The organism is Thermatribacter velox (assembly GCF_038396615.1).
In the GTDB taxonomy this organism is placed as follows: Bacteria; Atribacterota; Atribacteria; order Atribacterales; family Thermatribacteraceae; genus Thermatribacter; species Thermatribacter velox.
The window spans coordinates 173,015-230,685 of sequence record NZ_CP121689.1 but is presented as its reverse complement, the minus strand read 5'-3'; the positions used below and the strand labels follow the sequence as shown (position 1 = coordinate 230,685).

At 47.7% G+C, this 57,671-nt stretch carries 57 protein-coding genes and 1 CRISPR repeat array (2 of these 58 running past the window's edge); of the genes, 22 read left to right on the top strand and 35 right to left on the bottom strand.

Annotated features, from left to right (window positions below):
• Positions 1-267: direct repeats of the CRISPR family, unit length 30 nt; unit sequence GTTTCAATCCCTTATAGGGAAGCTACAAAC; it reaches 1,772 nt to the left of the window's first position.
• 830 nt (positions 268-1,097) lie between these two features.
• From QBE54_RS01180 to QBE54_RS01145, 8 genes are all read right to left on the bottom strand, one after another.
• Positions 1,098-1,439 (bottom strand): transposase, encoded by a 342-nt coding sequence (locus tag QBE54_RS01180; RefSeq protein WP_369018535.1) that lies wholly within the window; start codon positions 1,437-1,439, stop codon positions 1,098-1,100.
• Between the two features lie 208 nt (positions 1,440-1,647).
• Entirely contained in the window at positions 1,648-1,911 is a 264-nt protein-coding gene (cas2, locus tag QBE54_RS01175; protein ID WP_369018534.1) for a CRISPR-associated endonuclease Cas2, read from the bottom strand.
• 12 nt (positions 1,912-1,923) lie between these two features.
• Positions 1,924-2,919 (bottom strand): type I-B CRISPR-associated endonuclease Cas1b, encoded by a 996-nt coding sequence (cas1b, locus tag QBE54_RS01170; RefSeq protein ID WP_369018533.1) that lies wholly within the window; start codon positions 2,917-2,919, stop codon positions 1,924-1,926.
• A complete protein-coding gene (cas4, locus tag QBE54_RS01165) occupies positions 2,916-3,410 on the bottom strand; it encodes a CRISPR-associated protein Cas4 (RefSeq protein WP_369018532.1) in 495 nt (164 codons plus the stop codon). The genes cas1b and cas4 overlap by 4 nt, the downstream gene beginning before the upstream one ends.
• A gap of 9 nt (positions 3,411-3,419) precedes the next feature.
• Entirely contained in the window at positions 3,420-5,801 is a 2,382-nt protein-coding gene (gene cas3 / locus QBE54_RS01160; protein WP_369018531.1) for a CRISPR-associated helicase Cas3', read from the bottom strand.
• A gap of 3 nt (positions 5,802-5,804) precedes the next feature.
• Positions 5,805-6,560: a CRISPR-associated protein Cas5 gene (cas5, locus tag QBE54_RS01155; protein ID WP_369018530.1), complete on the bottom strand. Its 756-nt coding sequence runs from the start codon at positions 6,558-6,560 to the stop codon at positions 5,805-5,807.
• Positions 6,561-6,572: 12 nt separating this feature from the next.
• Complete coding sequence (gene cas7b, locus QBE54_RS01150; RefSeq protein ID WP_369018529.1) at positions 6,573-7,523, bottom strand: type I-B CRISPR-associated protein Cas7/Csh2; 951 nt, start codon at positions 7,521-7,523, stop codon at positions 6,573-6,575.
• A complete protein-coding gene (locus tag QBE54_RS01145; protein ID WP_369018528.1) occupies positions 7,520-9,445 on the bottom strand; it encodes a TIGR02556 family CRISPR-associated protein in 1,926 nt (641 codons plus the stop codon). Before QBE54_RS01145 ends, cas7b begins: the two co-directional genes overlap by 4 nt.
• A 191-nt stretch (positions 9,446-9,636) precedes the next feature.
• Here QBE54_RS01145 and QBE54_RS01140 point away from each other — a divergent pair, with 191 nt between their 5' ends.
• The 8 genes from QBE54_RS01140 (at position 9,637) to QBE54_RS01105 (ending at position 15,904) form a co-directional block, all read left to right on the top strand.
• Positions 9,637-9,876 (top strand): nucleotidyltransferase domain-containing protein, encoded by a 240-nt coding sequence (locus QBE54_RS01140; protein ID WP_369018527.1) that lies wholly within the window; start codon positions 9,637-9,639, stop codon positions 9,874-9,876.
• A gap of 78 nt (positions 9,877-9,954) precedes the next feature.
• Positions 9,955-10,113 (top strand): hypothetical protein, encoded by a 159-nt coding sequence (locus QBE54_RS01135; RefSeq protein ID WP_369018526.1) that lies wholly within the window; start codon positions 9,955-9,957, stop codon positions 10,111-10,113.
• Between the two features lie 320 nt (positions 10,114-10,433).
• A complete protein-coding gene (locus tag QBE54_RS01130; protein WP_369018525.1) occupies positions 10,434-11,276 on the top strand; it encodes a DUF4097 domain-containing protein in 843 nt (280 codons plus the stop codon).
• A gap of 28 nt (positions 11,277-11,304) precedes the next feature.
• The gene (locus tag QBE54_RS01125; RefSeq protein WP_369018524.1) at positions 11,305-11,961 is read left to right on the top strand and encodes a hypothetical protein; all 657 of its coding nucleotides are present in this window, start codon (positions 11,305-11,307) and stop codon (positions 11,959-11,961) included.
• Positions 11,958-12,512 (top strand): DUF488 family protein, encoded by a 555-nt coding sequence (locus tag QBE54_RS01120; RefSeq protein ID WP_369018523.1) that lies wholly within the window; start codon positions 11,958-11,960, stop codon positions 12,510-12,512. Before QBE54_RS01125 ends, QBE54_RS01120 begins: the two co-directional genes overlap by 4 nt.
• Before the next feature lie 1,026 nt (positions 12,513-13,538).
• The gene (locus QBE54_RS01115; RefSeq protein WP_369018522.1) at positions 13,539-13,814 is read left to right on the top strand and encodes a LysO family transporter; all 276 of its coding nucleotides are present in this window, start codon (positions 13,539-13,541) and stop codon (positions 13,812-13,814) included.
• Positions 13,811-14,416: a lysine exporter LysO family protein gene (locus QBE54_RS01110; protein WP_369018521.1), complete on the top strand. Its 606-nt coding sequence runs from the start codon at positions 13,811-13,813 to the stop codon at positions 14,414-14,416. The genes QBE54_RS01115 and QBE54_RS01110 overlap by 4 nt, the downstream gene beginning before the upstream one ends.
• A gap of 135 nt (positions 14,417-14,551) precedes the next feature.
• Positions 14,552-15,904, top strand: coding sequence for a methyl-accepting chemotaxis protein (locus QBE54_RS01105; RefSeq protein ID WP_369018520.1), 1,353 nt, complete (start codon positions 14,552-14,554; stop codon positions 15,902-15,904).
• Positions 15,905-16,002: 98 nt separating this feature from the next.
• Here the strand turns inward: QBE54_RS01105 and QBE54_RS01100 are convergent, their stop codons facing one another.
• From QBE54_RS01100 to QBE54_RS01055, 10 genes are all read right to left on the bottom strand, one after another.
• Positions 16,003-16,959: an ABC transporter ATP-binding protein gene (locus QBE54_RS01100; protein ID WP_369018519.1), complete on the bottom strand. Its 957-nt coding sequence runs from the start codon at positions 16,957-16,959 to the stop codon at positions 16,003-16,005.
• Positions 16,952-17,935, bottom strand: a complete 984-nt coding sequence (locus QBE54_RS01095; protein WP_369018518.1) for an ABC transporter ATP-binding protein — start codon at positions 17,933-17,935, stop codon at positions 16,952-16,954. The genes QBE54_RS01100 and QBE54_RS01095 overlap by 8 nt, the downstream gene beginning before the upstream one ends.
• 2 nt (positions 17,936-17,937) lie before the next feature.
• On the bottom strand, positions 17,938-18,813 hold the full coding sequence (locus QBE54_RS01090; protein ID WP_369019370.1) for an ABC transporter permease: 876 nt from the start codon (positions 18,811-18,813) through the stop codon (positions 17,938-17,940).
• Between the two features lie 10 nt (positions 18,814-18,823).
• Positions 18,824-19,849: an ABC transporter permease gene (locus QBE54_RS01085; RefSeq protein WP_369018517.1), complete on the bottom strand. Its 1,026-nt coding sequence runs from the start codon at positions 19,847-19,849 to the stop codon at positions 18,824-18,826.
• A gap of 89 nt (positions 19,850-19,938) precedes the next feature.
• Positions 19,939-21,582, bottom strand: a complete 1,644-nt coding sequence (locus tag QBE54_RS01080) for an ABC transporter substrate-binding protein (protein ID WP_369018516.1) — start codon at positions 21,580-21,582, stop codon at positions 19,939-19,941.
• A gap of 33 nt (positions 21,583-21,615) precedes the next feature.
• Entirely contained in the window at positions 21,616-22,593 is a 978-nt protein-coding gene (locus tag QBE54_RS01075; RefSeq protein ID WP_369018515.1) for an aminopeptidase, read from the bottom strand.
• Between the two features lie 6 nt (positions 22,594-22,599).
• Positions 22,600-23,646, bottom strand: a complete 1,047-nt coding sequence (locus tag QBE54_RS01070) for an aminopeptidase (RefSeq protein WP_369018514.1) — start codon at positions 23,644-23,646, stop codon at positions 22,600-22,602.
• Between the two features lie 129 nt (positions 23,647-23,775).
• On the bottom strand, positions 23,776-24,351 hold the full coding sequence (locus tag QBE54_RS01065; protein ID WP_369018513.1) for a hypothetical protein: 576 nt from the start codon (positions 24,349-24,351) through the stop codon (positions 23,776-23,778).
• Between the two features lie 51 nt (positions 24,352-24,402).
• Complete coding sequence (locus QBE54_RS01060) at positions 24,403-24,795, bottom strand: sigma factor-like helix-turn-helix DNA-binding protein (RefSeq protein WP_369018512.1); 393 nt, start codon at positions 24,793-24,795, stop codon at positions 24,403-24,405.
• Between the two features lie 3 nt (positions 24,796-24,798).
• On the bottom strand, positions 24,799-25,662 hold the full coding sequence (locus tag QBE54_RS01055; RefSeq protein WP_369018511.1) for a KaiC domain-containing protein: 864 nt from the start codon (positions 25,660-25,662) through the stop codon (positions 24,799-24,801).
• Between the two features lie 582 nt (positions 25,663-26,244).
• Between QBE54_RS01055 and QBE54_RS01050 the strand changes: the two genes are divergently transcribed.
• A complete protein-coding gene (locus QBE54_RS01050) occupies positions 26,245-27,006 on the top strand; it encodes a helix-turn-helix domain-containing protein (protein WP_369018510.1) in 762 nt (253 codons plus the stop codon).
• A 220-nt stretch (positions 27,007-27,226) separates the two neighbouring features.
• Here QBE54_RS01050 and QBE54_RS01045 read toward each other — a convergent pair whose 3' ends face one another.
• A complete protein-coding gene (locus tag QBE54_RS01045; RefSeq protein ID WP_369018509.1) occupies positions 27,227-29,056 on the bottom strand; it encodes a bifunctional homocysteine S-methyltransferase/methylenetetrahydrofolate reductase in 1,830 nt (609 codons plus the stop codon).
• Between the two features lie 182 nt (positions 29,057-29,238).
• Here QBE54_RS01045 and QBE54_RS01040 point away from each other — a divergent pair, with 182 nt between their 5' ends.
• The 5 genes from QBE54_RS01040 (at position 29,239) to QBE54_RS01020 (ending at position 35,037) form a co-directional block, all read left to right on the top strand.
• Positions 29,239-30,270, top strand: a complete 1,032-nt coding sequence (locus QBE54_RS01040) for a metallophosphoesterase (RefSeq protein WP_369018508.1) — start codon at positions 29,239-29,241, stop codon at positions 30,268-30,270.
• Between the two features lie 14 nt (positions 30,271-30,284).
• The gene (locus QBE54_RS01035) at positions 30,285-31,799 is read left to right on the top strand and encodes an alkaline phosphatase (protein ID WP_369018507.1); all 1,515 of its coding nucleotides are present in this window, start codon (positions 30,285-30,287) and stop codon (positions 31,797-31,799) included.
• Positions 31,800-32,147: 348 nt separating this feature from the next.
• Positions 32,148-33,149, top strand: a complete 1,002-nt coding sequence (locus QBE54_RS01030) for a TRAP transporter substrate-binding protein (protein ID WP_369018506.1) — start codon at positions 32,148-32,150, stop codon at positions 33,147-33,149.
• 79 nt (positions 33,150-33,228) lie between these two features.
• Positions 33,229-33,747 (top strand): TRAP transporter small permease, encoded by a 519-nt coding sequence (locus QBE54_RS01025; RefSeq protein ID WP_369018505.1) that lies wholly within the window; start codon positions 33,229-33,231, stop codon positions 33,745-33,747.
• Positions 33,748-33,753: 6 nt separating this feature from the next.
• On the top strand, positions 33,754-35,037 hold the full coding sequence (locus QBE54_RS01020; RefSeq protein ID WP_369018504.1) for a TRAP transporter large permease: 1,284 nt from the start codon (positions 33,754-33,756) through the stop codon (positions 35,035-35,037).
• 162 nt (positions 35,038-35,199) lie between these two features.
• On the opposite strand, the gene QBE54_RS01015 is transcribed toward QBE54_RS01020, so the two are convergent.
• Complete coding sequence (locus QBE54_RS01015; protein ID WP_369018503.1) at positions 35,200-35,799, bottom strand: hypothetical protein; 600 nt, start codon at positions 35,797-35,799, stop codon at positions 35,200-35,202.
• Between the two features lie 143 nt (positions 35,800-35,942).
• Here QBE54_RS01015 and QBE54_RS01010 point away from each other — a divergent pair, with 143 nt between their 5' ends.
• Positions 35,943-36,314, top strand: coding sequence for a hypothetical protein (locus QBE54_RS01010; RefSeq protein ID WP_369018502.1), 372 nt, complete (start codon positions 35,943-35,945; stop codon positions 36,312-36,314).
• Between the two features lie 106 nt (positions 36,315-36,420).
• Here the strand turns inward: QBE54_RS01010 and QBE54_RS01005 are convergent, their stop codons facing one another.
• Entirely contained in the window at positions 36,421-36,912 is a 492-nt protein-coding gene (locus QBE54_RS01005; protein ID WP_369018501.1) for a hypothetical protein, read from the bottom strand.
• A 421-nt stretch (positions 36,913-37,333) separates the two neighbouring features.
• On the opposite strand from QBE54_RS01005, the gene QBE54_RS01000 reads away from it, so the two are divergent.
• Positions 37,334-38,929: a diguanylate cyclase gene (locus tag QBE54_RS01000; protein WP_369018500.1), complete on the top strand. Its 1,596-nt coding sequence runs from the start codon at positions 37,334-37,336 to the stop codon at positions 38,927-38,929.
• Here the strand turns inward: QBE54_RS01000 and QBE54_RS00995 are convergent.
• Positions 38,926-39,120 (bottom strand): hypothetical protein, encoded by a 195-nt coding sequence (locus tag QBE54_RS00995; protein ID WP_369018499.1) that lies wholly within the window; start codon positions 39,118-39,120, stop codon positions 38,926-38,928. The genes QBE54_RS01000 and QBE54_RS00995 overlap by 4 nt on opposite strands.
• A gap of 355 nt (positions 39,121-39,475) precedes the next feature.
• Here QBE54_RS00995 and QBE54_RS00990 point away from each other — a divergent pair, with 355 nt between their 5' ends.
• Positions 39,476-39,808, top strand: coding sequence for a hypothetical protein (locus QBE54_RS00990; RefSeq protein WP_369018498.1), 333 nt, complete (start codon positions 39,476-39,478; stop codon positions 39,806-39,808).
• Between the two features lie 83 nt (positions 39,809-39,891).
• Here QBE54_RS00990 and QBE54_RS00985 read toward each other — a convergent pair whose 3' ends face one another.
• From QBE54_RS00985 to QBE54_RS00965, 5 genes are all read right to left on the bottom strand, one after another.
• Positions 39,892-40,710 (bottom strand): carbohydrate ABC transporter permease, encoded by an 819-nt coding sequence (locus QBE54_RS00985; RefSeq protein WP_369018497.1) that lies wholly within the window; start codon positions 40,708-40,710, stop codon positions 39,892-39,894.
• 6 nt (positions 40,711-40,716) lie between these two features.
• On the bottom strand, positions 40,717-41,589 hold the full coding sequence (locus QBE54_RS00980; RefSeq protein ID WP_369018496.1) for a carbohydrate ABC transporter permease: 873 nt from the start codon (positions 41,587-41,589) through the stop codon (positions 40,717-40,719).
• Between the two features lie 143 nt (positions 41,590-41,732).
• Positions 41,733-43,067, bottom strand: coding sequence for a sugar ABC transporter substrate-binding protein (locus QBE54_RS00975; RefSeq protein ID WP_369018495.1), 1,335 nt, complete (start codon positions 43,065-43,067; stop codon positions 41,733-41,735).
• Positions 43,068-43,370: 303 nt separating this feature from the next.
• On the bottom strand, positions 43,371-45,227 hold the full coding sequence (locus QBE54_RS00970; protein ID WP_369018494.1) for a glycoside hydrolase family 127 protein: 1,857 nt from the start codon (positions 45,225-45,227) through the stop codon (positions 43,371-43,373).
• Positions 45,228-45,278: 51 nt separating this feature from the next.
• The gene (locus tag QBE54_RS00965; protein ID WP_369018493.1) at positions 45,279-45,959 is read right to left on the bottom strand and encodes a FadR/GntR family transcriptional regulator; all 681 of its coding nucleotides are present in this window, start codon (positions 45,957-45,959) and stop codon (positions 45,279-45,281) included.
• A 302-nt stretch (positions 45,960-46,261) separates the two neighbouring features.
• Here QBE54_RS00965 and QBE54_RS00960 point away from each other — a divergent pair, with 302 nt between their 5' ends.
• On the top strand, positions 46,262-47,050 hold the full coding sequence (locus QBE54_RS00960; protein WP_369018492.1) for a hypothetical protein: 789 nt from the start codon (positions 46,262-46,264) through the stop codon (positions 47,048-47,050).
• Positions 47,051-47,182: 132 nt separating this feature from the next.
• On the opposite strand, the gene QBE54_RS00955 is transcribed toward QBE54_RS00960, so the two are convergent.
• From QBE54_RS00955 to QBE54_RS00945, 3 genes are all read right to left on the bottom strand, one after another.
• The gene (locus QBE54_RS00955) at positions 47,183-47,854 is read right to left on the bottom strand and encodes a SagB/ThcOx family dehydrogenase (protein ID WP_369018491.1); all 672 of its coding nucleotides are present in this window, start codon (positions 47,852-47,854) and stop codon (positions 47,183-47,185) included.
• Positions 47,855-47,941: 87 nt separating this feature from the next.
• A complete protein-coding gene (locus tag QBE54_RS00950) occupies positions 47,942-48,100 on the bottom strand; it encodes a hypothetical protein (RefSeq protein ID WP_369018490.1) in 159 nt (52 codons plus the stop codon).
• Positions 48,101-48,127: 27 nt separating this feature from the next.
• Positions 48,128-50,803: a calcium-translocating P-type ATPase, PMCA-type gene (locus QBE54_RS00945; RefSeq protein WP_369018489.1), complete on the bottom strand. Its 2,676-nt coding sequence runs from the start codon at positions 50,801-50,803 to the stop codon at positions 48,128-48,130.
• 35 nt (positions 50,804-50,838) lie between these two features.
• Here QBE54_RS00945 and QBE54_RS00940 point away from each other — a divergent pair, with 35 nt between their 5' ends.
• From QBE54_RS00940 to QBE54_RS00925, 4 genes are all read left to right on the top strand, one after another.
• Positions 50,839-51,129: a hypothetical protein gene (locus tag QBE54_RS00940; RefSeq protein ID WP_369018488.1), complete on the top strand. Its 291-nt coding sequence runs from the start codon at positions 50,839-50,841 to the stop codon at positions 51,127-51,129.
• A 62-nt stretch (positions 51,130-51,191) separates the two neighbouring features.
• Complete coding sequence (locus tag QBE54_RS00935) at positions 51,192-51,632, top strand: hypothetical protein (protein WP_369018487.1); 441 nt, start codon at positions 51,192-51,194, stop codon at positions 51,630-51,632.
• A gap of 26 nt (positions 51,633-51,658) precedes the next feature.
• A complete protein-coding gene (locus tag QBE54_RS00930) occupies positions 51,659-52,099 on the top strand; it encodes a hypothetical protein (protein ID WP_369018486.1) in 441 nt (146 codons plus the stop codon).
• A 94-nt stretch (positions 52,100-52,193) separates the two neighbouring features.
• Entirely contained in the window at positions 52,194-52,754 is a 561-nt protein-coding gene (locus QBE54_RS00925) for a hypothetical protein (RefSeq protein ID WP_369018485.1), read from the top strand.
• Between the two features lie 67 nt (positions 52,755-52,821).
• On the opposite strand, the gene QBE54_RS00920 is transcribed toward QBE54_RS00925, so the two are convergent.
• The 5 genes from QBE54_RS00920 to QBE54_RS00900 form a co-directional block, all read right to left on the bottom strand.
• Complete coding sequence (locus QBE54_RS00920) at positions 52,822-54,237, bottom strand: MFS transporter (protein WP_369018484.1); 1,416 nt, start codon at positions 54,235-54,237, stop codon at positions 52,822-52,824.
• A 430-nt stretch (positions 54,238-54,667) separates the two neighbouring features.
• A complete protein-coding gene (locus QBE54_RS00915) occupies positions 54,668-55,450 on the bottom strand; it encodes a radical SAM protein (protein WP_369018483.1) in 783 nt (260 codons plus the stop codon).
• Positions 55,432-56,058 carry a class I SAM-dependent methyltransferase gene (locus tag QBE54_RS00910; RefSeq protein WP_369018482.1) on the bottom strand — a complete coding sequence of 209 codons (627 nt, stop codon included), beginning with the start codon at positions 56,056-56,058 and terminating at the stop codon, positions 55,432-55,434. The genes QBE54_RS00915 and QBE54_RS00910 overlap by 19 nt, the downstream gene beginning before the upstream one ends.
• A gap of 296 nt (positions 56,059-56,354) precedes the next feature.
• On the bottom strand, positions 56,355-57,428 hold the full coding sequence (locus QBE54_RS00905) for a Gfo/Idh/MocA family protein (protein ID WP_369018481.1): 1,074 nt from the start codon (positions 57,426-57,428) through the stop codon (positions 56,355-56,357).
• 173 nt (positions 57,429-57,601) lie between these two features.
• Positions 57,602-57,671: the 3' portion of an RNA-guided endonuclease InsQ/TnpB family protein gene (locus tag QBE54_RS00900; protein ID WP_369018480.1), read on the bottom strand. Its footprint extends 1,163 nt past the window's final position; only the last 70 of its 1,233 coding nucleotides appear in the window; its start codon lies off the right edge, out of view — the gene reads right to left on this strand; the stop codon is at positions 57,602-57,604.

The window sequence follows — 57,671 nt, the reverse complement described above, 5'->3', positions numbered from 1 at the left end:
CTGCTCAAAAAATACGAAAGCCCCACCGAGGCACTACAGTTTCAATCCCTTATAGGGAAGCTACAAACTTGCTTGCACCTTTTTTACCAACTTTTATTTTCATAGTTTCAATCCCTTATAGGGAAGCTACAAACGGAAACAAGGGAATTGGCAACGAAACTCTACACAGGAGTTTCAATCCCTTATAGGGAAGCTACAAACTGGCGTTTGGAGATATAGACCAAGCAGAAGAGGAGTGTTTCAATCCCTTATAGGGAAGCTACAAACCCGTAAAAGGGTTATAAATAAAGGCTTTTTAAAATCGGTATTCACTTGTCAAGGTGCGTATCTGAAACCATTAAAACATGAACTAATACCCATGTCAAGAGACTTACAACCCATTTTCATTTTTCTGTCGATCCCCGGGGGTTTTCCGGTTACCGGACATCGACAGAAAAATCACCCCTCCTTAACCCCCAAAATACCCTCAAACCCGCACCACAAGCCCCAAAGAAGCCAAAATACCCTGAAACCCGCATGAAAACTCAATCAGAGGCCACAAAACCCCTATTTCGAGAACCATTTTCTGTCGATGTATTGGAAGCAAGAAAAGAAAGGACTTCCAGAAAGAGAAAAAGTTCAAAAATCGTGAAAGAAGGGGGGATGAAATAAGGAGATGCTGAAACAACAAGGGGATGCTGAAAAAAACTGAGACCCTGAAGTAAATCCTGAAATGCTGAGATTCCGAAAAACTGAGATCCTGAAATAAATTCAGGATGACGGCGAAGTCCGTCATTCCGAACTTGTTTCGGAATCTCAGGTGTTTAGATTAAACCATGAGATGATGAAATAACAAGGAGATGCTGAAACAAGTTCAGCATGACAAAAGCTGGAGATTTGTCAATTAAGTATGACTAAAACGTGAGATGCTGAAAGAGACCCTGAAACTATGGGATCCTGAAACAAGGAGACCCTGAAATAAGAGACCCTGAAATAACAAGGAGACCCTGAAACAAGAGATGCTGAAATAAATTCAGCACGGCCTTAATTAATATTAAGGCCGGTTCAGGGCGGTGTCGAAAAAACCGACACCGGTTCAGGATGTTCCGTGTTTCATTTCAAGTCCTTTGAAGACCAACATTTCTTTTCTCTCCTAAGTAATGGAGATCATAGGGTACACCTCTTTTCAGAGAGGCATTGGCTTGTCTCAACAGTTTACTGGCTGAAGCAGCGAGAGCTACTTTCCTGGGTTTACCTCTTCCAAGGAGCCGCTCATAGAGAGCCCGGCACTGGGAGTTGTAGCGGGAAGCAGTTAAGGCACAGAGAAAGAGGAGTTTGCGCAGGTAAGGGTTGCCTCTTTTACTCAGCCAGGCTCGGTTTCTGCTTTTTCCAGACTGCTCAATCTGGGGAGAGAGACCGGCAAACTGAACGACTTCTTTGGCTTTGGAGAAGCGCTCCATGCGATTGAAGTTAGCAAAAAGGAAGTAGGCTTTGCGTCCTGAAAAAAACCAAGCTTATAACAGTGTGTGTCTTTACTTGAGCTCCGAAATCTGGAACAAGATAGGAAAAAGGGCAATCTCGAACTCGGGAAAAAAGCGGATATTTTACAAAAACCTTCTGGAGTTAAGCGGGTAGCCATGTAAAGCAAAACCCAGAAAGCACAAACATTCATAGAAAGTTGCCCTTTCCACCCTTTTCCACCCCTAAAATTTGCCTCTCAGAATACTTGGTGGTCCGCATAATGTAAAAAATTACCGAATCTTTCTCCTCGCTTATACACCTTTTAAGTTCCGACTTCAAGCGCTCCAACCGGGCTTCGGTGATTTCTCCCTCCAAAACCGAATTCTGCACCCAGGTGAGGTACTTCCTGCCTATTTTGAGAACCTTATTAACTCGCTTTTCCTCCACGTCATAAACCATGATTACATACATGCGCAAAATAGCTTACCATTCTGCAAGAAGGGGCTGATATTCTTCTTCGCCAAGCAGGTGTTTTTCAATCTTGTAAAGCTCAAGGCGGATTAACCTGCGGTAGGAAACTTTGCGACCAATCCTTTTGTAATTCACTGTACTTTTCATCTTTTCTTCAAACTTCTCAACAAAAACCTTGCGACCCCTCTCGTTGAGATAAAGCCCACCCAGGCGTTCATCAAACTCACGGGAACTAATGGCTTTTTTATTCACCAAAGCAAAAATAACCCGGCTTACGATAACCGGCTTAAAGATTTCCGCCACATCAAGGTTAAGAGAAAACCTCCGGAAATTAGTGGCATGCAAAAAACCGATGCGGGGGTCAAGGTGAGTTTTGTATATCTCGGAAAGAACAGCTGCATAAAGCAGAGAGTTGCCAAAGCTAATCAGTGAATTGAGTTGATTTTCGGGTGGTCTTTTAGTTCTTTTTTCCATCTGAAAATCCTGGTCGTTCAAAATAACATCAAAAGATTGATAGTAGATATCCCAGGCATTGCCCTCCACAGCCATAAGCGCATCTGGAGTGTCTTGCTCTTCCAACCCACAAAGAAAACTTTCCATTTGACCAATTGCTGAAGCGAGAGCAAAACCACGGCGGTGGTAATACTTCAAAACGGCCTGGATGTTTTGCAACGCTCCCCGAACAAACTGCCGGGCCAGGACAAGCCTTTTCTCCGGTTCCAAATAATGCTCCGCTTGCCTCAAGATCAAACAACCAGAGTTATAGTGTTCCCGAGGGTAAAAGCTCCCCACGTAATATCCGTAATGATTGTAAAAATGGAGTAACACCGACTTTTGAGACAAAAATTCGAGGACTTCCTTGTTAAGCGTTACCTCTCCAAAAAAGTGAATATCCCGGACTCCCTCTACGGGCAGGTAGCGCTGGGAGCCGTCCTGGCTTTCAAAAAAGAGAGTATTCTGTTTTCTCTTGAGTATCCCGTGAGAAAAAGCGTAAATACTTTCACTCATGCAAAACAAAAATCCCTAAAAGCACAAGGTGTGCAGAGAGGAATCTTTTCCCGGCGAGGAGGAACTTCCTGAGCAATGATAAGCTCGATTTCACGCATCGCCCGCTTGAGTTCCTCCTCAATAGCTCTGTTCAGAACCAGGGGTATTTTTCTCTTTTCCCGGGGGAAGAGCACTTCACCCCTGGCTTTCACACCTCTTTCCTTGAGGTACCAGAGGTAAAAGTAAAGCTGCATGATGCCGCTTCTTTTGGAGCGACTTGATTTTTTTATTTCCCCAACTATCAACTTGCCCTCTTCGCTCCTGACTATATCAATCAGGACATCCCCGATTAAAAACTTCTTTTTTTCTTCCTGGTAACTTTCTTCTTCCACCAGGCGCCCCAGGTCCAAAAAAGGGTTATCCTGGTCTGGAGTGATTTGGTGAGCCATATACCAGAGCTCCCGCTTGCAGGCGTAATAGCTGGCAATCATAGTTCCGTTAATCCTTTGCATAATCCCCTCCTATATCATTATCGCCTGTGGCCCAGAATCGCCTACCCGAAAGCCAGTTTCCGGGTTATAAAACTCCTCTACTCGTTCAAAGGGTACATAACCCAGGTTTTCAGAAAACATGATTTCAAACAAAACAGCTTCTCTTTTTTTGTTCACCCGAACGTTGACAATATAGGCTTCAAAGTCTCTGCGTATTCGGAGCAGTTCCTTTTTTCTCTCCCAGGGCTTTAGGCTTCCCTCACCGGTAATCTCCCGAAAGCGCTCCCAAACTCTCTGAGCTTTTTCATCTTTTTCAATAAACACCGGGAAAATGAACCCCTTTTCATCTATGAGCTGAAAATGAGCCACTGACTTTTCTCCTTCCTCGTAAAAGCGCAGATTGAGTAATGCTCGGTAAATGTCCTCGGCCTCTTCGAAAGACTTCCACTCTCCAACTTTTTTGAAATACCGGTCGGCAAGGCTCAGAAAATCTTCCTCTTTAACCTCCTGTAAGTCCTTCAAAATCTGAAAGGAAAGACCTGGAAGCAGCTTTTGATACACATATTGGGCGTAATCTTTTCCCCGTTCATCTCTGAGGTGAACCACCATAACTTCGCCTCCGCCTGCGCCTCTTTGGAAGTTGCGGTTGCAGCGGCCAGCTACCTGGATGATGGAATCCAGAGGACCAAGGTCTCTTACTGTACAGTCAAAATCAAGGTCCACTCCTGCTTCTACCACCTGGGTGGAAACAAGCACCGGTTTTCTACCTTCTTTAAGTGCTTCCTTTACTTCCCGGATGCGGTTGAGTTTGTCAGCTGAAACCAGGTTAGCCGAGAGATAGTAAAGTTCGGAAATGCCCATTTCCTTAAGCTTTTCATACACCGCAAGCGAGGAACGAATGGTGTTCAGAACCAAAAGGTAAGACTTCGAAGAGTTGTAGAACTCCTCGGCAAACCACCGGGTAAAATCTTCAACGCTTTGCGGCTCTACGACCCGAGGACGGAGTGTTACCCGGCGAAGAGACCGAAAATATTTTTCCTTTTCCTCAAGAAGCTCCAGAGCTTCTCTCTCTTGAAAAATAAGGGGTCTGGTAGCTGTAGAAAGTATGATAAAACACCCCAGATATTTGACCATCAACTTGAAAACCCTGCGCAGAAGAGGCCAATATTCAGCCGGCACATTCTGCACTTCGTCCAGGATGATAATACTGCGGGCGACGTTGTGGTACTTGCGCAGGAAGCGGTTCTTGAACCCGATAACCGAGTGCAAAAGCTGCACAAAAGTGGTAACGATTACTTCTGATTCCCAGGATTCAATGAGCGCCAGGGCTTCGTCAAACTCCTTCTCCTCGCCCTCTTCTACATAGCGCAGGTCGGAGAGGTGATGATGTCCCAGAATGTAAGCTGAGCTGTTCTCTGTGAAATCGTCAAGCTGGGAAAGAACCTCGCTCAAAACTCCAAAGTTCTGGTCGATGATGGATATGAAGGGGAGGGAATAAACTATGCGGGGTAGGTAATGGAGTTCCTTTTCGATTCGCTCCCGAAGCTTGAGGGCAAAAGCAAAACCGGTAAGAGTCTTACCCGACCCGGTAGGTGCAGTGAGAGTTAAAAGGCGGTCTCTGCGCAGGTCCAGAGTTGCCACCTTGCCAGTCACCTGATTAAAAATTTCCTCCCGCAGCGCATTAATGTTTCCTGAGCTTTGTCCAAATTTCCTCTCCTTGTAGGTCTCAACCAGGGAAGAAGGCAAAGCTCGCCGCTCAATGACTTCAACCTCTCCAGCGGATTTTTTGTCAGCGTCAATCAGAGCCGAAAAAAGACTCAAAGTAAGCACTGCCACCCGCTCCTTTTTGTCTTCGGCAGTCTTTTTTTCCAACCAGTACTTCGCCCTGCGCAGCTTATACATCACATCTTCCAGTTTTCCAGCAAACTCCTCGAGTAAGGGCAAACCCAGTTCCCCTAAGTCCTGGTTAATGTCCTCTGCATTTCCCTTCAAATTGTCCACTTGCTTGAAAACTATTTCCCGATGCTCGCTGCCTTCCCGAAGGCGCTCCTCAATGTGTGAGAGGGAGCGCAAATCCACATGGTGGTGAAAAACCACGAAGAAGGCTACAAGGGGTAGGTATTCGGCTATTTCTTCCACCCCCGGCAAGACCTCGGCAAGGCGCTCAACAACCAGTGCCGAATACAGCGCCGAAAGCAGAGCGTGGTCAGACAATTTCCTCCAGTCCTTGCGGCCAAATAAGCGGTCTTGAAAATAGGTGGTGTACTTGCCAAAATCATGAGTTATCCCAATAATGTATGCAAGTTCCCCAAGGTCTCCCGGGGTATCGAAAAAGAAAAACTCCCGGCACCTACTCCCCACTTCCTTGAGATGCTCTTTAAGAAGAATTCCCTGATGCGAGTAAAACTGCATTCTTTAGTCCTCCATAAAAATAATCCGCTCCTTGAAACCGGAAATTTTTACCCGATATACCGTTCCCCGACCTCGAAGCTGGATAGTTCCTGTTTTCACCTCACCCACAAACTCCCGCGGTGGCTGATTGAGCCGTCTTTCTGCGTCGAAAGAAAAGGGCATGAGTTCCTTGACATAAAAAGCTCCTTCCCGAAATCCAATAAAGCACTCATTTCTTCTCAAATACTCCGTTCCCACTACCGAACTTACCTCGACTTCACCGTCAAATTCCTCTTTCTCAGCCTCGCCCAAACCCACGAAAGAAAGGTGAGCTAAACACTCCGAAATGCCCAAGTAAAGCGGAAAACAAACCCGCTCCTTGCTGACCATCTCCTTCAACCGGGAAAAAAGCTGCTCATCACCATGCCAGAGAAAGAGACGGTACACAACAAGTTCCCGGTAATCATAGGGTAGAACGAATTCAAGAGGTATTTGGGTGTGCTGCCCGGCACTCAGGTTGAATTGAGCAGGCTTTTCCGCCCACACATAGTTGACGGTTTGTATTTTCTTTCTGAGCGGCGAGCGGATGGAAAGCGCCACACGGGCTTTGTCTTGGGAAAAAAGCTCATAGTAAGAATCCCGAGGCAAACCCAGTATCCCCGCTACCATTCCAAAAATCGTGGTGCGGGGAGGAAAAAAGTAGGAAAGGGATGAAGAGTTGGTATAGTACTGTCTGAAGTGAGCCATTTTCCCAAGGATGTCAAATACCAAGACTTCCATAGTAATCACCGCCTAAAGTGAGGAAACGACCTGAACAGCACCACCCAGAGCTTTTTGCAACTCTCCCTGTAGCGAACCTTGCTTAATGCGCAAATCAGGGTCTTCAAGAACCAGGATGCGGGCTATTTTGTCTTTATTCTGAGCCAGAAAATCAACCAGAAGAGAAATATCAACTTCAAAATCGTAAACATCCCGCAAGCCCTCTGCAGGCTCAATACTGATTTTCCCTCTTGGGTCCCCCAGAAAAGTGTATGAATCCCGATACTCTACTCGCATAAGAAGGCGCGGTTTTTGGCCAATTTTGCTTCTGGTCGAGGCCATAAGTGGAATGGCATTCCATAGCGCATCGTCAAGGAGCCGCACGTCCTCTTCGCTCAAGCGGGTGTACTGCGCCCGGTAACCGCTCACTATCCCGTAAAAGGCAATCAGAGAATAGTAAAGCCTCCAGTCCTTGCCAAAAGTACCGTACTCACCCTTTCCTTCACCGCTTCGTCCTGCAAACATGGAAGTGATGGAGTTTGAGCGCACCAACTCCACTTTATTGAGCGAATATCCCCAATTAAACTGCACCGGGCCAGTGAAAGTCGAGCTGGCTCCTCGCCCGCCTTCATCCTGAGCCTTGATGGGCATGGTGGCTCCAAAAAGACGTACATCAATGAGTCGGTCGAGTATTTGCTCCACATCCTCTGGAGAAAGAGACTTCAGCTTATCCCTACCAAGGAGTATTTGTAGGCGCTCTGTGGCGTCCACCGTTTCTCCGTCCACCTTGGTAACAAAAATCTCATAACCCTTGCTTCCCAGATAATCTCGAATGTAGCGTTTCAGGCGTACATCACTGACCAGGTTTACCTCTTTTTCATAATCCATGCGAGGCTTGTTCTCATCATCGGGGTCCCCGTTGGGGTTGGTCATTTTGGCATCATAGAGAAAAAGAATTTCCGAATTTCGTCCATAGGTGTTCATTGTTCCTCCTCCTCTTCCCCTCTTTTGTTCCGGGTCACCATCTGGTAAGTGCAGAAGGCATACCCGGAAAGGATATAGTAAACATTTTCGGCCTCTGAAAGCTTCCAGTTTTTAATGTGGGCATCCAACAAACTCTTCATGACTGCAAAAGTTTTCTCGTTGTACTTACGAATCTGATACTGGTCCAGCTTTTCAAAAACCTCGTTGGAAAGAGCAAGTATTCTTTTGGCACTCATCCCGTTAAAATTAATCTTATTCAGGATGGGCTTTTTGGCCGAATCACTACCCCTTAACTGCCTGGCACCAATTTCTCCGATGAGATACCCGAGAAGGAAAAGAGCAGTCTCCTCCTCCGAATACCCCATCCTCCTTACGTACTGTGCTATGTCTTCACCCAACACTTCAAGATTAGCTTCCACTGTTTTTCCACCCCCTTTTAGCAAAGATAATTTTTCAAAAAACTTAAGCAAAAGCTGCGTTTGCAGGATGGAGCGAACCAAGCCCCATTCAGAGTTGTTGCCAGGATTTACGTTGTAGTCTGGCCTACCAAAGTAGTAGACCTGAGCTAAAGTGAGGAAAAAGTGCATCAACAGGTTACGGTCCAGGGGATAACCTAAGAAAAGGTGCTCATATACATCCAGAATTTTGCGGTGCTCCACTTCCGCCCCGGAGCGCACCGGAAGAAGATAGTACATCCCGTTAAGAGATAACAACCAGTCTTTGCTCTCTCCCAGAAGCTCCGCACCAAGCTTCCGGGTCTCCTCAAGTGCCTCTCTGATTTCCTGCACTCTGCGCAGGGGTACTTCCCGGATCAAGCGCTTGATTTTGAAGGAACTCTGTTCGCTGCGATAAAAAAGGAGGTCCACGTAGCCATAGTCAATAAGCTTTGCAAACTCCTGGTAATCTTTAAGTTCTTGCTCTACTTCCTCTCTGAATTTCAGGAAACCCTCTGGAGTGAAAGTGGAAACCACCAATCGCCTGGATAAATCCATCCAGCTTGTGGTAAGAGTTTTTTCCACCGGATTGGAAAAAAGACCCGGAATGATGTACAGGGTATTCCGAGCCAAACTGGCGCTCAAATAATTTCGCAGGTAGCGCATGCCGGAGATGAGGTCCTTGTAACATTCCCGACACAGGGCAAAATTTTTAGCAAAACCAGCGTCTTTGCTCTTGCCAGCCAAATCTGAGGAAAAAATAATTAGCTTGGTGATATAAAATTTATCTGGAAGGCGCGTGGTGTCGAAGGTAAGCTGGTCCTCCCTGCCGCAAACATAACAAGTGCCTCTAAAAGAGCCCTTGAATTGCTCTTCTACCATTGAGCGCTCAAGATAGGTTACATACTCTTCAAGTTCTGAGGGTTTCTTCCCCTCAATAAGCAGTGAAAAAAGGCCGAAATCCTTATCCGAAAAATTGTAATGCTCTTTCAGAAGCTTGAAAAAAAGCTTTATGTACTCTCTCTGGAATTTTTTAACATCCTCTGCCTGGGGCAATTCAATTGTAGAAGGAAAATCCCGCACTTTCCGAATGTCCAGAAAGCGAACTTTACCACTCCCTACTCCTGCTTCAGTAAAAAACTTTCCCACCACCTCAGCAATAGTCTCTTTGAGCTCTCCATCCTCGAGCTTTGAGTTCAGGTTGGGTAAGGCATCAAAGAAAAGATAGCGGAGTTGGTCCGTGGTTAGCCTATCCTGGGGAATGCTCCCCTTGCAGTTTCCAACCCACAAATACTCTTCACACACTCTATCGCTGAGTTCGGGAAAGGAAAGCTCGATGCAGCCCTCAGCAATGCGGAAATCCATTGCAAGAAGGTGTTTCTTGCTTCCATCCCGGTCCTCCGGTGGCCGGTTAACCAGGCTGAAAATAAAACCCCTGGAAGTGCTTTCCCGGTAAGCTTTTCCTACTTGCCTTATTCCTTCCAGCACATTTCCACCCCCCTTGAGTAAGATTGTACAACAGCGGAGGGTCAATTCCTGACACTGAAAGAGAGAATAAAAAATTTTTCCAAAAAATTTGAAGAAAAATTGGCCAGGAAAATGATTTCTATTTTTTTGCTTTTCACGCAAGGTTCTCATGCTAAGATTTGAAGAGAAAGCCCTGTAGCGAGGCAAAACCTATGAACGAAAAAAACCTGTTAAAAAAGACAATTCATGAAGTAATGAAGGCAAGCGATTTTAAAATTTCGCGCATCATCCTATTTGGCTCTCGAGCCAGGGGCAATGCTAAACCAACCAGCGACTGGGGCGTAATGATAATCATCAAAGACGAAATACCCGCAAAAGCAAAAATGTATTATTCAAAAAAGATAAGGGAAAAAACTCGCTCGACTTGGAATAGATGGCGATATAATTTTTAAATCCGAAAGCGAAGTAGAGCGGGACAAAGAAATACCAGGCACCGTTACCAGGGAAGCAGTAAAAGAAGGTGTTCCCCTTTGATTGCCGAAAAAGTCAAAAGGTGGTTAATTAAAGCTACCGAAGATTTAAAGGTAATCGAACACGAAATAAAACTTTCCGAAGAAGAAATGGCCAAAGGAGCGGTATGCTTTCACTGTCAGCAGTTTGTGGAAAAACCCATAACCTTGAATTCTTAACCGAACTCCGCAGAAAACAAGACTCTGCTTTCGAAGAAATGGAAACCGGAAGTCTTACCTTTTACACAGCCGAAATAAGATATCCCGATGAGTTTTATCCTCCCTCGTTGGAAGAAGTCAAAATAGTAAAAAAGCGTTGAAAAAAACTGGGTTTTGAATTCGATAGTTTGCTTGAAAACAAACAATAAACTGGCAACCAGGGGAAACAAAAACCTCTACTCCCATCCCAATGGTAAAGTTGCATAAAACCTCCTCAAAAAATTCGGGCATCGACCCTCTTGAAAATGCTACAATGAGAAAAACCGGAAGGGAGGCTCGCGATGACCCGGAAGTGGCTTGCAAGAATTTTTTTGATAGCCCTTTTCTCTTTACTTTGCGCTGCAATGGCCTGGGCTTGCGAAGAGCCAATCATAAAGAGTTTTCTGGTAAAAGAAGGAGTTGCCGTGTCTGTATCCAGTATCCGGGGTAAAGTGGCTATAGAAGGACACCGGGAAAGCGTGGTCAACATGGTAGCCACCAAATATGTAAAGGGACTTCCCGAAGAAAAAGCCCGGGAATTGCTATCGCAGGTTGAGGTGAAAACCGAGGTGGAAGAAAACGCAATCCGGATTGCCACCGAGCCCCTGGATGCGCTCTCGAATTCTCTCCTTTCCCTCTACCCACCCCGTGTGAATTATCTTCTGGCCATCCCTCAAAGCTCCAGAGTGGACGTCCAAACCATAAGCGGAGCAATAAAAGTCAAAAACATTGGAAACGAAGTGGAAGCAAAAACGGTAAGCGGAGAAACCCTGGTGCAGGGCTTGGCTGGAAAGGTCAAACTGGAAAGCATAAGTGGAAAAATTACCGTGGAAAGGTTATTGGGAAATCTCGAGGTGCGCACAGTAAGCGGCAGGGTTGAAGTTGCTATCCCCCCGAGTGAAGACCCGCTCGAAATCAACATCTCTTCAGTAAGCGGGGATGTTCTCATCCTGGTTCATGAAAGAGAAGGTTTTGAACTTTCGGTTGAGACCGTATGCGGGCAGTTTCTTTCGGAAATACCATTGAGGATTCGGGAAGGAAATTCTCCGGGATGGCAAACCTTACAGGGTCGCACCATTGTTGAACCCCGAAAAAAGATAGTGGTGAAAACCACATCGGGAAACATATCGATTAAAAAGCTCTAATTTCGAGCACTTTCAGGAGGGGAAGAACATGGCAAAAAGAATATTGATGCTCGCTACTTTGGTTTTTCTTACTTTCTTTGCTTTGGGTGGATGTAGTTCCGGGAACAATTCCCAGGATTTTCCGGTCTTTGAAGAGCTAAACTTTACAAAGGGTCTTTTATTTTTCGAACAGTGGGTCCACATCGAAGGTGATCCTGGCTCCCCTTATGTTTACATTGACTTTCCAACCTATAGATTCTCTGAAGAGGAAGGGTTGCTTATAAGCTTCAACCAGGCTTTTGGTAGTGGAGAAGGAAAGATAAACCCCCAAGTGGTGAACCTTGTAGTTGGAGAGGGCACTTCACTTTCTGGCTCTGCCGGTTCAGGAGCAGCCAGCGGTTTGCAAGGAATAACGGACTTCCCTTTTCGCACCGGGTACCAGATACTTTCCGTCCAGGAAATGCGAGAAGACGGAAGCTTGCTGCTTCGAAAATCGAGCTCAACCATTACCTTCTTTGATTTCACTTTTAACAATCCACTCCCCAACGGGGTGTTTCTCATTCGTCCCGGGGAAAAGTTGGAATATTCCGTCAACAAGGATTTTTATTTTGCTGGAGCAATGCACAGGCTCACCCTTACCATACAACTTCGCTGTGCATTCATCGACCGAGCCAACTGCCAAAACGGAAACTGGAGCGATGCGTGAAGGAAGGATGGAGAAAGGTAAAGGAGGTGGTTGCATTCGACAAAGTACTTGTCGTTTACACCATAGGACATTCCAATCATTCACTTGAGCGCTTCCTGGAGCTTTTGAAGCGACACGACATTCAGTTAGTGGTCGATGTTCGTTCTCATCCTTACTCCCGGTATGTTCCGCATTTTAACCGGGAAACCCTCCAAAAAGCACTTAAAACACAGGGTATTCAATACCTTTTCCGGGGCAATCTCCTTGGTGGGCGTCCCAAAGAACAAGAGTTTTACAATCAAAAGGGGGAAGTGCTTTATGAACGCTTGGCAAAGGCACCTTTCTTCGAAAAGGGTTTGGCTGAAGTGCTTCAGCTTGCATCCTCAGCAAAACTTGCCCTCATGTGCAGTGAAGAAAATCCCCACTCCTGCCACCGCTTTCTTTTGATAGGAAAGGAGTTACTCAAAAGAGGAGCAAAGGTATTCAACATCCTTGGAGATGGAAGCCTTGAAGAAGGTAAAAGTGAGCAGTCAAATAAAGCCAATAACGCTCTGCCGGAAAGCACGTATTGAATTGCTGGACCTGCTGCCCCAGCTTAAGGAATTGCTAAAAAGGAAATAGGTGTTTGGAAATCAGCAGTGTAGATTTGAGATTCCACTTTCTATTTCCCGGTCTTACTACCATTTCTGCAATACCCAATGAGTTTTCTTTTTTGCTGAAGCAAATCCAGAAACAGTGAAACCCTGAAAGAACGAGATGCTGAAACAAGAGAGCCTGAAATAGACGCTGAAATAACGAGACCTTGAAACTATGAGATGCCGAAACGAAGGGATGCTGAAATAAATTCAGGGCGGCCTTAATATTAAGGCCGGTTCAGGATGACAAAAGCGGGAAACTTGTCAGTTAAGTATGACTAAAACGTGAGATGTGAAACAAGGAGATGCTAAAACAAGGAGACTCTGAAACGAGAGAGCCTGAAAAACGAGATCCCGAAACAATGAGACCCTGAAATAAGAGATGCTGAAGCAAGAGAGCCTGAAAAACCGAGATCCTGAAATAGACGCTGAGGTTCGTCATTTCAAATTGACAAATGTAAAGAATTCGTCATTCCGAACTGACCGAAATCAAAAATTTCGGTCATTCCGAACTTGTTTCGGAATCTCAGGGTTTGGGTTAAACCATGAGATGATGAAATAAGAGACCCTGAAACAAGTTCAGGGTGACGGCTACGCCGTCAGTTCAGGGCGGCAACGAAAAAACCGTTGCCGGTTCAGGGCGGTACTGACAGGGCCGACACCAATTCAGCACGGCCTTAATATTAATATTAAGGCCAGTCATGACGGCTTCCACCAAAGGTGGAAGCCAAGTCAGGGTGGCATTAACCGGTAGGCGCCGGTTCAGAATGGCTGTGCAACCATCGTTAAGCACGACACCAGCGCAGCCAGCGTCAGCTTAGGACGAAAGCAGCAAAAACCTCCGCCAATCTGGCACGATGCCAGTTGAGAAAGCCACTCTCCACAAAAAACTCCCAAAACACGCTTGAAATAAGCTTTCGGCCAGGCTATATTTAAGGAAAATCCGGTAAGGAGTGAGCAAAGTTGCTTCCAATTATTGCAGCCCTTATAGCTGGCATTGCTTTTTCTTTCTCTGGAAAACCTGCCCAGGCTTACCTTGCTTTCTCAAGCAAGGCCCAGGGTTGGGGAGTTCTGGTTCTGGTTTTTCTCATCGGCTTTTTAGTGGGAAGTAACCCCCAGGCTATGCAGAACTTTGCACAAATCGGCTGGAGAGCTCTGCTCATCAGCAGTTTCTCCGTGGCTGGAAGCATCCTTTTTGCTTACTTTGGCGAAAAATACTTAACCGTGGAAAAACCATGACCTGGAAAATAGCCCTCGCTTTTTCCTTAGGCGTTGCAGCGGGTTATTTTAGAGCTTTACCAGGAATATTTGTGGAAAAGGCTGAACTCCTGCTCACTCTGGCCCTGGTATTTCTGGTGTTTGGGATTGGAGTGGAAATAGCCGGTAATCGTTCGGCGTTATCACTTATCAAAAAGATGGGCTGGCGCAGCCTACTTCTTCCTGCCCTGAGTATGGGGGGAACCGTGGCCTTCAGTGCCTTAGCCGGGATTTTTTTAAACATGTCACCACTTGTAAGCGCAGCCGTGGGATGTGGTTTCGGCTGGTATTCGCTTTCTGGAATTTTGCTCACTCCCGTCTTTGGAGCTTCGGTAGGGGTAATCGCTTTCTTGAGTAACATTTTTCGGGAAATTCTCACCTTCCTGGGGGGAGAGGTGGTCTACCAGCGCTTAGGAGGCTGGCCAGCAGTGGCCATGGGTGGTGCCACCTCTATGGACACCACTTTGCCGCTTCTCTCCAGCATAAGCAAGGGCCGCTTAGATGCTCTGGCCATGATGAGCGGAGTCATTCACTCCTTAGCAGTCCCGGTTCTGGTGCCCTTTTTTGCCAATCTCGTTCGGTGAAAAATGCCCTCGGTTCTTGACTAAAAACACTTTCGTGCTAAACTGTTTGTAACAAGGGCAAGGAGGCAAAGTAAAGCAAAGGTGCTTGGGAGAGTACTCTCCCAAGCACCTTTTTTATTGGAAGGAGGATAGAAAATGGGTCAGGCCTTCTCGGGGGATGCGCTCCAGCTGGTAAAAAACGAGCTGAAAAGAATGCTTGAAGGAGACTTAACAACGCCGGTTTCGGTGGACGCATTTGGCAGTTCCTGCCAGGAAGTAGGCACACTCCTTGAAAAAACACGGAAAATTCTCCTGCGTTTTGAAGAGGAGCTTGAAGCCACTTCCGCCCAGGTGAGCTCGGTAGCCGAAGAAATCGATGCTGCTTCAGCACAAACCGAAAGACTCTGGGCAAGTTATACAGACCTTGAAAAAGCTACTTCCTTCCTTAACAATACTGTCAACGAACTCACCCAGATCATCCAGAAAAGTCATCAAGAATTGGAACGATTAAGCAGTTTCACCCAGTCCCTGGAAAGCATTGCTCGGGAAGTGGAAGCGATGGCCCAAACGACACGCACCCATCTTGAAGCCGTTGACCACACACTTGGGGAAGTGGACCGGGTTCTCCACCACATAAGTGACATTGCTGACCGAACCCGTCTCGTAGCCATCAATGCCTCAATCGAAGCAGCCAGAGCTGGAACCCAGGGTCAGGCCTTCGCCGCTGTAGCCAGAGCCGTTAAAGATCTTGCCGAACAGAGTTCTCAGGTTACAAAAGAAGCATCCCAAGTAATGGAAAGTTTCAAGAGCGAGGTTTTTCAAGCCCTTTCAGAGCTTGCCAGCCGGCAGAAAGATTCCTCAACCACCGTACAAAGTATTTTTGTAGAAGTCAAAAGAGGATTCCACTCTCAAAGCGAAAACATGAACCAGGTCAGAAACAGAACGAAAGCTATGCAGGAAGAATTTGAACGCTACTTCAATAGCCTGCAAACCCATCTCGAACAATGGGAGGAGACTGCCCCAAAACTCCGCAATGCTATGACGCTGCTTAGCAGAGTAAGTGAAGCAATAAAGGCTTCCCTGGAAACGATATCCATTCGCAAGGAGAAGCTCTTCTCTCCTGCAGAAAAAAAAGAATTTCAGGACCTTGTTGCAGAACTCCAAGAACTCACCCTGTCCAAGGAAATACAGAGCCTCTCAACCGAGGCTCATCAAAAAGCCCTCCAGTCTTTCATAGATCAGCACCCTCTCCTGGAAGCCATATACACTGCCCGCGATGATGGGACCTTCATTGCAAGCATCCCTCCAGCAGGACTGGCCAACGCCCGGGTGCGTCCCTGGTGGCAAGAAGCCATGAAAGGCGAGATATACTTTTCCCCAATTTATGTTTCCGCCATAACCCGACAATTTTGCATCACCATATCACTGCCCATCCCTACTTCATCTGGAAAGCCTCAGGGAGTGCTTGGAGTAGACATAAAAGTTAACCAGGAAACAGAAAGCTTTTAAAAAAACCAGAATAAAAGGTCGCCACCCTCCCATAAACCAAAAACCCCTTCCCCAAAAGAGGAAGGGGTGGCAAACGCAAGCTACCAAAAACCAGCCGCTCAGCGGTAAAGGTGACAGCGCACCAGGTGGTTTTCGTCAATCGCTACCATGGGCGGCTCTTCAACTCTGCAGCGCTCTTCTGCGCTGATACAGCGCGGGTGAAAAACGCATCCCGAAGGAAGGTTAATAGGACTTGGTATCTCTCCCCGGGAGACCACCTTCTCCGGCTTGAAGCGTTCCTCCTCTTCAGAGACCACTGGCACTGCAGCGATGAGCATCTGGGTATAAGGATGCAGGGGCTTTTCAAAAAACTCTCTGGCTGGAGCAAGTTCTACAATTCTCCCCAAATACATAATAGCCACTCGATGGGCGATGTTGCGCATAAGGCTCAAATCATGGGTGATAAAGAGATACCCTAACTTACGCTCTTTCTGAATGCGCATCAGGGTATTGATGATTTTGGCCTGAATGGAAACATCCAGAGCCGAAGTGGGCTCATCAAGGACCACCAAGCGGGGGTTGGTGCTCAAGGCCCGGGCAATGGCCACCATCTGCCGCTCTCCTCCACCCAGGGCCCGGGGATATTTTTTGAGGTAATCAACAGGAAGCTCCACCATGGAGAGCAGCTCTTCCAGTTTTTCTTCCCGCTTTTGCGGTGGAACAGAAAGGTGTATCCGCAAGGGCAACTCCAGAATCTGGCCAATGCTGCGCCTGGGGTTTAAAGAAGAGCCTGGATCCTGGAAAACAATCTGCAGGTTTTTCTTTATGGAAAGGGGCCTTTTCTGATGAGGAATAGCAATGTTTTTTCCCTCAAAAATGATTTCTCCCGCTGTGGGTCGGTACATGCCCATCACCATGTAGGCAACGGTGCTTTTCCCAGAGCCTGATTCCCCAACTAAGCCCAGGGTCTCGCCTTCGCTCACCGTGAAACTAACTTCATTCACCGCTTTAACAGTACCCCGAGAAGTGTGGAAAAATTTCCTCAGACCCTTAACTTCAAGCAGGACTTCATGCATCGCTCTTTCCTCCAAACAAAAAACAGGCCACCCGGTGGCCGTCTTTTACTTCATAAAAAGGAGGTTTTTCCTTTAAGCAGCGCTCGAAGGCCTGCGGGCAGCGAGGATGGAAACGGCAGCCCGAAGGTGGATCGAAGTAGTCGGGTATCCTGCCTGGTATCCCCTCAAAAACACCTGTTCCGGTGAGCTTGGGAACACAGCGCATTAGCGCCTGAGTGTAAGGGTGGAGAGGTTCGGCAAAAAGCTCGGCAGTTTTTGCCTCTTCAATCATATAGCCAGCGTACATCACGTACACCCGGTCCGTCCACTCCCGAATCACTCCTAAGGAGTGAGAAATAAGAATCACCGCCATGTTGCGCTCTTCAGCCAGGCGGTGGATGAGGCGCAAAATCTGGTCCTGAATGGTAACATCCAAAGAAGTGCCCGGCTCATCAGCAATGAGCAGCTCCTTGTGACTCAAAAGCGCCATGGCAATGCACACTCGCTGGCGCATGCCTCCAGAAAGCTGCAGGGGGTAGCTGGCCAGGATGCGCTCTGGGTCAGGAAGAGCCACTTCCTGAAGTGCTCGAATAGCAATCTTTCGGTTAGAAGAATCCTCACCCTTTGCACCTCGTGCAAAGCGGACCACTTCCAGCATCTGCTCCCCAATGGTGAACACCGGATTCAAGCTGGCGGTGGGGTCCTGAAAAATCATGGAGATGCTTTTCCTACGCAGGGCTTCGACTTCCTGCTCCCGCATCCTGAGCACATCCTTGCCCCGAAAGAAAATCCTGCCTCCCCGAATCACACCTGGGGGCTGGGGAAGGATGCGCATCACCGTTTTCATGGTAGTGGTCTTCCCGCAGCCAGTTTCCCCCACCAAACCCACTTTTTCACCGGGAAACACCTGAAAGTTAACACCGTCCAGAACTCGCAAAAAGCCACCGTAAACCTTGAAATGCACTTCGAGGTCTTCTATGTTCAAAAGCGGTTCCACGCTCACGACTCCTCCATGGCAAAAAGGTCTCCGATGCCGTCACCGAGTAGGTTAAATCCCAAAACAATCAGCATGATGGCCAGACCTGGGAAAACCGCCATCCACCAGTATTCAGGAAGGTACTTGGCCCCGTCAGACACCATGGTACCCAGAGCCGGCTTGGGGGGCTGCTCGCCCAGACCCACAAAGCTCAACGCTGCACCAATCAAGATGACCCAGCCCATATCCAGGGTCATCTTGGTGAGGATGGTGGAAAGGCAGTTAGGGAGAATTTCCCGGAACAAGATGTGCAGTTTGCTGGCTCCCAGGAGTTCCGCAGACTGCACAAAGTATTCGTTGCGCAGAGAAATAGCCATTCCGTAAACCAACCGCGTGTACCAAGGCCACCACATCGCTGATACGGCAATCATGGCATTGGTAAGGTTGGGCTCGAGAACCGAGGTAATGGCCAGAGCCAGAATCAGCGGGGGAACGGAAAGAAAAATATCGGTTATCCTCATGATGAGAACATCCACCCAGCTTTCTTTGAAATAACCGGCCAGAAGGCCCAGGGTTACCCCCACCGGGACCACGATGGCCAGAACCACCACTCCCATCAAAAGAGAGGAGCGGAAAGCAAAGAATATCCTGCTTAAGATGTCCCGCCCAAAGATATCCGTCCCGCAGAGATGCTTCAAGCTGGGGGGTTGATTGGCTTCACCATAGTTTACGAAAGGACCAGCATGCTCCGGGTATGGGCTTACCCAGGGCGCAAAAACCGCACAAAAAACGATAAAAAGAACGATGATGAGACCGATTACCGAGAGGTAGTTCTTGGAAAACTTGTACCACCACAACCCCAAGGTACTGCGGCGAGCGTTTTGCGTCTTCAAAGCCATCTCCTGCACTTCATTCACCCCTTTCCACCAGCCGGATGCGGGGATCCAGGTAAGCCACAATCAGGTCAACCAGGATGTTGACCACGGTGAATACAATCCCCAAAATCATGATTACCGCCACGATGGCCTCCACGTCTTTGCGCAGCATCACGTTAATGCCGTAGCGGGAAAGCCCTGGCCAGTTGAAAAGCAGTTCCACCAGAAAGGCATTCCCAATCAACGAGGCAAAGTCCAAACCCAGAATGGAAACGGTGGGAATGACCGAGGGTTTGAGCAGGTATTTGGACATTACCACTCGTTTGGGAACTCCATAGGCCTGCATGGCGGCAATGTAGTCTTTCTTCATATTCTCAAGCATGCTGGAGCGGGTAATCCGCGCCTCCTGAAACATACCGCCCAAGGAAAGGCTCACTGCTGGAAGAAAGAGATGCTTCAGAGCATCAAAAAAGGCCGCAAAATTGCCGGTAATCAGGCTGTCCAGCGTGATAAGGCCGGTTATACGGGGTGGGGCTTCCACCCAGGAGCTAAGGCGGCCTATGGTGGGGAATATTTCATAGCGCATGCCCAGAACCAGCATCAGGATTATGGCCACCACAAAAGCCGGGGTGGCAATGCCCAGATAGGAAAATACCCGAATCAGGTTGTCCACCCAGGTGTTGCTATAGCGAGCAGCGAGGATGCCCAGCAGGATTCCAAAAACCGCCATGAAAAGCCCTGCAAAAAGGGCCAACTCCAAAGTAGCAGGTAGAAATTCTTTAACATCTTCAATCACCGGACGGCGGGTAAACAGTGATTCACCAAAGTCTCCCTGCAACACCGATTTCAACCAGTACACATATTGCACGTAAATGGGCTTATCCAGATGCAGCTTTTCGCGTAGGGCCTGCACCGCTTCTTCGGTTGCCCGGGGACCGAGCGCTGCTCGGGCTGGGTCTCCAGGTACCATGCGGGCAATCAGGAAAATCACGATGGAAAGCCCAATCAACACGAACACCGAATAACCCAAACGCCTTGCTAAATACCTTGAAAAGTTCATTGCCTCACCTTCGACCTCTTCTCCACAAAAAGAGGGGAGAGCCAGGTTTCCTTGCTCCCCCCCTCAGACTGGGTTATTTTAACCTATGTTTATTTTTTAAGCAACTCATCCCTCTTTTCGGGATACACTTTCACATCCAGCATGTAGTGGTTGTAGCCCATTACCGGGTTGACTTTCTCACCCCGCTCGGCACGCTCAGCAGCCACCCAGTCAATGTAGTAGTCCTGATAGGCATAGTTTTCCGGCTGGTCGATAAGGAAAAGCGAAGGACACAGATCCACAATGTACTCTTGAATCTTGCGGTACTTGGCAAAGCGCTCTTCATGATCTACGGTAGCGATGGCATCTTCGATCATGGCGTCCAATTCGGGATCCTGCAACCACTCGGTCTGTTCCCAGGTTCCACAGGACGAGGAGTGGTACTTGGACTGCAGCATGGAGCCAGCCTCCGCATAGTGGGGTGAAACAAAAATCAGGTACATGTGGGCAGTGCTTTCCGGGGTGGCGACCTCGTCAATAATCTTCATCCAGGGAGTTTTCACCACGTTGACCTTGATGCCGATTTCCGCTGCATTGGCCTGGATAAGCAGAGCCACCTTTTCCTCATCAGGTACTTCAGCACACCAGACAAGATCCACCGGGTACTGGTCTAACTGCTCATAATACTTGGACTTTTTGAGCTCTTCCCGGGCTTTTTCAAGGTCGCGCTTGTACTGGTAAACGTCCGGGTTGTGGCCGGGCAGAATGAAAGACACCGGACCTTGAGCCTGACGAGCTCCGGGGAAAATCTGGTTGGCAATGGCATCGTAATCGATGCAGTAGGCCAGCGCCTTGCGGAAGTGAATGTCATCGGTAGGCGGTTTCTGATTATGCATCATGCAGTAGAAAGTGCTACCTCCGAAGAGTTTGGCTACTTTGATTCCCGGAAGCTTGGCAATGTTTTTGTAAAACTCAGCGGGCTGACGGAAGTCGGAAATCTCGAGCTCTCTCTTGCTCATCAGGGTGCGCACAGTGGCTGTCTCGGTGGTGCCGATAAATTTGAACTCCAGGGGTGCATCTTCGGGAATGGGCTTCCAGTAATCAGGAAACTGGACGGCGTGCAGGTATTCTTCCATGCGCATCTCCTTGACCATGTAAGGTCCAGAACCCGCATCGTGGGTGAGCAACCAGCGCTTGCCATAATCGCCGTATTCGCCATACTCACCGGTATCCTCTATGTGCTGCATCACCAGGTCTTTATTGAGCACGTAAAGACGCACCAAAGCGTACAGGAAAGGACCGAAGGATTTTTTGAGAGTGAAGCGCACGGTGTAGTCATCAAGTGCTTCTACTTTTTCAATCACCGGTTTGAAGATGTAGCTATAACCCTGGCCAATGGTGAGCAAACGATTCATGCTAAATACCACGTCTTCAGCAGTAAGCTCACTTCCGTCGTGGAACTTAACCCCCTTGCGGAGATAAAAGGTATAGGTAAGTCCGTCATCGGAAATTTCCCAGCGTTCAGCCAGGTGAGGAACCACTTCCCCATCGTAAGTGGGAAAAACCAGGGTATCATAAAGGTTAGCCACGGAAACTGAACTTGAAAAATCTGCAGCCACGGCCGGGTCGATGTAGGTGGGCCAGGCCTCGGTGAAACGGACGATTTTCTGGGATTCCTGCGCCAGCACCCCACCTGCTGCCATCAAAAGCAGGAGGGAAACTGCCGCCAGAGCTAAAAGCTTTTTCCACTGCATACGCTGTACCTCCTTGAAAATTTTATAATTCCTTCAAATTACAAATTCTCCCTTATCCATAACCAACTTCCCATCCAGCTTCAGAGTGGGATTACAGATGATGCCGTCGTTGTGGGTCTTGGACTCGATAATTCCACCCATGTCCACGTTCATTCCCAGCGCAATGTGCACGGTCCGGAAAGCTTTCTCATCTTCCAGGATGTTCCCGGTTATTCGGGCCTTTTCGTTGGTTCCGATACCCAGCTCGCCCACCATATAGGCATTGGGGTCATCGAGCTCTTCAAGCAGGCGCTTGAGCTCTGCAGCTTCTCTTCCCCCTTCAATCTTCACCGCTCTGCCTCTCTCAATGGTGAGCACAATAGGTTCGCTCAAAACTCCCAGGGGCGACATGGAACCGTCCACAACCGCTACACCTTCAACCGATTCTTCAACCGGGGCAATATAGGCCTCTCCTGCTGGAAGGTTGCCCCATCTTCCCCGCTCCCGGTAAAGCCCATCGTCAGGCGGAGTGCCCGGCTTTCTGCCTTTCAAACTCATGCGGAGGTTAGTTCCCCGCTCGGTGGTAATTTCAGCTGTTTCAGCCTCGTCAAGCATTCGGGTAAGCTTCCAGCTCAACTCAGACACCTGGTTGTAGTCGGCAGTCATGGCTCCCACAGTAAGCATATCTTCGGTTATTCCCGGCATGCTGGCAATACGCACCCCACGCTCGGTGGCCTCCATGCGAGCATGAGTGTGGGTTAAGCTGTAGGTAGTAACCAGAAGCGCTACATCGCTTGCACACATTGCTGCCTTTACTTCTTCAGGGGGCTCTTCAGCATGATGGGTACGGGGAAGCATTAAAAAGAGCGTAGCATCAACACCCAGAGCACAAAAGGCGTACAGAAAGCTTTCGGCAATGTGCAGTTTACCGGTGTCGGTCACCACTAAAGCTTTCTCGCCGGGCTTTGCGCCCATGCAGTCCCGGACTGCAATCATTGCCCCTTTCATAAGCGGTGCAACTTTCAAAACCATCACCCCTCACTCTTTACCGAGCAAAGCAGCCAGTTTCTTGAGTTCCTCATCGACTACTCTGCCCTTGTCAATGATTAATTTGCCATCCAGCCAGACCGAAGTGTTGAGGCAGATACCGTCAGAGTGGGAAGGCGCCGGTATGCCGTCGGGTGGGATGAGAATAGCTCCGATGTTGCCCACGCCCCACTCGGTGCATCCCCAAACTCGCTCATCTTCCAGAATATCGCCGGTCAGCTTGGCACCCGGGTTGAAGCCGTAGCAAACGTGAGCCATCTGGAACATCTGGGGGTGGTTGAAACTGCGCAGCCAGCTTTCAAACTCTACCGCTTCCTTGCCACCTTCCACCTTGACAATTTTGCCCTTCTCCACGGTGAGGCGGATAGGCTCCCGCAAAAGACCGATGGGGGGCACCACCGAGCCATCGAAGACGATAACCCCGTTTATGGAATCCAGTTTGGGAGACCAGGCCACCTGCCCCGACATCATATGAGAACCCGGGGTATCGGCATAACCCAGTTCACAGTTCACAGGATGGTTGGGGTCGTTTTCAAACTCCACATCCTCACCAGCGGGAGTGGTCATGCGGACATGTTTTGCATTGCGGGTCATATCAGCAAGCCGTTCTTCAAATTCCTTGAGCACTGGATAGTTGACCCGGCCGATGCAGCGCACCATCATGTCAACGTTCATCCCCACCAGGCAGAGATGGCGCAGTTTCTTGTTTTCCTTCACCGCAATGTCATAGGGAGTGGAGTAAAGCAGCCACTGGTTGTTGAACTCCACCCAGGCGTCGGCTTCCTTAAGAAGCGCAGTCAGAGCTCCCTGGGGAAGCATGGGGTCGGCAGCTTTGCCCACACCCAGCGGAGCGGGAATCCACACCACCAGAGGCTTGGCACCACAAGAAAAAGCGGCCCGGGCAGTAGCGTCAACCACCCGGGGATCGCTTTCGGTGTCTGCAGTGATAACAAAGGTTTCTCCTTCTTGAAGGCGGAAAAGCTCGCGGGTTAGGATATCGGCAGCTTTTCCAAGTTCATACTCGTATAGTTCGGGCAACAAAAACACCTCCCTGTATTTTGTGCATTTTTTCGGTCATTATAACATGCTGAATTTTTCAGGTCGATACCCCGACACCCCAAGCACGCGGCCAACAAAGGGAAACTGCTGGAACCACCTGCCCACCTTTTATTTGCGGAAGGGAAGCCGGAAGCTGGCGCTTTTATTAGAGAATTTATCCTGTAAAATCACTTCCAGCACGTATTCGCCCGGTGCAATGTCAAAATCAAAGTAGAGGTTCAGGTACGTCTCATAAACGGGGGAGCGGGTAATGTAGCGGAATTCGCCAAACGATTCCTGACCACCCAACAAGTTGCCATCCATATCATAAACGTTGAAATCGGTTTCAAAGTAAATGTGATAGGCATTGCCTTCTTTCAGGATGGTGTAGTTTTTGGGCTCAGCGTAAATGTAGATGGTCTCATCGGGAGCAAAAAAGTTGGAAATGCGTTCCCGCCAGACACCGTAGCTCTGACTTTCCTCTTCCACGAAGGTGTAGTTTTCGACCCGCATGGGTGCTTTGTTCCAGAGCGAAAGACGAGCCTCATCGAGGAGTTTCTGGGCTTCTCCAAGGTTCCCTTCTCGGAGCAAAGAAGCAGCCTGCTCCAGGAGTTCCGCCTCTTCCTGGGCTAACGCGATAACCGGAAACACAAACAGTATCACAAGAAAAAACAGGGGTAAAGCAAAGGTCGCGGGTTTTTTCAAGGTCTTTCCCTCCTTCAAACAGGTTTGTTTAATCCATTATAACCGATATGGTTAAAGTTTGAGTCGGGAGCGGATTTCTTCAAAAGCTTTTTTGGCTAAGCCACCTGCCACGTGTACGCCTTTGGCTTCCGCTTCTTCATCCTTCATTTTTTCTTCCAGATACTGCAGGGCCCGCTCCGGGTCAGCTCTGAGAATGTTGCGCACCGTGTTAGTACTTATGCCCAGTTCAGCAGCAATTTCCTCAGCTGTTTTGTCAAAAATTTCTCGCAGAACGATGACCAGCGCTGCCTCCAGCAACGAAGAGACCCAGGTCAAGCGTTGCAGAAGAACGATTTTTCTGGGCCCTCCCAGGATACGCAGGCTCTCTTCAAACACTTTGTAAGCCAGCTCATCCTCAATGAAATTCTGCAGATTTCCCCAGTTGCCAGGAATGACTTCTTGCATCGCTCATCCCTCCTTACTCAAGGGTTCTTCCACTTTCACTATTCCCTGCTCATCGATGATCAGACGGTGAATGCGGGTATCATGGCCACAAAGTCTACAGCCATCGATGCGCAGAGTGCGCACCACATCACCAACCGGTGCTCCATAAAGGCTGGCTGCTTGTTTGGAAGCAACGGTAAATTTGGAAAATACGATGGTGCAGTCCACAATGTGGGGCACTGCATAACCACCTGCCGCCTCAGCAGAAGTTTCCTCATGACTTGAACGCTTCTGAGAAATAAAGACAGCAGTTTGATAAAGGGCTTTCATGGTCTGGTAAAGCTTGCGCACAATGCCCCGGGCCATCATTTCTTTCCCCTCATAAAGCCCGGTCACCGAATCAATGACCACGTGCTTTACGCCTTCCCGCTCCACCACACCCTCAATGAGTGAGGTAAGCGCCACCACGTTGTCCCGTAGCTCGGCATGAGTGGCACAGTCAGCAAGCAGGATGTTGCGCTCCACCTTTCCCCAGTCAATGCCCATTGCTCGCGCCCTTTCTCGCAAACTCTGCACCAAGAAAGGGCCGGGAAGCTCCACGGTAACCAGGAGCACCTTTTCGTTGCGTTCAGCCTGAGTTAAGGCAAACTGCTCTGCAGCCAGGGACTTACCGGTATCCGGAACACCAGTTAAGTGAACCACTGCATAGCGTGGAAAACCCGGAAGAGGCACTCTCTGGGGTTTTCCTTCTTTCCACTCCAAGCGGTAAAAAAGCGCATCAAGCCCTGGAACTCCCGTGGGAACACCAGAAAGAGGTGGTGCTTTCTTTTCAAGGTCTGAAAGTCGGTACAGCCCCTCGGTGAGCGCTTCACGTTGTGCTTTGCTCACTACCCATCCCCCCCTTTCTAATTTCAGCTTCCCAGCATATCAGGCCACAATAAATTTTATATCAAAAAAGGTAAAAAAGTCAATAAAGGTAAAGAAAGAGGGAGCGGTCTTTTGCTCCTTGCAACTTTCGACCTTTTTCGGGCAACTTCTCTTTGGGTTCAAACCAGAACACGCGAGAATTTTCCAATTACCGAGCCAACACTTCTCCTTTTTGCTCAATTTTTAGAACGAAGGCTTTAGAAATGGACTTTCTGAGTTTTGGACCTGTCAGTCAAGGCCTTGTTTTTCCACTAAAATTGACACAAATAGACACGACTCATACGTACCTATTTCTACACCCCCTAAACGCCTCCAAAAACCACGGCGTAATCCTTTTCTATTAGCAATTTTTCGGCACTTCCTGGCCAATATGCTAAACCCTTAAAAGTAAAATTTTTTATAAAAAACACGAAATTTGTCAAATAAACATCGCCTTGTCATCCATAAAGCATATATAATGGATAGAAAATGAACAATAGATTTGACAGAGCTTGCCCTCAAGCTACAGAGCTTCTGTCAAACTGAGAAAAAGGGGTGTTGCCAATGCAAACTTTTATCAAGCTACCCCATGAAGTAGTGGTGAGGCTGGGGGAAATTGCTTGTGAAAGAAAGTGTCCTTCCGTGTTTCCAGTTTACCTAGCCCTACTTTTTCATGCTGACCGGAAAGGCAAGTGCTTTCCCAGTTATGGGCGGATAAAGGAAGTGTCGGGGATAAGTTCTGATGCATCAGTGAGAAAAGCCCTGCGCATTCTTGAAGAGTGCGGCCTGATCAGGAGGGAGAAAAGGCACGGTATGCACGGAAACAGTATCTACTACCTCCAAACTTCACTCAATGAAGAAACACTCAGTGAAGAACACACTTCAATCAATGAAGAATGCACTTTGCTCAATGGAGAACACACTTCAATGAGTGAAGCGCCAAACTTCAATCAATGTAGTCCTAAACTTCAACCATTGAAGAGCCAAACTTCAATGGTTGAAGAGGAACTATATTCATTTAACTATAACCATTTAACTATCTCTCATTTAACTAAAGGGAAAAACGAGAATGAGAGAGAGAAAGAAAATTCAAATTTACCAAAGAGCGATTTAGAGGTTGAAAGAGAAATCAAGGAGTTATTCCGTTCGCTCTCTGGTAGAGCAATGATCCCACCAGAAGAGATAATCCTTGCCAAAATGCTTTACAACCTACCAGCGGACGAAGTCATCGCAATTATTGAGGACACCTACCTTAAAAACCCGACTGAGTTTTCCCGCAAAGGCTTATTCTTAATCCCCAACTGGGAGGCGTACCAGTATGGTTGAGCGAACCATTCCCCGCTGTGAGTTTTGCGGTGCTCCTTATGTGGAAATAACCGAGGATGTCAAGCGCTTCATTCCTGAGCATCTGCTTCGGCTTCCCGGAATAGGGGAGGAAGTCGCCTCTTTTCAGCAGGGTGAGTGCTTTGGGAAGAAAAAGGGAGTGCCGAACTCCGGAACCGGCCGGACCTTGTGCTTTCGGTCAGTCCGGCCCCAGCCAGTAGCGTTAACCCCGTCTACACTCTTTTGGCAACCTTCCGATTATTTCCACCGCCATATCGTATTTCTCAAAGGGGGGCATAAGGTAAATGCCGGCAACCATCTTCTGGATTCTGGCAATCACCTCGCAAGCAATGGCAATGCCTTCCTCCTTCGGGTTTTGCGCTTCAGCCATGCGCTTTCGGAACTGTTCAGGAATGGTAATCCCCGGAACCTCGTTGTGCAAAAACTCGGCGTGGCGGAAAGAGCGAAGAGGCAGGATTCCTCCCAAAATGGGTGGAAGCGGCCCTGCAAAACGTTCCAGAAAGCGCTCTAAATCCTGCACGTCATAGATGGGTTGGGTGAGGATGAAGTGTGCTCCATACTCTATTTTTCTTCTGAGGCGCTCGATCTCCCTATCGAGGTCTGCAGCTCCGGGATTCAAGGCCACACCGATGGTGAAACTGGTAGCCCTGCCCAGGGGATTGCCGGCAAAATCAACTCCGCTATTAAGCTTACTCAAAATCTGGACCAAGCCCTCAGAATTCACATCGAACACTGGACGCGCAAAAGGGTGGTCGCCTATGGAAGGTGGATCACCGGTAAGAGCCAAGATGTTCTGTATCCCTAAGGCAGCGGCACCCAGGAGTTCTGATTGCAGAGAAATAAAGTTGCGGTCCCGGCAGGTAAAATGCACGATGGATTCCATCCCCAACTCTTCTTTGAGAAGGTGAGCCAGAGCAATGGGAGAAATGCGCACCCGAGCCATGGGAGAATCAGAGATGTTCACCGCATCAACACCGGCCTGTTTGAGAAAATTGACTCCCTCTTTAACCCGCTCAAGGTCTATTCCCTTAGGGGGGGTAATCTCCACGGTGACGACGAACTGGTTCCCCAACTTTTCCGCCAGGGTGGAAGGAGGGAGTGCCGTTTCTTCCCCAGGTTCCTCCTGAAGCTCAAAAACCTCAATGGTTGGCTCTGCTCCTTTTTCGTGCACGGCCTTGGCCAACGCTTCAATGTGTGCCGGCGTGGTACCACAGCATCCACCAAGGATCTTCACTCCCAGGGTCACGAAATCCCGGGCAAAGGAAGCAAAATACTCCGGGGAAGCTCCGTAGAACAACCTCCCCTGCACCACCTGGGGATACCCAGCATTGGGCTGAACTGAAAAAGGACCTGGAAGATGTTCAGCAAAATAGCTGATAATTCTCACCGCATCCCGGGGTCCGCTACCACAGTTGATGCCTACTGCACAGGCATCGATGTCTTTCAAAAACTCCACCACCCGGTTCAATCCTTCTCCGTAGGGAGTACTTCCATCAGGAAGAAAAGAAAACTGCACGATATAGGGAACATTTGCAGAAAGAGTACTCAGCACTTCAAGGGCGAGTTCCACTTCCCGAATCGAGGGCATGGTTTCCAAAAGCAAGGCATCAACACCGCATTCCAAAAAGGTTTCAAGTTGGATCCGATACGACTCTCGAGCCTCCTCGTCACGCACTCCAAAACCGTCTCCTACCGGTTTTCCCAGAGGCCCGATGCTACCCAAAACGTATGCCTGTTCCCGGCCTACCTTGCGGGCAATGTTCACACCTGCCCGGATGATTTCAGCCACTTGCCGTTCGTAGCCAGAGGCAGCCAGCTTTATCGTATTCGCTCCAAAAGTGTTGGTTTCTAAAAGCTTTGCCCCAGCCGAGAGATAATCCCTGTGAATGCGCTCCACAAGCTCGGGATGGGTCAGGTTAGCAAGCTCAAGCGGCACCTCCTGGGGATACCCCCGCCGCAGAAGCTCCGTGCCCATAGCTCCGTCAGCGAGACACACCCTTACATTGGTTAGAAACTCCAGAAAAGGAATCATGAAGCCTGTCCCTCCCTGTGTTTTTGGGAAATTATACTCCAAGAAAACGATATGCCAAGTCCCGCTTAGCAGTTTTTGAAACGCGGTTTACAAAGTTTAAAAATTTTTAGCTCCCGCTTCATACCGCTTTAACCGTTCACCGATACCCTACTGGCACAAAATCAAGAAAGGAGTGATTCAGTGTGCACAGGTTGTTTCGGTTTTTCTGGCTAACCCTGGTGCTAACGGTGCTCTGGAGCGTCTCCGTGGCCTGGGCTTTTGGAGAAGTGAAGTTCGCAGTGATTTCCGACCCCCATCTGAGCTACCCTGCACAAAACACCAGCAACACAGTGAAAATGGAAGACGCCTCGATAGAACTTTTCAGAGAAGCTATTGAACAGATTAACGCCCTCCCAAACCTCGATTTTGTGATCGTAACTGGCGATTTGACCAAAGACGCCGAACCCTGGAACATCGACTTGGTGCGAGAAATGGTGGAAGAAATCCGGGTTCCGGTGTACGCAGTTCTGGGAAATCACGAAGTAAGCCCCATTCCTCCCAAAAATCAAGAGCCATCACTGGCCAGCCTGACCGGAAGTTCCAAATACACCACCGTTTTTGCACTCCAGGGGTACGGCTTCGACGGAGCAAAGAGCTACTGGAGCGCCGAACCGGTGCCTGGACTCCTGCTTATCGGGCTCGACACCACCAAGGTAGGAAGCTGGGGTGGTACGGTGAACAAGGCGCAGCTCGAATGGCTGGAAAACCAACTCGCCACCAACCAAGAAAAACTCACCATTGTCGTGGGACACCACCTTCTGGTTCCCTTCCGAGAAGAGGAAAAGAAACCCGAGTGGCAGAACTATTACCTTGATAACGCCGAAGAAGTGATTGCGCTTTTTGAACGGTACCCCCAGGTTTCCTTTTACCTTTGTGGTCACCGCCACGTAAGCACCATAGCGGTTGAAAAAAATGGGATCTGGTATATCGAAAACGCCTCCACGGTTACGTATCCCATGTCCTACACGGTTTACACCCTCACGCCCGATACACTTTCTTACCAAGTAATCCGTCTCACGGCTACCCCGGAACTCTGGGAAGTGGCAAAAAGTACCCTGCTCGAGAATCCCTTCTGGAAACCTACCGAAGACGCCACTCCAGAGGAAGTCCTGGCATACTATGAAGCTAGTGACTTTTTGAACTTCTCTATGCCAGTTAGGTTCAAAAAACAATAAGAGGAGGTCTAACCATGTCCGGAAAGCTTCGTTATTTCTGGGTTGCAATCGTCTGTATGGTAGGGTTATTTGTGGGTCAAGTGGCTTTCGCGGCCGGAGTAAAGTATCTGTTCCTGTTCATCGGTGATGGGATGGGCCTGGCTTCAATCCACGCCACCGAATTGTACCTCAACGATGTGAACAGCGAACAGGTAGGCAAAGAACACCTGTCTTTCACCAGGTTCCCAGTAGTGGGTCTCATGAGTACCTTTGACGCTGGAAGCTACATAACCGATTCTGCCTCAGCGATAACCGCCATGATCACCGGACAGAAGACCCGCTCCGGAATCATAAACCTGGACGCTGAACGAACCCGAGAACTAACCACACTTGCCGAAGAAGCCAAATCCGCTGGGATGAAAGTGGGAGTTGTGAGTACTGTATCACTGGACCACGCCACACCAGCAGGAATGTACGCCCACACCCCCTCCCGAAACAATTACTACGAAATTGCTCTTCAGCTTGCAGAGAGTGGTTTCGACTATTTTGCCGGGGGTGGTTTTCGCTATCCCACCGGCAAAGACAAGAGTCAGGAAAATATTTTTGATATCCTCACCCAAAACGGGTACCGCGTGGTGCAGAGCCGCCAGGAATTTGAAACGCTAACCCCTCCTGCCGAAAAACTGGTGGTCATCAATCCTACTCTCGATACCTCCTCAGCCATGCCTTACGCCATAGATCGCAGCGCCGACGATTTCTCCCTGGCCGAGCTAACCCGCAAAGGTATCGAACTCCTTGATAACCCCAATGGGTTTTTCATGATGGTCGAGGGCGGAAAAATTGACTGGGCTTGTCATGCTAACGATATTCGTGCGGCTATCGGGGACATTTTGGACTTCGAGCAGGCGGTTGCCGAAGCGATAGCATTCTCCAAGCAGCACCCTGAAGAAACTCTGATCATCGTCACCGCCGACCATGCAACTGGGGGGCTAAGCCTGGGGTATGCGCTCACCGGCTCCACCCTGCGCTTGGAACTGCTTGAAAACCAGAAAGTTTCCCATGAAGTCTTTGCACAAACAGTGAAAGCCTACGCACACAACACGCCCCCAGACAAACAAAGCTTGCAGAACTTCTGGCCCGTCATTCAGGAAAACTTTGGTCTCCTCTGGCTCTCTGACGAGGAAAAAGCTCAACTCACCGAAAAGGCGAAAGCTGGCGACCTTCAGGCAGCGAAAACCGTAGCCATGGCGGTATCCGAATATGAACTGGCACGCCTGGAGGAAGCCTTTGCAGCCAGCATGTCCGGAGAAATTCCTCAAAACGAAGAAGCCCAGCTACGTTACGAAGGGTACGATCCACTCACCGTAACACTCACCCATCTCATGGGAGAAAAAGCCGGCATCAGCTGGACTACTTACTCTCACACCGGAGAACCAGTACCCGTGTTTGCAATGGGCGCAGGAGCAGAACTTTTTGATGGTTGGTACGACAACACTGACCTCTACGCTAAAATGAAGCAGGCGCTGGCAATCACCGCCCAGGTGAAGTAAAATATAGTTCAAAACCCCCCTCCCACTAAGGCGGGCTTGCCCCGGCCCGCCGCCCCTTCAAAGAAAACCTCAACCAGCTATTTTGGAAAATACCGCAACTACCTTATCGCATCCCTTCCAGGATGCGTTTCCATTAAGTGGTTAAGAACTAAAAATATTAATTAGTATTATTGACAGTGTTTTCCACTTTATTTACAATGAAAATTGGGAATTTTCTTCTGTTAAATTTCTCAAATTGAATCGAGAAAGGAGGTGCTGAAGGGTAACCAAGCTTATCGTAGCTCCAGAGTTACTTTCTAAAAATTTACCTAATCCTCACAAACTTTTGCTACCAAAGGAGGGACAGTGATGAAAAGGTTTTACTGGGTAATAGTTTTTATGGTGCTTTGCTTTTTCCTTCTGGGATTGTCAGGCATAGCAGGGGCTGTAATGCATCTCAAGTATGGCCACGTGGAAAGAACCGAAGACCCCCAGCATCAGTTTGCTCTCTACCTTTCCAACCGGGTTAAGGAACTTACTGAGGGAAGAATCATAATCGATGTGTATCCCCACGCCCAGCTTGGCGAAGTGAATGAGCTCATCAACGGCGTCAAATCTGGCATTATCGAAATGGGTCACCACGTCTTCGCTTCTTTGGCCCAGGTTTATCCCGATGCAGCGGTATTCAGCCTGCCTTATCTTTATCGGGACATAGAACACGGTATCAAAGCAGTAAACCCTGAAACCTCACCAGTAATGCAAAAAATCAACGAAGAACTCATGAAAAAAGGCAATATGCTGGTCCTCGGTGCATACACTCGAGGTTACCGCCATCTTTCTGCTAACTTCCCGGTTTACAGCCCTGCCGACCTAAAGGGGAAGAAAATAAGGGGTGTACCGCTTCAGATGTGGACTTCGCTCATCAAAGGAATGGGGGCCATCCCCGTACCAGTGGCCATTGCTGAAGTGCCCACTGCTTTGATGACCGGTCTCATCGAAGGTCAGGAAAACCCCCTGGCTCAGATGTGGGCTTCCAAGCTCTACGAAGTGCAATCGCACATCATGCTCACCGGGCACATGGTGGACCTGCTCTGCGTTTTCATAAACCGCAATGTCTGGGAAAGAATACCGGAAAGCGACCGAGAGCTGATCAAGCAGGCCATGGCAGAAACCTCTGAATATTCCCTGAAATTCGCCTTGGAAAAAGAAGAGGAATATATTCAAATGTTTAAAGAAAAGGGCGTAACCATCATCACCAAGGAAGACGGTCTGGATGTTGATGCCTTCAGGGAAGCAGTATTGGAACAGGTCAGAAAAGATTTTCCTGAATGGACTGGTTACATCGAAGAAATTCAGAAAATAGACCCCTGAACCTGCAGGGTGCCAAAGTGGGAGCCAAGCTTGGCTCCCACTTTCTTTACCTGAATAAAACTGTTTACGAGGGAATCCAATGGCCAAACTTGTATATTACCTTCGAGTTATAGACCGGTTACTGGGTAGCCTGGTTCTGCTTTTGATGGTCGCAGTTGTGGTCCTCCAAGTAGTCCTGAGAGCCCTGGCAACTGCTATTCCGATGCCCACCATTGATACTATTGAGTTAGCGCAGTATTTCCTGATTTTTATCGTCTTTGTCTCTGCAGCATACACCGCCCGCAAAGGAGAGCATATCGCTATGCTGGAGTTCAAAGAAAAGTTACCGGCGAAAGTAAGGCTGGTGATTGACGTTCTGGTCTATGCTGTGGCTACGGTTGTATTTGGCCTCATTTTCTACTCCGCTCTGCGGAGCATCATTATTAACTATCAGAGCGTTACGCCAGCTCTGGGCATTCCTTTTCCTATATTTTTCTTTCCCACTGCATTCGGTTTTCTCCTGCTCACCATCGAGTACGGGCTGAAAACCCTGTGTCTTCTTCTAAGCAAGAACCTTCGTCTGCAGGAAATATTTGCTCTTCAGCCGAAGGGAGACTGACCAAAAATGATTGTCTATTTGCTCATAGGTACTTTTGCAGTACTCTTTCTGCTCGGTGTTCCGGTAATACTCTCCATAACGCTGCCCAGCGTTATCTATTTCCTGCTTAAGCACGTCCCCATAGACATAGTTGCCCAACGCTTTCACTATGCGCTCAATTCCTTCCCGCTGGTTGCTGTCCCGGTGTTTATCCTTGCCGGTAACTTGATGAATTCAACCAGGCACACAGAGCGGATATTCAAATTTGCTGACAGTCTGGTAGGACACCTGCCGGGGGGACTGGCCCAGGTCAACATCTTTGCCAGCCTGATTTTCTCCGGCATGTCTGGCGCTGCACTGGCGGATGTGGGCGGCCTGGGGCAGATAGAAATCAAGGCCATGGAAGAGCGGGGCTTCAAGAAAGAGTTTGCTGCTGCGGTAACCATGGCTTCAGCAACCGTCGGACCCATTTTCCCTCCCAGCATTCCCCTGGTAATCTATGGAGCGGTAACTGGGACATCGGTAATAAAGCTTCTTATGGGAGGAATTATGCCCGCCATTCTGGCCGTAGTGGTCATGATGATTATCACCGCCATAATCGCCCTGTTTAGAAACCTCCCCCGGGCTGAATCCCGTGCCGAATTCGCGGTAATCTGGGCCAACTTTAAGGAGGCTCTCCCTTCGCTACTTGCTCCGGTGATGCTGGTTTTTGGCATGCTCTCCGGTTATTTCACGCCCACCGAAGCAGCCAGCATAACCGTTGCTTACCTACTCCTTATAAGCATCTTCGTTTACCGGGATTTTAATTTTAAAGCGCTGCTTCGGGCCACCTATGAAACTATCAGGTCCACCTCAGCAATCATGATTATTGTGGCTTCGGCATCCCTTTTCAGTTGGATACTGGCAGTAGAGAATTTTCCCGCCGTGGTTCATTCTTTCATAGGGCAGTTCTGTGAAAACCGCCTTTTGTTACTCCTTTTTGTCAACGTCCTGATGTTTATAATAGGCATGTTCCTCGACAGCACTACCGCCACCATTCTGGTGGTACCCATAATCGTACCCCCTATCCTGGCTTCCGGCATAGACCCAGTACATCTTGGAATAATCATCATCTTTAACCTTATGCTGGGGTTGATGACGCCTCCCATGGGATTATCCCTCTTTCTGATAAGCGACATAGCGAAGGTGCCTATGGGGAAGGTGCTGAGAAATGTAGCTCCCTACTTTATAGCCCTGGTTGCCTCTCTTTTAATCATAACCTTTGTCCCCTGGTTCTCAACTTACATACCAGGAGTTCTCATGGGCAAATAATCACTGGCTTAACGAAAGCCCTCTGGGTTATGCAACAGGCCTGATCCAAGTAACACAACAAATTACGGACGCAGGCCTGTTGTTTCTGGCCGTTTTTCCAAACGGTATTCCAGCGCCTTGTCGTCTCAACCCTGAACCAGGCAGGTCAGATTCGGTGTAGACTCATTCTTCTTTTGCCCGTTCCTCAACGGCCTTCCGAAGCACTTCCTCGAATTCCGGATGAACCGCAGCAAAGTAGGAAAAGAGGCTTTCTGAAGGCATAAGACTGGAAACCAACCGCTTCTCCCCCTGAACCGGGAATTCTTCAAAAAGCACCCACATTGGAGGGGAAGTCGCAGACTGCTCAAAAAGATCAACCACCACAAACTCCGGATTCTCAAGGAGAATCATCCGGGCAGTCTCTTCGTCTTCGCCGGCTTCAGCACTGATTATTTCCCTCATGGTGGGAAAATCTATCCCTTTCATCACCACACCCACTGCGTATGTCTTTTGTGCATCATCCAAAGCCCCATAGGCCAGGTACACATGGCTTAAGTCTTCACTATCCTCTATGATGTAGTACTCAAGAGGTGCCGGGAAGCCGGGTATTTCTTCCACGAAATCTGGCTTGCCAAGCTTTGCTTCCACAAAGCTGCGTTCCAAAGGAAATGCCTCAACATTACCTATGACTTCATCAGCCAAATCATAGCTCACGCTGGCTCCTGCAGGAAACACCACCACCAGACAGGAAAGAAGAAAGGTGAGAAAAATCAGCTTGCGCATATTATCCCCTCCCACACGTTTTTTGGAAACCGGAGTGCTTCCATTCTATCACAGGAAAAGCTTTTGCGATACCACCGCTTTTCCTGCGCAAAGATGGAAACACACCAAAAAATTCCTTCGCAGTAATACCACGACCTATGGGGATGGGGTCCTTTAAATATCTATACCCAATTCTCAAGAGATTACAGAAGACGCTGGGAGCATCTCTGGAGTTACTGGAGAAAGGAATCAACTCTCAAAAGTTTGACGATAAGCTCTGGGAAATCATGCCCAGTACTGACAAAGATATCTCGAGGGTAGCTCTAAAAGTCAGGAGTCAGGAAATCTACCAGGAGAAAGCCCGAAGAGAAGGTTTCAAAGCGATAAGAAAGAATGACCCAAGGAACATCCCGACGCTCTTTAAGCGATTTGAACCACTGAAGGACCTAACTACCAACACCAGGATAGCAAAGAATACCGGCACCTTGCGACAAACGAGACCAAAGAGCAAGGAAAAAATCCGGTTCAAAAAGTAAAACTGGAACGAAAGAGGGGCTTAAAAAAATACACCTGCGATAAGCTGACGCTTTCTTTCTATTTTTAATCCCAACACCGCTATCCTTACCAGAAAAATCAACTCTTTCACTCAAGAACCCTTATGTCTTCCACCTCAATAAAAATCGTAGGCTCACATCCTGCCCCATCGCAGGAAGCTACTCGTACTGTTCCCAGAACCTCCAGGCGAATACAGGTTGAAAAGTGTTCTTCATAATAACCGTTGAGCGTTTCTCGCAATGCTTCCAGCGCATCGGGGAACTCCAGAGCCACCGTAAAATCGCCTTCCCGAAGCAATACCTTACAATCTCTGGGATAAACCGCTCCGAAAAATGTGGGACAGCTAAAAACGAGACAACCAGTAACCCCAACCCGCTCACCCACATGGGAAGGCAAATCGGCTAAAGTAACAGAGGTAGCTTCTTCCATCTGCTGACAACCCAAAGCAATGGTTGCCAAAATTCCAAAAAGGAATATGACCAGTACGCTTTGCGAGTAACGCACCTTTTCTCCACCTCCTTTCCAGAAAAAGTATATCAAATCGAAAAACGCTGTAACCCAAATTTTTATAAAACGCAAACCATCCTTACCCCCTCTCGGGGGGAGCCTTCGCAGATAATGACAACACCGAATTTCGGAAAACCCCCAAAAACCATATGGCATCATACATTCCCTTCCGCAACCTAACCCCTCAACGCAACCGGTAATCTCGTGCCTCCTGATACAGGGCAATAACATTTTCAGGCGGAACATCCGGCTGGATGTTGTGAGCCGGGCTTAAAACATACCCTCCACCCTTACCCAGAATGGCAATGACTTCCCACCTCCTTCCACCAACTATGCGGGATTTGGCATAATTTTTAATATTGACAAATTCTGAAAAGTTACAGTATACAGGTAAAAAAGGAGTGTCGTTTCGATAGTACCCGTGTCACCCCTTAACGCAATATGTAAAGGGTAAAGGAGAATATCCTTTGTTTGTGTCCCGGGTGAAAATTGAGTGAAAAAGAAGCGAGCTACTTTAAAAAAAGAACTGTTTTTAAAGGTTGTTCTCTTTTCGGGCCTGATTTTAGCCGTTTTTGGTGCTCTCTTTGCTTATTTCTTCTACTCCTCCGAAGTAAAAAAGGTCAGCATTCTGCTTGAGGAACGAAATGTAGCCTTGAAAAATTTTATCGAAGCCCGCTTTCTTAAACTGCGCAATTTGATTGAGTTCCTAAGTGAGGTAGATGAGGTGCGTAACGCTCCGCAGGGCAATTTGGAACGCGAAAAAGCGCTTGCTCTTTACCGCCGCTTTCAGGAAATTGATCCCGACATAAACTACATTTATTCAGGTTATGCAGATGGAACCCTACTCATCAATGACTACACACCACCGGAAGGCTATGACCCAAGAGTGCGTCCCTGGTATCTGGCAGCTCTTGAATCCCACCCAGAAGTTTCTGGCGGCATTCCCTACAGGGAAATAAAAAGTGGAGAGTGGCTGGTCTCAATCAGTAAAACTCTCCTTAACGACCGCGGCGAAATTAACGGGGTGCTCTCTGTGGAAACCTTTCTGGAGCCAATTTTTGAAGTGCTGAAGCAGTCAGCCGGAAACTACCGCTCTTTTTATAGCTACGTGATACGAAGCGACGGGAAAGTGCTTATCCACCACCGGGAACCCTTTCTGGGCAAACTTTTCCAGGAAGTGACCGGTTCTCCCTTTTCCTTCAATGCAGCAAGCGGATATTTCACCTATCAATTGAACGGTGCAGCGAAGTTAGCTTATTATTCAAAAATTGAACCTCTGGACTGGATAGTGGTCACCGCCTTAGAAAGACGGGAAATTGTTGCTTTTATCGTGCAGCAAATCCTGAAAGCGGTTGCCATAGTGGCTGTTCTTTCGCTACTTCTGGGCTGGATTTTAAGCGGTATCCTGAGTAAAAGAATCATTTCACCCATTACCAGTTTGAAAGAACAGGTGGAAAAAATGGTCGGTGAAACTCCGGAAGAAGCCAAGGTCAAAGTCGAGTACCCCGAAAATGAAATCGGGTCCATACTCCAGAATATCGAACAACTCACACAAGCTGAACTTCACAAGAAAAACCAACGGCTTGAGAGTGCTAACCTACTGCTCCAGGAACTCTCCATTACCGACCAGCTTAGCGGTCTTTATAACCGCCGCAAGATGTATGCCGAATTCAAAAAAGAAGTCGATCGGGTAAGCCGCTATGGGGGTACTTTCTCGGTCATCATGTTTGACCTCGACAATTTCAAAGAGATAAACGATACCCTGGGTCACCAGGTGGGCGATGCTGTGCTCAAAGAAATTGCAAGACTCACCAAAGCCACCATACGCTCTGTGGATGTAGTAAGCCGCTGGGGTGGTGACGAATTTTTGATTCTTTGCCCTGGAACTTTCCTGAGCGAGGCCCGCATGCTGGCCGAGCGGTTGCAAAAAACCATTGAAAATCATCGTTTTCAAGAAGGAATTCAGGTCACCGCAAGTATTGGTATCTGCGAGTTCTTGCCCCAGGAAAGCATAGAAGAACTGCTCAGAAGGGTTGATGAAGCCCTTTACAGGGCCAAAAAAAGCGGCAAAAACACAGTTAAAAGCTAAACCGCTCCTGCTGCTCTACCCGGAGGCATGCCCCTCCCCTCTCCCAGCTCCAGCATGAACCCGGCCGACCTGGGAAGCAAGTCAGGGAGGTATCCGCACTGGAAGAAAATGGGAACGCCAGCTTTGCTGGCAGCATCCACAGCTGCTTGCTCTGAAGAGAGCGACACCGCGTAAATAAGGATTCTATCCACTGCAGATACATATTTTTATCTCAAAAATCTCCTTCCCTTTGTTCAGCGACAAAAACTGTCGCCATTCTTTTGTATACTTTAATAAACTTTGTAATTAAAGTTTTCTCTAAGGGGGCGACCAGGATAACCAGTAAGCCAAACCCTCGTTTTTGCTGACGCAGCCTCAGATCCACCAAAGTTTTCTGAAAAGTGTCCAAGTCTTTGCTTTAAAAAGAATACGCTGTAAAAAGTCGAGCCCGAGAACAACCCTCAAAGGCGGTACAAAACATCGCAACCCCTTACATTCGATAACCTATAATTAATAAAAAGTGACCTCACCAAAAAGGAGGGATAAACCCTGGAACTCTGGGAAGCGTTGAGTGAGCTGGCAGACAAGGAAATATTGAACGAATATGCACCAGCAGGAATGCGTGCTGCTTTTATGCGTGGCATTCTTGCCAACCTGGGCTCTGCTATCGAGGGAGAGCTCGAAGCCATAAGAAGAGAGGTAATCTATGAAACAAGCAGATACCTGGAAGAAGTGATTCAAAGAGCCGTTACCGAAGGAGTAAAGATGGGTGTTAAAGAAGGCATCCGAGAGGGAATTAAAGAAGCACTGGCGGAATTACTTAAAGAAATCAAAAAGATGCAAAACTCACAGCAACAGCAACCTGCAGCCGAAAACGAAAAAAGCCGGAAGAAAAAATAAATTCGTCAATTCATCCCTTTTCTTCCGGCTTTTCATTCACCAGCCCTTAACAAGGGGTTTCTATTGGCCGCTTTCGATTGCCGCTATTCCTTGAAAGCACCTGCAGTTAAACCAGCCACAATGGACTTACCCGCAAGAAGCGCTACCGCAAGAGGTGGAATGGTGTATATCATGCTTCCTGCCATCAGCTTGTTCCATTCCACGCCATACTGACCAATGAAAACGTAAAGACCTATGCTGAGTGGGCGCATGGTTTCCGCTTTTATAAAAGCCAGGGGAACGATGAAGTTGCCCCAGGCCAGAAGAAAGACCAGTATGGAAACCGAAGCAATACCTGGCGCAGAAAGGGGTAAGACAATGCTGGTGAATATTTTAAAATACCCCGCCCCATCAATGAGTGCCGCCTCAATCAACCCCGAAGGCACAGAAACCATGTAAGAACGCAAAATGATTATTGCAAAAGGAGCCAGGAACACCGAAAGTGCCAACATCACCCCAAAATGGGAATCGATTAGCTTTATCCTGGTAAACATCAAAAAAAGCGGGATAATTACTGCCGTATAGGGAAGCATCTGGACAAAAGCAAACAGAAAACTCACTGCACCCTTGAGCTCAAATCGGAATTTGGTCATAACAAAAGGAGCCGGAAGCGAAACAAGCAGGGTTAAAAGAAGGGTTCCAAAAGCGATGATGAAACTGTTTTTGATATAGGGAAGAAGGGTTAATAACGCATCCCGGTAATAGCTCAAGCTTGGGGCCGGAGGAAAGAGATAGGGAGGTTTGTGGAAAATCTCTTCCGTGGACATGAAACCCCCAATAGCGATGAAGTAAAGAGGAGAGACCACCAACGCAACCACCAGGGCAACCAGTGCACTCCACTTCCATCCTCTCTGTTTTTTCAACGATTTTCACCTCTCCTCTAATCTGATGCGGTTAGAAAAGCCGACAAAGAGAATCACGATTATCTGCATCAGTACCAAAACGGCTGCAGATTTCCCGAACTGAAAGCGGTCAAAAGCAAGAGAATAAGAAAAAGTGCTTAGAAGGTGAGAAGCCCCTCCCGGACCTCCTCTGGTAACAATCCAGACCAGGTCGAAAACTTTGAAAGTGAGGATGCATCCCAGAATAAAGGTAGCCACTATCACTGGCCTTAACATGGGGAGGGTGATGTAGAGGACTTTCTGCCAGCCCGCCGCACCATCTATATCAGCACTCTCATAAAGCTCCTCGGGAATCTGTTGCATACCGGTATAAAGTAGAATAAAGTTGAAGGGAATACCCAACCACACGTTGACCGCTGTAAGCGAATAAATAACTGTTTTTTCCGAAGTTATCCAGCGCACAGGTTCTCGAATCCAGTTCAGGCTGGCCAAGAGATTGTTTAAAAAACCGTTATCATTGAGAAACCAGCGGAAAAAAGATCCGGAAACCATGATGGGCATAACCCAGGGTATCATCACCAGTGCCTGCAAAAACCCTTTCAAAGGGAATTCGTAATTGAAAAGGAGAGCCAGCAGAAACCCAACTACCATCTGCAGAGCAATAGAAAGCAAGGTGAAAACGATAGTATTATAAAGCGCTCTCCAGAAAAGAGAGTCATTCAGAACCGTTCTGTAGTTAAGAGAACCCACGTCTTTTGCTGTTCCACGAATGTAACTGATTAGGTTGACATCTTTCAGACTCAAAAAAATATTGTAAGCTACAGGATAAACGCCAAAGATAAATATTAAAGCCAGCGAAGGGAGCAAGAAAAGGAAAAGGGTTGTTCTGGGTATCTTCACTCTGTTTCCCCCTTAAGCATTGGTGAAACTTCCCTTAAACCAACATTTCACAAAAAACTTGCCGGCGAAAAGGCCAGCTTTATCGGTGAATCCAAACCCCAAAAACTCAAAAGCGGGGAGGAATTGACCTCCCCGCCTGATGCTCATTGCCCTTTCGCCCTGGCCAGAACTTCTTCCAGAATTTCCCTGGCCCGAGCCTTGCTTGCTTCATACTCTTCAGGAGTAAATATACTCTTTATATTCTGGGCTGCTTCTTTGAAAGCTGCCTCAGGTGTTTGCGCACCAGTGAGAGATCTTTGCAAAGCCAGAGCAAGCTCATTGGAAACATCAGGATATTTGTCCATGCCACCCATGGGCGGCCTGGGCACAGCGTAAGCAGCCTGTTTGATGAAAACCTCGAACTCAGGGCGTTTGTTAGCGATTTTTGCTGCGTAAGAAGCAAGAGTTGGAATGTGTCCCGTCCATTTTTCGTAGTATTCATCCAGCTTCTCTCCAAACCAGATTCGGATGAGCTCCCAGGCATACTTGGCTTTTTCGCTGTCAGAAGTGGTAATCCCTACACACTCTCCTCCAAAGGGCAAAACAGCGGATTTCATGCCGGCTTCAGGAACCGGGAAGGGAGTTACCTTCACATCACCCAGCTTCTCCAGAACATCCGGAAGCAGGTGCCAGCCAAACTCCCAATTCCCGTTAATCATCATCGCTGCTTGACCATTCATGAACCAGATGGTCACATCGCCCTGGTCTTTCAGACCAATAACGTCTCGAGGAGTATAACCTTTTTCAACCAGGCCGGTAACAAATCCAAGGGCTTCTATGGCCTCAGGCTGGTCCAGCTCCATAAGACTTCCGCCGTTACTCCACAGAAATGGTTCAAACTGCCAGGTTCCGGCTTCATCTGCTCCCGCATACAGCATAAGCCCGTACAGGTTCAAACTCTCTTTGATTTTCTGGCAAGCATCCTGGAGCTCTGCCCAGGTTTTCGGTGGCTCTCCAATGCCTGCTTCCTTGAGGAGATTTTCACGGTAGAAAATGGCCAGGTTGTTGGTGTGCACCTGCAAAGCGTAGATGTCGTTATCTTTACTGGTCAGGAGTCGATGGCCAGGGAAGAAGTCCATCCAGAAATCTTCACCAAGGTCCTGCATCACGTTATCAGTGATTTTCTGGAAAACACCTGCCTCGATTAGCTGAGGTACCCAGGGATTATCCAGATAAACCAGGTCAGGTAGGGTGTTGGAAATAGCCTGCTGAAGAATGGTTGACATATATTCGGCAAATGGGATATACACGTAATTCACTTCTACATCGGGATGAGCTTTTTGAAGTTCGGGAATCAGAACCTTCTGGATAAACTGGGCAACCTGCTCAGTGGGATTGGAATAGCTCTGGAAGGTCAAAGTGGTCGCCGCAAAGGCTCCAAAACTTACTGCCAAAGACCACACCAGAACCAGTAAACCAATTAACAATTTTTTGCTCACAGTACCTTACCCCCCTCAAACTAAAATTCGATAAAACATTGCCAACCACACATCCTGCACCAGCTCACTGCTTATAAACCAAGCAGTAGAAATCCACGTTTTAGTTACCGATGTTAACCTTTTCTTCCATCTTTCACCTCCTTCTCAAAAAGAGCATCATCAACTCAACATGCCACCAGGACCTGCTTCAACATCTGGTCTTACCATCTTACCAAGCCGGGATACAGTAACCTTTTTCCAGCTTGCCAACCAGAAAAGCTTCTTAAATCATCTTACCAAGCAAGTCTCTCAGGTGTTCAGGCTTTACCTGGCTTTTATCCAAACTTCCATAGGTCCTGGAGTTCTGTTAGCCCAAGCATAGTAAGGAATAGCAGTGAATTCCACTTCTTTCCTGAAGTTATTTGCTTCTTTAATGGTCAGATATAACCTCTCCCAGGCGTTCGGGTCAGCAACATACCCTTTTCCTCTGATTGCCACTACACCACCCAGGATATCCCGGTGTTCTGCCTTCAGGTCTCTGTCTCTGGATATCTCAAGGTCCCAAACATCCATACCGGGGTTATCCTCTGCTTCCACACAGTAAATAATTGGGCCTCTGCGAATAGCCACTCTTCCCACGTTGTCTTGCACCCGGGGATGACTCTCCAGAAGCTCCGAATCCATAGCAAGGTTCAGAGAAACCGTATCACCATCGTGCCAGTTTTTGCTGATTTTCAGATACCCATTTTCAAGCACCGGCTCCACCACTTTACCATTCACACTCACCGAAAATTCCCTGCACCACTCCGGCTTTCGCAGATAAAGCGAGCACGAAACGTTGCCACTTACCTTGAACTCCACCAGCCCTTCCCAGGGGTACCTGGTCTTCTCTTCTATCTTCACTCGGGAACCAGCCACCTCAAGCTCAGCAACATTGCTCGCATAGAGGTTGACCCATATTCCTTCTGGAGAAAGCGCATAGAGATATCCGGGAAGCGCAGTCAGGGTTCTTGCCACATTGGGCGGACAACAGGCACAGGCAAACCATCTTTGCCTCCGGTGGCCTCCTCTATCTGCCAGGGGGTTAACGTAAAAGTACTCTTTTCCATCTAAGGAAATCCCAGGTAAAATTCCGTTATAAAGAACAAGCTCCATCAGGTCGGAAAATCTGCTTTCACCCGAGACAAGAAGCATTCGGTAATTCCACATAAAACTGGCAATGGCAGCACAGGTTTCCGCATAGGCTTTTTCATTGGGAAGTTCATAAGCTTCTCCAAACGCCTCCCCTTCATGCCTTGCTCCTGCTCCCCCAGTCACATACATCTTTCTGGTTACCAGGTCAATCCATAATCTCTCCAGAGCATTCCAGAGGCCTTTATCACCGATCTCCATGTAGAGATCGGCAGCACCGCAGTTGAGATACAGAGACCGAACCGCATGGCCAACAATTTCATCCAGCTCTCTAAACGGCTTATGGTCTATATGATAGGTGTTTCCACCAATTAAACCCTTGCCTCTTTCATCTATGAAAAACCGGGCCAGGTCCAGATACTTCCGCTCACCCGTTTCCCGGTAAAGCTCTACAAGAGCCATTTCCACCTCCGGATGTCCAGGAACACCCTTTCTTTTCCGGGGGCCAAAAACCGAAGCAATGTGTTCTGCAAACCTGATGGCCACATCCAGAAGACTGCTTTTCCCAGTAGCCCTGTGGTGGGCAATGGCTGCCTGAAAGAGATGCCCGGCACAGTAAAGCTCATGCATATCCTTGAGATTAGTCCAGCGGTCTGGCTTGCGGGAAAGGGTGAAATAGGTATCCAGGTAGCCATCCTCGTCCTGAGCCAGCTTTATTTCTTCTATAACCTCGTCAACCAACCTCTCCAGTTTTTCATTTCTGTTGCCAGCCAAAAGATAGGACACTGCCTCTATCCACTTGTAAATGTCGGTATCGTTGAAGAAAAAGCCTGAAAACTCACCAGAAATTTTTGAGGCAGCAATTCTAAAATTGTCCATCCGACCGGTTTCTTCCATGATTTGATATTGCAGTGGCAGGGTAACCTTTTCCATGAGCTGCACTTTGCCTGCCCAAAAATCGCCTTCTGTAAGCTTTACACTACTTATGGAAACCGGGTGTAACCTTACATGCTTGCTTTTCGTTGTGTCAACCACAAAAGTTCGAGACATAAGCCCCTCCCAGTATAAAGTTTTGTCTATCTAATACTCCACCAGAAATTCTCAACCACTCTTTTTTATCTCATTCTCAAGTGCATCCAAAAGCCTGTCAATTAAAGTGCAGGCCCGAGCTGGATCTCTTTTTTCAACACACTTGAAAAGTTCACGATGGAAAAAATAGGTTTTTTCTGCAAAAGAAGGACACTCAAAAGGATCCTCCCAAAAAAGATGAAAATCTTTCAAACCTTCCAGAATATCAAAAAGGAGCTTATTACCTGCGGCACGGTAAATCAGGCTGTGAAAAGCCCAGTTTTCCTCTCTGCTATCTTCACCCCTCCTTTGCTTTTCTTCAAGAAGGTTTAGTCGCCTTTCAAGATCCTCCAGTTCTTCTTCAGTGATATTTTTGATTGCTTCCTCCACAGCCAGCTTTTCCAGGGCTCTCCTTATCTTTAGAACTTCCAGATTTTTCTTCTTGTCCCCATCTATGTGAAGAACCAGGTAGGCCATGTTGTTGCGTAAAGGGTTTTTGATGAAGATACCCTTTCCAGGCAGAACTTCCACCAGGTTCAAGCTCTCCATCTTTCGCAAAGCTTCTCGCAAGAGAGGACGACTCACTCTCAAGGCACTGGCCAGTTCTCGCTCTGAAGGGAGCCTATCCCCTGCTTTGAGGTTCTGGGAAGAAGCGTATTCCACTATTGCTTCCACTATGTTTTCGGTAAGTTTCACCCGGTTGATTGGTCTCATAGGCTATTTTGCCCTCTGGTCTTACCATCTTACCAGAAAAAGTGTACCGCTATCGGCAAACATTGTCAATTACCTACCGATTTTTTGCGCGCAATTCCGGCAACAAAAAATGGCAAAAAAGCTTTCAGCTGCTTTTTTTGAAAAATCCAGACAGCATTCTTAAATCCTGAAAGCCCAATCTCTCTTACCAGACTCCAAAACTTCCCAAAAATTCTCAAAATTTATTCTCAAGCGCTCCCCAAAAGGGTCAAATCTCCTTTCTATATTGAGAAAGAACAAAAACCCCAAAGAGGTGATAAGCGGTGACCAAGCGAACTACAAGAATACTCATCGACCTAAGCGCGTTGCTTTTATTTCCTTTCCTTTACAACAAACGCCCCTTGGGGCTTGCTTTCCACGAAGTAGCTGGACTGGTTCTTTTGGGTTTAGTGGGTATACACCTTGTTTTTAACTGGAAGTGGATAGCTGGTGTCACCACCCGCTTTTTCAAAAGAAATTTACCTGCAAAAACCCGCCTCACCTACCTCCTCAACGCTTTGCTTGGGATGTTCTTTGCAATGACAGTTACAAGTGGCATACTTATTTCCCGGGTAATCTTTACTGGTTTCAGAAACCCTGTCCTGCGTAATTTACACTTTTTCTCCGCCGGGGTAACCCTGCTGCTTTTCGGCATTCATTTTGGACTCCATTTGGGTTTTTTCGCTGCCGCATTCAAAAAATTAACCTATATTCCCAGTAAAATCGCCCGGCCTCTAAGCATAGCCGTGCTGGTGGCCATTGTGCTTTTTGGGTTCTACAGCATCTCATCAAGTAACCTGCCCCGCTGGCTTTCTTTGCCCTTTACAGCGGACCTTGCAGAAAGAGAGCATACATCCGGTCCTGAAAAAGCCTGGGCCTTGCAACCTTCAGTAGACAGGAACAATCAGCGCCAGAGTTTCGACAGTGCCAAAACAGGACTTGGAAGCTACTTCCATTTCTCAGTGGATAACCTGAAAGCCGCGGCCATGAGTTTCCTGACCTATATTTCCATCGTCATGGTTTTAGGTATACCCACTTATTTCCTTACCAGGTACACATTGAGGCATAAATGACACAAGCCAACCTTGTAATTAATACTTGCTTCCGGAAGCTTATACCCCGCACTCTGCTTCAAAAACAGGTAAAAGTGGAAAACCCCGGGGACAGCTTGGACAAAGAGAGCCCCCGGGCTAAGTTACAAAAGCTTAGCGTTTCCCAACCGGGAAAAGATAAAGAGGAACTATATCTTTTGGAAGATCAAGCACCCGGGCTACTGCTTCATCATAAAAAGCTCCGATGGCCACAGTGCCAAGGTCCAGAGCTTCGGCCTGTAAGTAAATATTCTGGCCCGCATGCCCTGCTTCCATATGGACATAGCGGATGCCACGTTCCCCGTACTTGCGAGTGGTCCGCTCGTACACCGCACAGATGACGATGGTAACCGGTGCCTCTTTTATCGCTTCCTGATAGAGCGCTGAGCGAAAAAGGTCCTCCCTTTTATCGCCTGGAAGGACCATCTCCAGTGCATGTTCTCGGGGTAAATAGTGGTACACCCCTTCAGGAATCCCTTCCACTTCCCCAACCACCACATACACCTCAAGCGGATAGAGAGCCCCTGCTGAAGGTGCAGTCCGAAAGCCATATCTTTTCTCGGTAATTCCTTGAGCAGCGAAAAGAAGTTGAGAAAGCTCCTCCAGGGTGAGTGCTTTATTGCTGAAAGAGCGCACCGAGCGTCGCTTGATGAGAACTTCTTCCAGGGAGTATTGGCCACGCTCTCTGGGTGCAGGCAGGGGAATCCTTTCTTCTCCCCAGGCTGGCTTTAGCACACCAAACACTCCCAGAAAAGCAAAAATGAGAATTATTATTTTCACGCCCATCCCCTCCCAAAACTTTCATCCAAAAGTCAGCGTGAAAGCTTAAACTAAGTATAGCATGAAAGAATTTCTACGCCCTCAAGAGCTTATCTATTCAAAGTATCCCTTCAGTTTAGAAGGCGTTTCCCTGACTACTACCAGAAGGTCGATGCCGCTTTCTCTACAAAGCTTGCCAGAAACCCGCAAACCGAAAAGCATAACCCTTTCAACCACAGGAAAAGAAGCAACCGTTCGAGCTATCCGCTCCAAGAGGTAAGAACGTTGCTCCCTAACCCTTCAACCTCTAACTGCTGCCTTCCGCCGTTTAAATAACTTCTCAATCTCAACAGCAAAGAAAACAACGCTTGAAAGCAGCAAGGTCAGCAGTAATTCTCCCGCAGTAAGCGGAGCCGTTTTGAAAATCGGCCTCAGGAAAGGAACGTATATAGTTGCCATCTGCAAAATGAAAGTAAGGATAAAAGCACCCAGGAGGGGTTTATTGGAAAGAGGACCCTGCTTAAAGAAAGACTCCTTCTCTGACCTCATGGCAAGTACATTACCCATCTGGCTCAAGCAAAGCACGGTAAAGACCATGGTCTGCCAGTGAGCATGGCCTGTTTTAATGGACCAGGCCTGGGTAAAAATGGATATCAATCCCATAAGCAGGCCGACCCAGATAATCTGAAAGCCTAATCCGTGAGCAAATATGCTTTCTTTGGGATGCCGTGGAGGCCTGTTCATAACGTCTTTTTCTGCAGGTTCTCCGGCCAGAGCAAGACCGGGAAGACCATCGGTAACCAGGTTAATCCAGAGGATGTGAATTGGCAAAAGGGGCACCGGAAGCCCAAAAAAGGGAGCCAGGAATATGGTCCATATCTCTCCGGCGTTACTGGTCATCGTGTAGCGTATGAATTTCTTGATGTTGTCAAATATCCTTCTCCCTTCTTTCACCGCGTTAACGATAGTGGCAAAATTATCGTCAAGGAGAATCAGGTCCGAGGCTTCCTTGGCAACATCGGTGCCAGTAATCCCCATAGCCACTCCGATGTCTGCTCGCTTCAGAGCTGGCGCATCATTCACGCCATCTCCAGTCATAGCCACAAACTGGCCTTTATCCTGCAGGGCTCTCACAATCTTCAACTTTTGCTCAGGCGCCACTCGCGCATAAACCCGAATGTGCTCAACCCGCTCCTCGAATTCCTCAAGCGACAACCTTTCAAGCTCTGCCCCGGTAATCACTGCTTCTTCTGTATTTCCATCAAGAATTCCCAACCTCTCTGCAATGGCTTTGGCAGTGAGCGGATGGTCACCAGTTATCATCACCGGCTTAATTCCTGCTGCCTTGCAAAGGCGTATGGCTTCTTTGACTTCTTCCCGGGGAGGATCTATCATGCCCACAAGGCCCAAAAGTGTGAGTTCGGCCTCAACAACTCTTTCCTCAACCTGTTCAGGAAGGGTACGCCATTTTCTCATAGCAATGCCCAGGACTCGCAGGCCCCGGGAAGCCATGTCTTCTGCCACCCGAAGAATTTCCTCCTTGTCCACAGGTCGCAAGCCCTGAGAAGTCAGCGTGTTTTGAGATTTCTCAATCAGGTTTTCAATCGCACCTTTGGTGAAGGAAACAAAGCTCACCCCATCACCAAAAACGATTTCCACGCTTTCTGGCTCTCCCTGACTGACCTCATGTATAGTGGTCATGCATTTGCGTTCGGAATCAAAGGGTATTTCTGACACCCGGGCAAACTCCCGTTCAAGGGCGGTTTTATCAAACCCAAATTTCCTTGCCAAGCTGTAGAGCGCAGTTTCTGTGGGGTCACCAAGCACTTTTCCAGAACTGTCCACCTGAGCATCGTTACTTAGGGCAAGAGCTATGAAAAGCTCTGGGAACAGACCGTTGGCACTCCCGTTATCTTCTTTAACGTCTTCTACCTTCAGCACCTTTCCATCAACCCAAATTTCTTCAACATGCATTCTGTTGAGGGTAAGGGTTCCTGTTTTATCGGTACAGATGTAGGTTACCGAACCCAGGGTTTCCACCGCAGGCAATTTCCGGATAAGCGCGTTGCGCTTGACCATGTTCTTTGCAGTCAGAGCCAGAGCAATGGTCACCACTGCCGGGAGTGCTTCAGGAATTGCTGCCACAGCAAGGGATATGGAAGTAAGGAGCATCAGAAACGGATTTTCCCCTCTCAGAATACCAGTCACAAAGACAATGCCACAAATCCCCAGAATGGCAATTGCCAGCCTTTTTCCAAAAGCAGCGAGTCTCTTTTGAAGGGGTGTTTTGGTTTCTTCTTCCTCTTGGAGCATGGTGGCGATTTTCCCCAACTCAGTGTTCATCCCGGTGGCCACCACCACACCTCTGCCTCTCCCGTAAGTTACGATGGTTCCCTTGTAGGCCATGTTTTTTCTGTCACCAAGGGGGAGATTCTCCTCCGGTAGGGGTTCCTCCATCTTCTCAACCGGGACTGACTCACCGGTGAGAGCTGATTCATCAACCTTTAACTGGGCAACTTCCATAAGCCGCATATCGGCAGGCACGATTTTTCCCGCTTCAAGGAGTACAATGTCACCGGGCACCACCTGAGAGGCTGGAATGCTCTGCAACATTCCATCCCGAATAACTACTGCTCCCGGCGCAGCCATCTTTTTCAAAGCTGCTATAGCTTTTTCGGCCCGGTATTCCTGAACGAAGCCTATGATTGCATTGATGATAACAATCACGATGATGGCAATGGTATCCTGAGGTTCACCAATGATGCCTGATACAAACGCAGCTGCAATAAGGACCATAATCATGAAGTCCTTGAACTGATCGAGAAACATTTCAAAAGCAGTACGTCTTTTCCCCTCTTTTATTTCGTTCGCTCCGTACTGAGCAAGCCTTTTCTGCGCCTCTTCCTGCGAAAGTCCTGCAGGACCAGTGTTAAGCTCTTTAAAAACCGCATTTATATCCTTTTGATACCACTCCATCAAACAGCCTCCTCACCAAAAAGCTGTAATCCAAAATGCCAAAACTGCCATCACGTTTTTACCAATATGGGCAGCGCTCTACTTTGCAAATCTTCTTCCCAGGCAATTATACCCAATTTATCAAAAACATACTCAGTCAGCAAACAAGATTTTGTTTAATACCAACTGAAGACAAGGAAGAGCCTTCGAAATCCCAAGCCAAAGCTTCCTTATCCACCCCAAGCAACTTACTCAAAAGTAAAAACTTCCAAGCCAATCTTCATTCGTCAGATCTTTCAAAAATTTTTGAACCAGAAAAAACCGATTTTTTATCACGGCGACACTAAATGACGTTGCGTAAACTTACAATCAATAATGAACCCAAATCATCAAAAAGGAGAGGAGAACATTGTTCGATCGTAAAGTTCTTCTTGCGCTTATTTTAATAACAGTTATGGGCATATTTTCTCTTGTTGGTTGCAGTACTTCAACCACCACTTTCACCATAGCAAGTAACGACTTTCAAATCTGCGAAAACCTTCTCCTTGCCTGGTATCAGGCCCTCAACGCAAATAATTTTGCCTTAGCCCTATCTTACTGCAAACCAGGAGGAATCATGTTCGATTATACAAATGACCTCTGGAGGCTCAGTATAGAATACCCATTCGCATACGTTTTCTACACAGTAACAGACATTTACGGCCACGAATACATCAACGTCAACATGATCTCCATGTACCACGACTTTTGCAAAGACTTCTACTACAACGGGTGGTACTTTAAAACTGACTGCGAAACTCGTTTCTTAATTCTCTTTGAGAAGGTTTACGGCGAGTGGAAGCTTGCCTAAAAAAAACCTTTGCAGGAGGTGTTTATATGCGTCGCTTAGCCAGTTTTTTGCTTTTTGTGTGCTTTACGCTGATAACCTTTTCCTCTGCTTACGCGGTAACCACAGAAGAGCTTCTTACTCGCATTGAACAGCTCGAACAACGAGTTGCAGAATTAGAAAAACTTCTGCAACCCCCAGAAATAACCGAACAGCAAACGGTCACCTCTGACCAAATCGTGTTTGAGGGGGAAGGTATCCAGAACACAAGACCTTTCACCGTTACCGGAGCGTGGGTTATCGAGTGGCAAGCAGAAGGGAATTTTTTCATGATAACCATTTGCACCAAAGATGGAGATTACGTGGACATTCTGGGCAATGCTAAACGTGGCTCATCATACCAGCCTCAAGGAGGCAGTTACTATCTCCAGGTAAATGCTCTCGGTAAATGGAAAATTGCTATCAAAGAAGAAGGGCAAACGAAAAAGTGATTTTTCTCTTAAAACGCCAAAATGCTCAATAAAAGCACCACCTAAAGCGTTCAGTTTGTGTCAATCACAGAAATCAGGAAAGGAGAGATGCAGCGTGTCTGCCAAGAAAAAGTTATTGATGCTTTTATGCGTTATCATCCTGCTGATGGCATCGGGTATAGCGTTCCCTGCAGAATGGAAAATGGTAGCCCGCACCTACAGTGAAGACACCTTCTTCGTTGACAAATCGTTTGTTGAAGTTATCAGCCTCACCAAGTTCAAAATTATCAAAACCCAGATAAAGCGAGTTCTGGGAACAGATTCCAAAAAGCTGATAGAAAGGCTTTTCAAAGCAATTGCCTGCGCAAACAAAGAACCCTGGCCAGACGAAGCCAGCTACAAAACAGAGGACGGAACCGAGTACACAATAAGGTTGCTCGATGACTACGATGTAGAATATGCCATCTTAAAAGTCTACCTCAATCCCGAAAACTACGGTTACCTCGCCATAGAAGAGCGCTACTACAATCCGCAAGGAAAAGAGATTGGCAAAGCAAAGTTCAGCATACCTTCCACCATCAAAGAAGATTCCTTTACGTACGTATCTCCCTATTCTGCGATAGGGGCCACCATTGATTACTGCGCAGCCTATCTCAAGAAAAAGAACAGGCTATAAGATTTGCTAACCCGGTTTTTCAAAAGATAAAAAACTGCACCGGTAAAAGAGAAAGAACCACAGTGTATCAAGCTCCACCATGCAGGTTGCCCCGGGCGAGAGAGGCAAATATACCCAAAACACAAAGAGAGGCAAAAACCATAAAAGCAACTTTAACACTTGTCAAAAAGAGTGGATAGCGTTCAGGTGTGATCTGGACTCTTCCCATAAATACTGCAAAAATCAACATGGCAATTCCCATGCTGAGCATCTGCCCCACAAGCCGCATGGTAGCCAGAGTGGCCGATGCCACCCCGTAGAACTTTTTTTCAACGGAACTCATGATGGCATTGGTGTTGGGAGAGGAAAAAAGCGCAAACCCAAAGCCCAGGAGCAGCAAGCTGGCCACAATGAAAGTAAGATCTGTGGCATTGCCCAGAAAAGCAAAAAGGAAAAGCCCCAAAGCGGTAAAGGCCATACCCATTGAAGCCACCACTCGGGGTTCAACCCGATCAGAAATTCGGCCTGCAAAAGGCGAAAAGATGGCCATGACCGCAGGCTGGGCTACAAGGATTAAACCTGCACCCTGGGGATTGAAGCCTTTTATGTACTGGAGATACAGGCTCAAAAGAAAGGTCAAAGCGGCAGTAGCACTGTAGTTAATCAGTGCTGCCAGATTGGAAAAAGCAAACACTGTGTTGTTCCTGAAAAGATTCACGTCCAAAACAGGGTGAGCTACCTTCATCTCCCACACCACAAACACCAAAAAGCCCAAAGAACCAGCCAGGACCAACCAGGCTCCAGAAGTATCCGGAAGGAGAGAAAAGCCATATATCAATGCCACCAGGAAACAGGCATAAATCAACGAACCCAGAAAATCAAATTTTTCTCCCCGGGCTTCTGCCCACTCATCCTTAAGCTTCCACAGGGTAAAAACAATGACCAAAAGACCCAGGACAACGTTCAGCCAGAAAAGGCTTCTCCAACCCAGGTACTGGGTCAGAAGTCCTCCCAGAAAGGGTCCTAAGGAAAGGCCCAGATACACGGTCGCCGTGTTTATCCCCAGGGCTCTACCCCGCTCTCCTGGTGGAAAAACCGAAGTCAGAATGGCCACTCCAGTACTGAATATCATTGCCCCACCTGTTCCCTGGAGTACTCGAAAGGCGATAAGCAAAAAAGGAGAATTAGAAACTGCTGCGAGAAAAGAAGCGATGGTATAAATCAGCACACCACAGGTAAAAATCTTCTTTCTCCCATATATATCAGCCAACCTTCCCGAAGGAACCATAAACACTGCTGCAGCCAAAAGGTATGCTGTGGGAATCCAGCCCAGCAAAACTGCGTCCATGGCAAATTCTTTTCCAATGGCGGGAAGGGCCACGTTGATAGAAGAACCCATAAAGGGAGTGAGAAAAGAACCCAGCGTGATGGAAAGCAAAACTGCTCTTTTATAGGAATCAGCGCCTGTTGTAGTTAAAGTGTTTGTAAACATAGCACTCACCATTACAGTTTAACAATTTAAAAAGCCTCTTTTATGAACCCTGCCTTTTTTGAGATAGCAATAAAATAACGCTGCTGAAGACAACTCGAACAGGGCGAAATGCAACCCTTTTACCCGCTACCAGCAAAGCCAAAAGAGTGAAAGAAAATTTTCCTGTTTTCATTCACCTTACGCAGCTACCACCACCTAAACATGGTGGTTTTTTGCACCTCTCCTCTCTGCCACAACAGGTTCTGTCACTTTGCGAGCTAAAAAGATTACCACCGAATACAAAAGGACACCAGAAGGCATCTTGCTCAGTCGCTCGCTGCCACAGCGTTTAAGCTTCCACTTCACTCTTTCCAACGCCTTTGAGAAACTCGGTTATCCTTCCCCAGTCTTCACACCGGTATTCATAAATAGGCGTGCAACCAATCAACTCACTGAAGCACTTTCAGGAATAAATTTTACCCCTTCTTCTCAGGGTATCTTCAGCACTGATTGGTTGGACCGCTTTTTTCTCGACATCGTAGACAGAAACGATGTTCATTCCTTCAAAATAGCTTTTCACCCGCTGAATCTCTTCCCTCGACAACGGTTTTACTTTGCAAGGCCTTAGCGGCGTGTTAATCTGAACTTCATCAGGATTAATCTCTCTCGCAAGTTCAGACAACTTCTCGGCATCATCTTTATTTTCTTCTACAAACATTATCTGCAAAGCGAGCCTTCCTCTATATAAAGACCTGAATTTCTTTATACCATTAAAAATTGCGTCAAAGTTTATCTCTTTCATTGGCTTATTTATCGCTTCCAACGACCCCTGAGAAAAAGCATCTAATTTAGCCATTACAAAATCAGCCAGCAATAGATCTTTCACAACATCTTCTCTATCCATTAAAGAAGAATTTGTGATAACCGCAACTTTTTCTCTCCGCACTTTCTTTACGGACTTTATCATTTCTCCCAGATTTTTCGCCAGGGTAGGCTCGCCTCTACCGGAAAAGGTTATATAGTCGATTCCTATTTCGGGCAAAGAAGAAATCTCTTCCAGAAGATTTTCGGTGGAAACATAAATCTTTCTTTCTGAACTGAAAAAATGAGTCTCCCCTAATTGGCAATAAATACAATCAAATGTGCAAATTTTATCTTTGCAAGACAAAGGATCTATTCCCAAAGAGCTTCCCAATCTCCAGGAAGCAACCGGCCCATAAACGTATTTCAACCTTTTCTTCCGCATATCACCACGAAACTCCCTTTTCCATACCCCTTTTCTGGCTTTTCCACTTCCTTAAGTTCTTCCAAGGGCTGGAAAATGGTTTGATAGGTAACAATTTCATCGAAGTTGTGTCTTTTCAGTAAACCTATAACTTCATCTACTGAATAAAAATTTGCCTTTTCGTAAAACTTGTGTCCCTGCTGCTTTTTTTGTTGATAAAGCCTTCCCAGATAACTATTTTTATCCACGATGCCAATGATTATCTTTCCACCGTCCCTAAGCACCCTTCTCGATTCTGACAATACCAAATCGGGATTGTCTACAAAACACAAAGTAACTACCATCAAGACAAAGTCAAACTCCGCTTCCCCAAATGGTAGCTGTTCGCCCTTGCCCAAAAACGCTTTTACACCACGCTCTTTAGCAATCTCAAGCATCTTCTCTGACGGATCAACACCGAAAGAAACGCCCAGGGGTACTGCAAACCTTCCGGTGCCAACACCAATCTCAAGTCCTTTGCCTCCCCTGGGAACTACCTGTTTCAATGCCTCTATTTCGGATAAATAAGCTAATCTATTTTTGTCGTACCATTCATCATATTCCATCGAATATGAATCAAATATACTCATCAATCTTCCCCCCAAGCCTTTTGAATCTCCATCCAAATACGTACCCCAATTATCACCAAACCACGCCAATCTTTTCGCCAGGCTGAATTATTCTTTGTAATAAGAGTTTCCTACTTGCCCAAGCTCAAACAACACCCATGAGCCCATAAACAGCCTGATGCGCCCACCTCAACAGCAATACGATGCATCAGGGAGTTCCTTGCCTAATTATACAACGGGTTCACGCAATCCCCTGACAAATATGCTTAAACGATACCTTCTCACGCCCGCAGATTCTGAGAAATCACAAAATTACCTCAACATTCCTGCCAGGTACCCTCAGAAATTGAAGCTATACAGCGATCAAGGATTGCCTGATTGCGGAAACCATCTCCAAAAGATGGGATTTCAACCACTTCTCCCCGCAGGGCTCTCACAAAAGCTTCGGTCTGAAAATAGTAATGATCGAAAGAGCCAAAATGAGGCGGACATGGAAAGAGAGCAAAATTGCTCCGAAAGTAGGTATATTCAGTCATCAATGCCGGACAGGCGAGAATTTCCTGGGGTTTTTCAACATCAACCAGGAAGCCACCCTGCTCACCGTTTACCTCCACAGTCAGGGCATTACCCCGACCCGTTGCACAGCGGGACATTTCCGCAGTCAAAAAGGCTCCCCCTTCCACTTCACCCCATACACTTACCGCATCGTCCACAGTAACCTTCTTTTTCTCTCCCGAAACAGGGTCCTTCCTTTCGGAAACGAAAGTCCTGGCGTAAGCCTTAACCCGCAGAATTTTTGATCCGGTGAGAAACTCGACCAGGTCAAAAACATGAGAACCCAGATCACCCAGAACTCCACTCCCTGCCTCCCGGACGTCAAGCCGCCAGCTATAAGGAGCTGAAGGCGAAGAAAGCCAACTCTGGAGGTAGTGGCAACGCAGGTGGTAAATTCTTCCCAGTTTATTTTTGCGCAGAATATCCCGAAGCATCCGAACTGCCGGGACAAAACGGTACGAAAAAGCAACCATGTTGACCAAGTTTCTCTCTTTTGCCAGTCGATAGAGCTCCTTTGCCTCTTCTGCGTTCATGGTGAAGGGTTTCTCACATAAAACATGCTTTTCAGAAAGCAAAGCCCGCTTAACCAAGGGATAATGGGTAGCGTTAGGAGTTGCAATTATCAGCGCCTGAAGAGGCAGCGCAAAAATCTCGTCAGCGCTTGTAGTGAGGTGCGGAACCTGGTATTCGCGTTTTGCCTTTTCCAAACGGGCCTCGTCTGGATCACAAACGGCCTCCACCTGAACATCAGGGGCAAAGTGGCGCAAACTTAGAAAATGACGCTCCCCAATACCACCAAAGCCAATGATTCCTACTTTAATGTTTTTAGAAGACATGCTCTTCATCCTTTCCGCAGAGGTTTTCACGCGTCTTTATCATAACGCTATTTGCAACCAGGAGAAACCAGCTAGGCTCTGAAAAACTTCCACATATACCACTACGCTCCGTAAGAAAAGAGTAAAATTCGCAACAACGTGACGTCCTCCCCTCAATAAATTGAGGGGCATCCTCAAGCGGATGTGCGCAAAGGTTTACCCTCGCGCTTCGGTTCGGCGACGCCGTGCCATCCCAAGAGGTAT

Bases quoted from the DNA above. Each gene is read 5' to 3' on its own strand.
- QBE54_RS00965 (WP_369018493.1), bottom strand. From the start codon at position 45,959: ATGAGACCAATCAACCGGGTGAAACTTACCGAAAACATAGTGGAAGCA.
- QBE54_RS01020 (WP_369018504.1), top strand. From the start codon at position 33,754: ATGATTGTCTATTTGCTCATAGGTACTTTTGCAGTACTCTTTCTGCTC.
- cas4 (WP_369018532.1), bottom strand. From the start codon at position 3,410: ATGCAAAGGATTAACGGAACTATGATTGCCAGCTATTACGCCTGCAAG.
- QBE54_RS01080 (WP_369018516.1), bottom strand. From the start codon at position 21,582: ATGCAGTGGAAAAAGCTTTTAGCTCTGGCGGCAGTTTCCCTCCTGCTT.
- QBE54_RS01140 (WP_369018527.1), top strand. From the start codon at position 9,637: ATGAACGAAAAAAACCTGTTAAAAAAGACAATTCATGAAGTAATGAAG.
- QBE54_RS00970 (WP_369018494.1), bottom strand. From the start codon at position 45,227: ATGTCTCGAACTTTTGTGGTTGACACAACGAAAAGCAAGCATGTAAGG.
- QBE54_RS01090 (WP_369019370.1), bottom strand. From the start codon at position 18,813: ATGGCTTTGAAGACGCAAAACGCTCGCCGCAGTACCTTGGGGTTGTGG.
- QBE54_RS01085 (WP_369018517.1), bottom strand. From the start codon at position 19,849: ATGAACTTTTCAAGGTATTTAGCAAGGCGTTTGGGTTATTCGGTGTTC.
- QBE54_RS00930 (WP_369018486.1), top strand. From the start codon at position 51,659: ATGCGTCGCTTAGCCAGTTTTTTGCTTTTTGTGTGCTTTACGCTGATA.
- QBE54_RS00955 (WP_369018491.1), bottom strand. From the start codon at position 47,854: ATGGGCGTGAAAATAATAATTCTCATTTTTGCTTTTCTGGGAGTGTTT.
- QBE54_RS01100 (WP_369018519.1), bottom strand. From the start codon at position 16,959: ATGCATGAAGTCCTGCTTGAAGTTAAGGGTCTGAGGAAATTTTTCCAC.
- QBE54_RS01045 (WP_369018509.1), bottom strand. From the start codon at position 29,056: ATGATTCCTTTTCTGGAGTTTCTAACCAATGTAAGGGTGTGTCTCGCT.
- QBE54_RS00945 (WP_369018489.1), bottom strand. From the start codon at position 50,803: ATGGAGTGGTATCAAAAGGATATAAATGCGGTTTTTAAAGAGCTTAAC.
- QBE54_RS01110 (WP_369018521.1), top strand. From the start codon at position 13,811: ATGACCTGGAAAATAGCCCTCGCTTTTTCCTTAGGCGTTGCAGCGGGT.
- QBE54_RS01025 (WP_369018505.1), top strand. From the start codon at position 33,229: ATGGCCAAACTTGTATATTACCTTCGAGTTATAGACCGGTTACTGGGT.
- QBE54_RS01075 (WP_369018515.1), bottom strand. From the start codon at position 22,593: ATGGTTTTGAAAGTTGCACCGCTTATGAAAGGGGCAATGATTGCAGTC.
- QBE54_RS00910 (WP_369018482.1), bottom strand. From the start codon at position 56,058: ATGAGTATATTTGATTCATATTCGATGGAATATGATGAATGGTACGAC.
- cas5 (WP_369018530.1), bottom strand. From the start codon at position 6,560: ATGGAAGTCTTGGTATTTGACATCCTTGGGAAAATGGCTCACTTCAGA.
- QBE54_RS01130 (WP_369018525.1), top strand. From the start codon at position 10,434: ATGACCCGGAAGTGGCTTGCAAGAATTTTTTTGATAGCCCTTTTCTCT.
- cas7b (WP_369018529.1), bottom strand. From the start codon at position 7,523: ATGAACACCTATGGACGAAATTCGGAAATTCTTTTTCTCTATGATGCC.
- QBE54_RS00920 (WP_369018484.1), bottom strand. From the start codon at position 54,237: ATGGTGAGTGCTATGTTTACAAACACTTTAACTACAACAGGCGCTGAT.
- QBE54_RS01105 (WP_369018520.1), top strand. From the start codon at position 14,552: ATGGGTCAGGCCTTCTCGGGGGATGCGCTCCAGCTGGTAAAAAACGAG.
- cas3 (WP_369018531.1), bottom strand. From the start codon at position 5,801: ATGCAGTTTTACTCGCATCAGGGAATTCTTCTTAAAGAGCATCTCAAG.
- QBE54_RS00940 (WP_369018488.1), top strand. From the start codon at position 50,839: ATGCCAAAACTGCCATCACGTTTTTACCAATATGGGCAGCGCTCTACT.
- QBE54_RS00915 (WP_369018483.1), bottom strand. From the start codon at position 55,450: ATGCGGAAGAAAAGGTTGAAATACGTTTATGGGCCGGTTGCTTCCTGG.
- QBE54_RS01050 (WP_369018510.1), top strand. From the start codon at position 26,245: ATGCAAACTTTTATCAAGCTACCCCATGAAGTAGTGGTGAGGCTGGGG.
- cas2 (WP_369018534.1), bottom strand. From the start codon at position 1,911: ATGTATGTAATCATGGTTTATGACGTGGAGGAAAAGCGAGTTAATAAG.
- QBE54_RS01030 (WP_369018506.1), top strand. From the start codon at position 32,148: ATGAAAAGGTTTTACTGGGTAATAGTTTTTATGGTGCTTTGCTTTTTC.
- cas1b (WP_369018533.1), bottom strand. From the start codon at position 2,919: ATGAGTGAAAGTATTTACGCTTTTTCTCACGGGATACTCAAGAGAAAA.
- QBE54_RS00905 (WP_369018481.1), bottom strand. From the start codon at position 57,428: ATGTCTTCTAAAAACATTAAAGTAGGAATCATTGGCTTTGGTGGTATT.
- QBE54_RS01060 (WP_369018512.1), bottom strand. From the start codon at position 24,795: ATGCAAGAAGTCATTCCTGGCAACTGGGGAAATCTGCAGAATTTCATT.
- QBE54_RS01125 (WP_369018524.1), top strand. From the start codon at position 11,305: ATGGCAAAAAGAATATTGATGCTCGCTACTTTGGTTTTTCTTACTTTC.
- QBE54_RS01015 (WP_369018503.1), bottom strand. From the start codon at position 35,799: ATGCGCAAGCTGATTTTTCTCACCTTTCTTCTTTCCTGTCTGGTGGTG.
- QBE54_RS01010 (WP_369018502.1), top strand. From the start codon at position 35,943: ATGGGGTCCTTTAAATATCTATACCCAATTCTCAAGAGATTACAGAAG.
- QBE54_RS01180 (WP_369018535.1), bottom strand. From the start codon at position 1,439: ATGGAGCGCTTCTCCAAAGCCAAAGAAGTCGTTCAGTTTGCCGGTCTC.
- QBE54_RS01035 (WP_369018507.1), top strand. From the start codon at position 30,285: ATGTCCGGAAAGCTTCGTTATTTCTGGGTTGCAATCGTCTGTATGGTA.